The organism is Actinomadura sp. NPDC047616 (assembly GCF_040642915.1).
In the GTDB taxonomy this organism is placed as follows: domain Bacteria; phylum Actinomycetota; class Actinomycetes; order Streptosporangiales; family Streptosporangiaceae; genus Spirillospora; species Spirillospora miaoliensis.
Genome location: NZ_JBEYTB010000005.1, coordinates 114067 through 171023 on the forward strand (window position 1 = coordinate 114067; position 56957 = coordinate 171023).

The 56957-nt window shown below is 74.4% G+C and carries 52 protein-coding genes (2 of these 52 only partly in view); 31 read left to right on the top strand and 21 right to left on the bottom strand.

Annotated elements, in window-relative coordinates; translation table 11 throughout:
- Window positions 1-542, top strand: the 3' portion of a protein-coding gene (locus ABZ801_RS14070) for a TIGR03084 family metal-binding protein (RefSeq protein ID WP_360697393.1). The gene continues 247 nt to the left of window position 1, outside the view; only the last 542 of its 789 coding nucleotides appear in the window; its start codon lies beyond the left edge, outside the window; it ends in the stop codon at window positions 540-542.
- Window positions 539-2239, top strand: coding sequence for an acyclic terpene utilization AtuA family protein (locus ABZ801_RS14075; protein ID WP_360697396.1), 1701 nt, complete (start codon window positions 539-541; stop codon window positions 2237-2239). The genes ABZ801_RS14070 and ABZ801_RS14075 overlap by 4 nt, the downstream gene beginning before the upstream one ends.
- On the opposite strand, the gene ABZ801_RS14080 is transcribed toward ABZ801_RS14075, so the two are convergent.
- From ABZ801_RS14080 to ABZ801_RS14095, 4 genes are read right to left on the bottom strand one after another with little or no spacing between them, the layout of a single operon-like run.
- Window positions 2230-2760 (bottom strand): N-acetyltransferase family protein, encoded by a 531-nt coding sequence (locus tag ABZ801_RS14080; RefSeq protein WP_360697399.1) that lies wholly within the window; start codon window positions 2758-2760, stop codon window positions 2230-2232. The two genes, ABZ801_RS14075 and ABZ801_RS14080, sit on opposite strands and share 10 nt — an antisense overlap.
- A 50-nt stretch (window positions 2761-2810) precedes the next feature.
- Window positions 2811-3131 (bottom strand): hypothetical protein, encoded by a 321-nt coding sequence (locus tag ABZ801_RS14085; protein ID WP_360697402.1) that lies wholly within the window; start codon window positions 3129-3131, stop codon window positions 2811-2813.
- Window positions 3112-4428, bottom strand: a complete 1317-nt coding sequence (locus tag ABZ801_RS14090; RefSeq protein ID WP_360697405.1) for an acyclic terpene utilization AtuA family protein — start codon at window positions 4426-4428, stop codon at window positions 3112-3114. Before ABZ801_RS14090 ends, ABZ801_RS14085 begins: the two co-directional genes overlap by 20 nt.
- A 29-nt stretch (window positions 4429-4457) precedes the next feature.
- Window positions 4458-5780, bottom strand: a complete 1323-nt coding sequence (locus ABZ801_RS14095) for a citrate:proton symporter (RefSeq protein ID WP_360697408.1) — start codon at window positions 5778-5780, stop codon at window positions 4458-4460.
- A 94-nt stretch (window positions 5781-5874) separates the two neighbouring features.
- Here ABZ801_RS14095 and ABZ801_RS14100 point away from each other — a divergent pair, with 94 nt between their 5' ends.
- Window positions 5875-6804, top strand: coding sequence for a LysR family transcriptional regulator (locus tag ABZ801_RS14100; RefSeq protein WP_344944741.1), 930 nt, complete (start codon window positions 5875-5877; stop codon window positions 6802-6804).
- 293 nt (window positions 6805-7097) lie between these two features.
- On the opposite strand, the gene ABZ801_RS14105 is transcribed toward ABZ801_RS14100, so the two are convergent.
- Window positions 7098-7856 (bottom strand): nucleotidyltransferase domain-containing protein, encoded by a 759-nt coding sequence (locus tag ABZ801_RS14105; protein WP_360697412.1) that lies wholly within the window; start codon window positions 7854-7856, stop codon window positions 7098-7100.
- Window positions 7857-8026: 170 nt separating this feature from the next.
- Between ABZ801_RS14105 and ABZ801_RS14110 the strand changes: the two genes are divergently transcribed.
- Entirely contained in the window at window positions 8027-8830 is an 804-nt protein-coding gene (locus ABZ801_RS14110; RefSeq protein ID WP_360697415.1) for a helix-turn-helix transcriptional regulator, read from the top strand.
- On the top strand, window positions 8827-9552 hold the full coding sequence (locus ABZ801_RS14115; RefSeq protein ID WP_360697418.1) for an SDR family oxidoreductase: 726 nt from the start codon (window positions 8827-8829) through the stop codon (window positions 9550-9552). The genes ABZ801_RS14110 and ABZ801_RS14115 overlap by 4 nt, the downstream gene beginning before the upstream one ends.
- Before the next feature lie 4 nt (window positions 9553-9556).
- On the opposite strand, the gene ABZ801_RS14120 is transcribed toward ABZ801_RS14115, so the two are convergent.
- On the bottom strand, window positions 9557-10222 hold the full coding sequence (locus tag ABZ801_RS14120) for an MBL fold metallo-hydrolase (RefSeq protein WP_360697421.1): 666 nt from the start codon (window positions 10220-10222) through the stop codon (window positions 9557-9559).
- A gap of 207 nt (window positions 10223-10429) precedes the next feature.
- Between ABZ801_RS14120 and ABZ801_RS14125 the strand changes: the two genes are divergently transcribed.
- From ABZ801_RS14125 to ABZ801_RS14135, 3 genes are all read left to right on the top strand, one after another.
- Window positions 10430-10963, top strand: coding sequence for a hypothetical protein (locus ABZ801_RS14125; RefSeq protein WP_360697424.1), 534 nt, complete (start codon window positions 10430-10432; stop codon window positions 10961-10963).
- A 3-nt stretch (window positions 10964-10966) separates the two neighbouring features.
- Window positions 10967-14854, top strand: coding sequence for a tetratricopeptide repeat protein (locus ABZ801_RS14130; protein ID WP_360697426.1), 3888 nt, complete (start codon window positions 10967-10969; stop codon window positions 14852-14854).
- Between the two features lie 119 nt (window positions 14855-14973).
- A complete protein-coding gene (locus tag ABZ801_RS14135) occupies window positions 14974-15678 on the top strand; it encodes a cyclic nucleotide-binding domain-containing protein (protein ID WP_360697429.1) in 705 nt (234 codons plus the stop codon).
- 50 nt (window positions 15679-15728) lie between these two features.
- Here the strand turns inward: ABZ801_RS14135 and ABZ801_RS14140 are convergent, their stop codons facing one another.
- Window positions 15729-16484, bottom strand: a complete 756-nt coding sequence (locus ABZ801_RS14140; RefSeq protein WP_360697432.1) for a maleylpyruvate isomerase family mycothiol-dependent enzyme — start codon at window positions 16482-16484, stop codon at window positions 15729-15731.
- Window positions 16485-16643: 159 nt separating this feature from the next.
- Between ABZ801_RS14140 and ABZ801_RS14145 the strand changes: the two genes are divergently transcribed.
- The 5 genes from ABZ801_RS14145 (at window position 16644) to ABZ801_RS14165 (ending at window position 22442) form a co-directional block, all read left to right on the top strand.
- Window positions 16644-17459 (top strand): MBL fold metallo-hydrolase, encoded by an 816-nt coding sequence (locus ABZ801_RS14145; protein ID WP_360697435.1) that lies wholly within the window; start codon window positions 16644-16646, stop codon window positions 17457-17459.
- Window positions 17443-18030, top strand: coding sequence for a helix-turn-helix domain-containing protein (locus ABZ801_RS14150; RefSeq protein WP_360697438.1), 588 nt, complete (start codon window positions 17443-17445; stop codon window positions 18028-18030). The genes ABZ801_RS14145 and ABZ801_RS14150 overlap by 17 nt, the downstream gene beginning before the upstream one ends.
- A 43-nt stretch (window positions 18031-18073) precedes the next feature.
- Window positions 18074-18676, top strand: coding sequence for a GNAT family N-acetyltransferase (locus ABZ801_RS14155; RefSeq protein WP_360697441.1), 603 nt, complete (start codon window positions 18074-18076; stop codon window positions 18674-18676).
- Window positions 18677-18945: 269 nt separating this feature from the next.
- On the top strand, window positions 18946-21783 hold the full coding sequence (uvrA, locus tag ABZ801_RS14160; RefSeq protein ID WP_360697444.1) for an excinuclease ABC subunit UvrA: 2838 nt from the start codon (window positions 18946-18948) through the stop codon (window positions 21781-21783).
- Between the two features lie 173 nt (window positions 21784-21956).
- On the top strand, window positions 21957-22442 hold the full coding sequence (locus tag ABZ801_RS14165; protein ID WP_360697447.1) for a Rieske (2Fe-2S) protein: 486 nt from the start codon (window positions 21957-21959) through the stop codon (window positions 22440-22442).
- A 94-nt stretch (window positions 22443-22536) separates the two neighbouring features.
- On the opposite strand, the gene ABZ801_RS14170 is transcribed toward ABZ801_RS14165, so the two are convergent.
- Window positions 22537-23583, bottom strand: a complete 1047-nt coding sequence (locus tag ABZ801_RS14170; RefSeq protein WP_344944780.1) for a mechanosensitive ion channel domain-containing protein — start codon at window positions 23581-23583, stop codon at window positions 22537-22539.
- A gap of 232 nt (window positions 23584-23815) precedes the next feature.
- On the opposite strand from ABZ801_RS14170, the gene uvrC reads away from it, so the two are divergent.
- The 14 genes from uvrC to glyA all read left to right on the top strand — a co-directional run bounded on the left by uvrC (window position 23816) and on the right by glyA (window position 39034).
- Window positions 23816-25924, top strand: a complete 2109-nt coding sequence (uvrC, locus tag ABZ801_RS14175; RefSeq protein ID WP_360697452.1) for an excinuclease ABC subunit UvrC — start codon at window positions 23816-23818, stop codon at window positions 25922-25924.
- 85 nt (window positions 25925-26009) lie between these two features.
- The gene (gene rapZ / locus ABZ801_RS14180; RefSeq protein WP_344944786.1) at window positions 26010-26888 is read left to right on the top strand and encodes an RNase adapter RapZ; all 879 of its coding nucleotides are present in this window, start codon (window positions 26010-26012) and stop codon (window positions 26886-26888) included.
- A gap of 22 nt (window positions 26889-26910) precedes the next feature.
- Entirely contained in the window at window positions 26911-28050 is a 1140-nt protein-coding gene (locus ABZ801_RS14185; RefSeq protein ID WP_360697456.1) for a 2-phospho-L-lactate transferase CofD family protein, read from the top strand.
- Between the two features lie 60 nt (window positions 28051-28110).
- On the top strand, window positions 28111-29091 hold the full coding sequence (gene whiA, locus ABZ801_RS14190) for a DNA-binding protein WhiA (RefSeq protein ID WP_344944792.1): 981 nt from the start codon (window positions 28111-28113) through the stop codon (window positions 29089-29091).
- A 97-nt stretch (window positions 29092-29188) separates the two neighbouring features.
- Entirely contained in the window at window positions 29189-31003 is a 1815-nt protein-coding gene (locus ABZ801_RS14195; RefSeq protein WP_360697460.1) for an asparagine synthase-related protein, read from the top strand.
- 227 nt (window positions 31004-31230) lie between these two features.
- Entirely contained in the window at window positions 31231-32235 is a 1005-nt protein-coding gene (gap, locus tag ABZ801_RS14200) for a type I glyceraldehyde-3-phosphate dehydrogenase (protein WP_344944798.1), read from the top strand.
- Window positions 32236-32334: 99 nt separating this feature from the next.
- A complete protein-coding gene (locus ABZ801_RS14205) occupies window positions 32335-33522 on the top strand; it encodes a phosphoglycerate kinase (protein ID WP_360697464.1) in 1188 nt (395 codons plus the stop codon).
- A gap of 4 nt (window positions 33523-33526) precedes the next feature.
- Entirely contained in the window at window positions 33527-34321 is a 795-nt protein-coding gene (gene tpiA, locus ABZ801_RS14210; RefSeq protein ID WP_360697467.1) for a triose-phosphate isomerase, read from the top strand.
- A gap of 181 nt (window positions 34322-34502) precedes the next feature.
- Window positions 34503-34745, top strand: a complete 243-nt coding sequence (secG, locus tag ABZ801_RS14215; protein ID WP_344944807.1) for a preprotein translocase subunit SecG — start codon at window positions 34503-34505, stop codon at window positions 34743-34745.
- Between the two features lie 112 nt (window positions 34746-34857).
- Window positions 34858-35232 (top strand): RNA polymerase-binding protein RbpA, encoded by a 375-nt coding sequence (locus ABZ801_RS14220; protein ID WP_344944809.1) that lies wholly within the window; start codon window positions 34858-34860, stop codon window positions 35230-35232.
- Window positions 35233-35367: 135 nt separating this feature from the next.
- Window positions 35368-36018 (top strand): class I SAM-dependent methyltransferase, encoded by a 651-nt coding sequence (locus ABZ801_RS14225; RefSeq protein ID WP_360697472.1) that lies wholly within the window; start codon window positions 35368-35370, stop codon window positions 36016-36018.
- 79 nt (window positions 36019-36097) lie between these two features.
- The gene (locus ABZ801_RS14230; RefSeq protein ID WP_360697475.1) at window positions 36098-36589 is read left to right on the top strand and encodes an Lrp/AsnC family transcriptional regulator; all 492 of its coding nucleotides are present in this window, start codon (window positions 36098-36100) and stop codon (window positions 36587-36589) included.
- Window positions 36590-36699: 110 nt separating this feature from the next.
- Window positions 36700-37674 (top strand): EamA family transporter, encoded by a 975-nt coding sequence (locus ABZ801_RS14235; RefSeq protein ID WP_360697478.1) that lies wholly within the window; start codon window positions 36700-36702, stop codon window positions 37672-37674.
- Between the two features lie 88 nt (window positions 37675-37762).
- A complete protein-coding gene (gene glyA / locus ABZ801_RS14240; RefSeq protein ID WP_360697481.1) occupies window positions 37763-39034 on the top strand; it encodes a serine hydroxymethyltransferase in 1272 nt (423 codons plus the stop codon).
- Here the strand turns inward: glyA and ABZ801_RS14245 are convergent.
- The 3 genes from ABZ801_RS14245 to ABZ801_RS14255 form a co-directional block, all read right to left on the bottom strand.
- On the bottom strand, window positions 39001-39891 hold the full coding sequence (locus ABZ801_RS14245; RefSeq protein WP_360697484.1) for a class I SAM-dependent methyltransferase: 891 nt from the start codon (window positions 39889-39891) through the stop codon (window positions 39001-39003). The two genes, glyA and ABZ801_RS14245, sit on opposite strands and share 34 nt — an antisense overlap.
- A 59-nt stretch (window positions 39892-39950) precedes the next feature.
- Window positions 39951-41039 carry a GNAT family N-acetyltransferase gene (locus tag ABZ801_RS14250; protein WP_360697487.1) on the bottom strand — a complete coding sequence of 363 codons (1089 nt, stop codon included), beginning with the start codon at window positions 41037-41039 and terminating at the stop codon, window positions 39951-39953.
- A 129-nt stretch (window positions 41040-41168) separates the two neighbouring features.
- A complete protein-coding gene (locus ABZ801_RS14255) occupies window positions 41169-41957 on the bottom strand; it encodes an isocitrate lyase/phosphoenolpyruvate mutase family protein (protein ID WP_360697490.1) in 789 nt (262 codons plus the stop codon).
- A gap of 725 nt (window positions 41958-42682) precedes the next feature.
- Here ABZ801_RS14255 and ABZ801_RS14260 point away from each other — a divergent pair.
- Window positions 42683-43633, top strand: a complete 951-nt coding sequence (locus tag ABZ801_RS14260; RefSeq protein ID WP_360697493.1) for a hypothetical protein — start codon at window positions 42683-42685, stop codon at window positions 43631-43633.
- Window positions 43630-44955 carry a YcaO-like family protein gene (locus ABZ801_RS14265; protein WP_360697496.1) on the top strand — a complete coding sequence of 442 codons (1326 nt, stop codon included), beginning with the start codon at window positions 43630-43632 and terminating at the stop codon, window positions 44953-44955. Before ABZ801_RS14260 ends, ABZ801_RS14265 begins: the two co-directional genes overlap by 4 nt.
- A 31-nt stretch (window positions 44956-44986) precedes the next feature.
- On the opposite strand, the gene ABZ801_RS14270 is transcribed toward ABZ801_RS14265, so the two are convergent.
- Window positions 44987-45451: a MarR family transcriptional regulator gene (locus ABZ801_RS14270; RefSeq protein WP_360697499.1), complete on the bottom strand. Its 465-nt coding sequence runs from the start codon at window positions 45449-45451 to the stop codon at window positions 44987-44989.
- Between the two features lie 88 nt (window positions 45452-45539).
- On the opposite strand from ABZ801_RS14270, the gene ABZ801_RS14275 reads away from it, so the two are divergent.
- On the top strand, window positions 45540-47099 hold the full coding sequence (locus ABZ801_RS14275) for an MDR family MFS transporter (protein WP_360697502.1): 1560 nt from the start codon (window positions 45540-45542) through the stop codon (window positions 47097-47099).
- On the opposite strand, the gene ABZ801_RS14280 is transcribed toward ABZ801_RS14275, so the two are convergent.
- The 4 genes from ABZ801_RS14280 to ABZ801_RS14295 all read right to left on the bottom strand — a co-directional run bounded on the left by ABZ801_RS14280 (window position 47047) and on the right by ABZ801_RS14295 (window position 51067).
- Window positions 47047-47826, bottom strand: a complete 780-nt coding sequence (locus ABZ801_RS14280; protein ID WP_360697505.1) for an ABC transporter permease — start codon at window positions 47824-47826, stop codon at window positions 47047-47049. The two genes, ABZ801_RS14275 and ABZ801_RS14280, sit on opposite strands and share 53 nt — an antisense overlap.
- A complete protein-coding gene (locus ABZ801_RS14285) occupies window positions 47823-48749 on the bottom strand; it encodes an ABC transporter ATP-binding protein (RefSeq protein WP_360697508.1) in 927 nt (308 codons plus the stop codon). The genes ABZ801_RS14280 and ABZ801_RS14285 overlap by 4 nt, the downstream gene beginning before the upstream one ends.
- 108 nt (window positions 48750-48857) lie before the next feature.
- A complete protein-coding gene (locus ABZ801_RS14290) occupies window positions 48858-50075 on the bottom strand; it encodes a Cmx/CmrA family chloramphenicol efflux MFS transporter (RefSeq protein WP_360697511.1) in 1218 nt (405 codons plus the stop codon).
- The gene (locus tag ABZ801_RS14295; RefSeq protein ID WP_360697514.1) at window positions 50072-51067 is read right to left on the bottom strand and encodes an NAD(P)/FAD-dependent oxidoreductase; all 996 of its coding nucleotides are present in this window, start codon (window positions 51065-51067) and stop codon (window positions 50072-50074) included. Before ABZ801_RS14295 ends, ABZ801_RS14290 begins: the two co-directional genes overlap by 4 nt.
- Before the next feature lie 92 nt (window positions 51068-51159).
- Here ABZ801_RS14295 and ABZ801_RS14300 point away from each other — a divergent pair, with 92 nt between their 5' ends.
- The gene (locus tag ABZ801_RS14300; RefSeq protein ID WP_344944852.1) at window positions 51160-51759 is read left to right on the top strand and encodes an XRE family transcriptional regulator; all 600 of its coding nucleotides are present in this window, start codon (window positions 51160-51162) and stop codon (window positions 51757-51759) included.
- Window positions 51760-51768: 9 nt separating this feature from the next.
- Here the strand turns inward: ABZ801_RS14300 and ABZ801_RS14305 are convergent, their stop codons facing one another.
- The 5 genes from ABZ801_RS14305 to zwf all read right to left on the bottom strand — a co-directional run.
- A complete protein-coding gene (locus ABZ801_RS14305) occupies window positions 51769-52440 on the bottom strand; it encodes a response regulator transcription factor (RefSeq protein WP_344944855.1) in 672 nt (223 codons plus the stop codon).
- A 23-nt stretch (window positions 52441-52463) separates the two neighbouring features.
- Window positions 52464-53609: a histidine kinase gene (locus ABZ801_RS14310; RefSeq protein WP_360697519.1), complete on the bottom strand. Its 1146-nt coding sequence runs from the start codon at window positions 53607-53609 to the stop codon at window positions 52464-52466.
- Window positions 53610-53745: 136 nt separating this feature from the next.
- Window positions 53746-54528, bottom strand: a complete 783-nt coding sequence (gene pgl, locus ABZ801_RS14315) for a 6-phosphogluconolactonase (protein WP_360697522.1) — start codon at window positions 54526-54528, stop codon at window positions 53746-53748.
- The gene (locus ABZ801_RS14320; protein ID WP_360697525.1) at window positions 54525-55550 is read right to left on the bottom strand and encodes a glucose-6-phosphate dehydrogenase assembly protein OpcA; all 1026 of its coding nucleotides are present in this window, start codon (window positions 55548-55550) and stop codon (window positions 54525-54527) included. The genes pgl and ABZ801_RS14320 overlap by 4 nt, the downstream gene beginning before the upstream one ends.
- Window positions 55551-55553: 3 nt before the next feature.
- Window positions 55554-56957, bottom strand: the 3' portion of a protein-coding gene (zwf, locus tag ABZ801_RS14325) for a glucose-6-phosphate dehydrogenase (RefSeq protein ID WP_360697528.1). It continues 123 nt past the right edge of the window; only the last 1404 of its 1527 coding nucleotides appear in the window; its start codon lies beyond the right edge, outside the window; its stop codon occupies window positions 55554-55556.

The window sequence follows — 56957 nt, forward strand, 5'->3', positions numbered from 1 at the left end:
CGCGCGACGGCGCCCGCACCCCGCGCGCCGAGCTGCTCGCCGCGTGGCGGCGCGGCCGGGCCGACCTCGCCGCCGCGCTCGCCGCCGTCCCCGAGGGGCGGCGGCTGCCCTGGTACGGGCCGCCGATGACCGCGGCGTCCATGGCGACCGCCCGGCTGATGGAGACCTGGGCGCACGCGCAGGACGTGTACGACGCGCTCGGCGTCGGCCGCGCGCCCACCGCGCGGATCCGGCACGTCGCCCACATCGGCGTGCGCACCCGCGACTTCGCGTTCGGCGTGCACGGGCTGCAGCCCCCCGGCGAACCGTTCCGGGTCGAGCTGACCGGCCCGGACGGTGACGTCTGGACCTGGGGACCCGAAGACGCCCCGCAGCGCGTCACGGGCGACGCGCTGGACTTCTGCCTCGTCGTCACGCAACGGCGGCACCCCGCCGACACCGGCCTGACCGCCGTCGGCGCCGACGCCGCCCGCTGGCTGGAGATCGCGCAGGCGTTCGCCGGCCCGCCCGGCGCCGGCCGCGAGCCGGAGGAGCGGGCGTGATCCGGATCGGCAACGCGTCCGGCTTCTACGGCGACCGGTTCGCCGCCGTCCGCGAGATGCTCACCGGCGGGCCCCTGGACGTGCTGACCGGCGACTACCTCGCCGAGCTGACCATGCTGATCCTCGGCCGCGACCGGCTGAAGGACCCCGCCCGCGGCTACGCCCGCACGTTCCTGCGGCAGATGGAGGACACCCTCGGCGAGGCCGCCGACCGGGGCGTCAAGATCGTCACGAACGCGGGCGGGCTGAACCCCGCCGGGCTGGCCGACCGCGTGCGGGAACTGGCCTGCCGGCTCGGCCTGGACGTCGCCGTCGCCCACGTCGAGGGCGACGACCTGCTGCCGCGCGCCGCCGAGCTCGGCCTCGGGCGACCGCTGACCGCCAACGCCTACCTGGGCGCGTGGGGCATCGCCGAATGCCTGCGCGCCGGCGCCGACGTCGTCGTGACCGGCCGCGTCACCGACGCCTCGCTGGTCGTCGGCCCGGCCGCCGCGCGGTTCGGCTGGGCCCGCGACGACTTCGACGCGCTGGCCGGGGCGGTCGCGGCCGGGCACGTCATCGAGTGCGGCGCCCAGGCGACCGGCGGCAACTACGCGTTCTTCACCGAGCACGACGTCGCCGCGCCCGGCTTCCCGATCGCCGAGGTGCACGCCGACGGCACCAGCGTGATCACCAAGCACGAGGGGACGGGCGGCGCCGTCACCGTCGGCACGGTCACCGCGCAGCTGCTGTACGAGATCGGCGGCGCCCGCTACCTCGGCCCCGACGTCACCGCCCGCTTCGACACCCTGACCCTCACCGGCGACGGACCCGACCGCGTCCGGATCAGCGGGGCGCGCGGCGAACCCCCGCCGCCTCGCCTCAAGGTGTGCCTCAACCGCCTCGGCGGCTTCCGCAACGCCACCACGTTCGTGCTGACCGGGCTGGACATCGAGGCCAAGGCCGCCCTCGTGCGCGACCAGCTCGAACGCGCCCTCGAAGACCGCCCGCCCGCGCACATCCGCTGGACGCTCGCCCGCACCGACCGCCCGGACGCCGGCACCGAGCAGGAGGCCAGCGCCCTGCTGCACTGCGAGGTCAAGGACGCCGACGCCGCCGTGGTCGGACGGGCGTTCAGCGGCGCCGCGATCGAGCTGGCGCTGGCCAGCTACCCGGGGTTCCACGTCACCGCGCCGCCCTCGGACGCCTCCCCCTACGGCGTCTACTCGGCGGCCTTCGTCGACGCCGCCGAGGTACCGCACGTCGCGGTGCTGCCGGACGGTTCACGCGTCGGCATCCCCCCGGCCCCGGCGACCCGCGAGCCGTCCGACGTGGACGACGCGCCGCTCCCCGAACCGCTGCCCGCCGGGCAGCCGACCCGGCGGGTCCCGCTCGGCACGGTGATCGGCGCCCGCAGCGGCGACAAGGGCGGTGACGCCAACCTGGGCGTGTGGGCGCGCACGGACGACGCCTGGCGCTGGCTCGCCCACGCCCTGACCGTCGAGGAGCTGCGCCGCCTGCTGCCCGAGACCGCCGGCCTGCCCGTCCGCCGCCACGTGCTGCCCAACCTGCGCGCCCTCAACTTCGTGGTGGAGGGCCTGCTGGGGGAAGGCGTCGCGGCACAGGCCCGCTTCGACCCGCAGGCCAAGGCCCTGGGCGAGTGGTTGCGCGCCCGCCACGCCGACGTCCCCGAGGCCCTGCTCGCCGGTCACGCCTGACGCGGTGGGCCGTCCAGTTCCCGCTGCATGAGCACGGTGTCGACCCAGCGGCCGTGCTTGAACCCCACGCGGCTGAGCCGCCCCGCCGGGACGAACCCGAACCGGGCGTGCAGCGCGGCCGAGGCGTCGTCGCCGGTGTCGGCGATCACGGCGATCATCTGCCGCGCGCCCGCCTCGCCGGACCGTTCCAGCAGCGCGCCCAGCAGCGCCCGGCCCAGCCCGCGCCCGGTCCGGCCGGGCGCCACGTAGATCGAGTCCTCGACGGTGTGCCGGTAGGCGGGCTTGGGCCGCCACGGCGCCGCGTACGCGTACCCGGCGACCCGCCCGTCCTCGGGCGTTTCGGCGACCAGGAACGGCAGGCCCCGCCCGGTGAGCTCGTCGAGCCGCCGCCGCCACGCCGCGACGTCCGGCGCGGTCTCCTCGAACGTGGTCACCGTGCGGCGGACGTAGTGCTCGAAGATCCCGGCCACCGCCGGGAGGTCCGCGGCCACGGCGGGGCGGACGATCACCTGTGCGGCCATCCCGCCATTCTGCCCGGCCGCCGGCCCGCCGCGGCGATCCGTCTCGGTGATCAGTCCCCGCGGATCTCGATCTCCAAAGAGAGCAGGCGGGAGCTGAGGCCCTTGCCGTGGGTGTCCAGGGCCAGCGAGGTGGTGACGCCGCCGTCCAGCGACTGGCGGCACACGAAGTGCAGCGCGCACAGGCTCGGCAGCTCGTAGCGCACCACCTCGCCGCGCACGTGCCCGCCCAGATGGCGGCGCACCACCTCAGGCGTCAGCTCGCGCACCAGGTCGGGGTAGTGCTCGTCCCGGTACGGGAAGATCGACACGGTCGAGGTGTCGCCCTTGTCGCCGGTGCGGGCGTGGGCGACGTCATGCAGTCTCGCGCGCACGGGCGTCCTCCAGGATCTCGGTGGCGGGCGTGACGGCCTCGCGGGGCAGCAGCGTCGACACGATGCCGACGACGTCGGTGACCGCGGTGCGCACGCCGCCGCCGCCCGCCGGTCCGTTGGTGTAGAGCGCCTCCATTTCGTGGCAGACGTCGTCGGCGCGTTCGGGCGTGGACGCCAGGGCGGCGACGCGCAGGCGGCACTCCTCGCCGTCCGCCCCGATCACGCCCACGCGCAGCCGGACGCCGGCGGAGGCGAGCCGGGACGCGACGATCTCCCCGGCCAGCTCGGCGCGGCGCCGCGAGCCCGGGCCGTCGTAGGAGATCCCGGCCTCGGCGCGGTGCCCGGCGTGGTAGCCGACGCTGACCTTGAGCGTGTCCGGACGCGGCCGTCCCGCCGCGCCCCGCACCCGCACGGCGTCGCGTCCCACCTCGTCCACCGTGACGCCGCGCAGGTCGAGCACCACGTCGGGGGTGAGGTAGGCGGCCGGGTCGGTGATCTCGTACAGCAGCTGCTCGCGGACGGTGGCGCGGGTGACCAGCCCTCCGGTGCCCGGCAGCTTGCTCACCGTGGCCGTTCCGTCGGGGCGCACGTCGGCGAACGGGAACCCGAGGTCGGCCACGCCGGGCACGTCCTTGCGTCCCGGGTCGGCGAAGTAGCCGCCGGTGATCTGGCCCGCGCATTCCAGCAGGTGCCCCACGAGCGTCCCGGCGGCCACGCGCGGCCAGTCGGCCGGGTCCCAGCCGAGGCCGTGCGCCAGCGGCGCCAGGAACAGCGACGGGTCGGCGACCCGGCCGGTCAGCACCACGTCGGCGCCGGACGCGACGGCGGGCAGCAGGGCGTCGGCGCCCAGATAGGCGTTGGCGGAGATCACCGGCCCGTGCTCGGCGAGCGGACGGCCGTCCTCCAGCGCCGGGGCGTCCAGGTCGATCCGGTCGAGCACGTCGTCGCCGGTGACCACGGCGACCCGGACGCCGTCCAGGCCCAGCTCGGCGGCCACGGCGCGGGCGGCCTCCCCGGCGGCGCGCGGATTGGCCGCGCCCATGTTGCTGACGACGGGCACGCCGCGCCGGACCGCGGCGGGCAGCAGCGCCGACAGGCGCGCGCGCAGACGCGGGTCGTACCCGTGCGCGGGGTCGCGCAGGCGCCGGCGCTGGCCGAGCGCGATGGTGCGCTCGGCCAGGCACTCCAGCACCAGCACGTCCAGGTCGCCGCGCTCGACCAGGTCGACGGCGGGCGGGATCCGGTCGCCGGAGAATCCCGCGCCGCAGCCGATCCGCATGGTGGTGTTCGCTCGCATGTGGAAGGACAACCCCCGAGGTAGGCCGGTCAGATGGCGCCGGTGAGCAGGGCGACGGCGGTCATCACCAGCGTGGTGCCGAACGCCCACGCGAAGATGAACCGCTGGTGCGCGCCGAGCTCGACCTTGGCCATCCCCATGAGGATGAACGTGGACGCGGTGAGCGGGCTGAGCGGGAACCCGGTCGTCATCTGCCCGAGGATCGCCGCCCGGGCGATGGCGGCCGGGTCGCCGCCGAGCCCGGCGGACGTCTCGGCGACCACCGGCATCACGCCGTAGTAGTAGGCGTCCGGGGTGAACACCAGGCTGAGCGGCATGCTCGTCACCGCCGTGACGACCGGCAGGATCCCGCCGGTGCCGTCCGGCACCACCGACACGATCGCCTTCGACATCTCGGTGATCATGCCGGTGCCGCCGAGGACGCCGGTGAACACGCCCGCCGCGAAGATCATGGTGGTGACCAGGACGACGTTGGCGCCGTGCCGCTCCAGCAGCTCCTGCTGCTGCTTCCAGGTCGGCCGGTTGACCACCAGCGCGACCGCGAACGCCAGCGCGAACAGCACCTCCAGTGGCATCGCCTGCGCCACCAGCGCCACCACCAGCACGACCGTCAGCGCGAGGTTGAACCAGAACCGCGCGTCACGCGGCGCGGACGGGGCGCTCAGCTCGTCGGCCTTCGGGGTGCCGGGACCGGAGGCCGGCACCCCGGTCCGCGGATCCGGCAGCCGCGCGCCCTCGGCCAGCAGCCGGGCCCGTTCGCGGCGTCCGATGAAGTACGCGGCGGCCAGCACCCAGGCGATCCCGGCCGCCATCGCGGGCAGCAGCGGGACGAACACGTCTGAGGCGTCCAGCTTCAGCGCGGCCATGGCGCGGGCGGTCGGGCCGCCCCACGGCACCAGGTTCATCACCCCGGCGCCCAGGCACACCACGCCGGTCAGCACCAGCGGCCGCATGCCCAGCCGCCGGTAGATCGGCAGCAGCGCCGACACGGTGATCAGGAACGTGGACGCGCCGTCGCCGTCCAGCGCCACCAGCAGCGTCAGCACCGCGGTGCCCACCGTGATCCGCATCGGGTCGCCCTTGGCCCAGGCCAGCACCCGCCGGATCACCGGGTCGAACAGCCCGGTGTCGATCATCAGGCTGAAGTAGAGCACCGCGAAGGTGATCATGACGGCGACCGGGGCCACCTTGACGACGCCCTTGGCCGCCATGTCGCCCAGCTCGGCGCCGAACCCGCCCACCAGCGCGGCGGCCACCGGCACCAGCACCAGCGCGAGCAGCACCGACACCTTTCTGGTGAGGGTCAGGGCCAGAAACAGCCCGATGGTGACGAAGCCCAGCGCGGCCACCATGAGCCCACCTCCTCTCCGGGGTTGCCAGAGAGTGTGAGGCGCGACACTCTTGTTCGTCCAACATCAATCCCACATAGATTGATGCGAGGAGGACATGGATCTCACCATCCAGCAACTGCGGGTGGTGCTGGCCGTCGCCCGCGAGGGCAGCTTCACCGCGGCGGGGGAGCGGATGCGGCTCGCCCAGTCGTCGCTCAGCCGCACCGTGGCCGAGGTGGAGCGCCGGGTCGGCATCACGCTGTTCGAACGCACCACCCGCCGGGTCCTGCTGACGCCCGCCGGACGCGAGTTCGCCGACGTCGCCGAGCGCGTCGTCGGCGAGTTCGACCGCGGCGTCAACCACTTCACCGGCTTCCTGGCCGGCACCCGCGGCCTGGTCCGCGTCGCCACCCTGCCGTCGCTGGCCGCCACGCTGCTGCCGCCGATCGTGTCCCGGTTCCGCCGCGACCACCCCGACGTGCGGATCCAGATCGAGGACGGCCTGCTCGGCCAGGTCCTCGACCGGGTCCGGACGGGACGCGCCGACCTCGCCGTGACCGTCCTGACCGAACCGCCGGACGCCCTGGCCTTCCACCAGATCGCCGCCGACCGCTTCTACTGCGTGTTCCCGCGCGGGCACCGCTTCGGCGGCACGGACGAGCCGCTGGCCTGGCACGAGCTGGGAGGCGAGGCGTTCATCGCGTTCGACAGGGTCAGCAGCGTGCGCGCGTTCGCCGACCGGGCCCTGCGGGACGCCGGCGTCCGCCTCGGCCCCGTCACCGAGGCCCGCAACATCGCCGCCGTCGCCGGGCTTGCCGCCGCCGGGCTCGGCGTGTCCGCCGTCCCCGGCCTGGTGCTGCCGCTCATCGAGTTCGCCCGCCTGGACCGGCGCCGCCTGACCGGCCCGGCGCTGACCCGCCCCATCGGCGTCCTGTTCGACCCGCGCCGTCCGCAGGCCCCCGCCGTCCGGCGCTTCCTGGACCTGCTGGAGACCGCCGCGGAGGACGGCGCGCCGCTCTCCGAATGGACCGACCTCGCCCTATGACAGGGACGCATCGATCCATACGTCATTGATGTTGGACCGCCCTCACCGGCCGCACCTACTGTCCGTGCGTCCCAGGACCCCGGAAGGCGGACAGCATGCGCGTACGTTCCCGGACAGCCACCACGACGATCGGAGCCGCCCTCCTCGCGGCCGCCCATCACCGCCTCGGCGCCGGCCACCGCCTGCGCCTCACGATTTCCAGCGACGACCACCCGCAGATAGCCTCCGACGCCCCCGCGGGCCGGGTCGCCGTCGGTGTGGGAGCCCGGGGCTCCCACACCGACGTCACCGTGCTAGCGGGCGGCGAATAGCGTCTCGGCCTCCTCGATCGCCCTCGTCAGGGACGCGGGGTCGGGGGCGAGGCCGGCGACGATCCGGTCGACGTCGCGCAGACCGGCGCGGCCGAGCAGGGTCTTCTCGTTCGTCACCCACTCGCCGCGTGCCGCGAGGACGGCGTGGGCGGACTGCATCGCGGCGGTGGCGAGGGCGCCGGAGACCTCGGTCAACCTGCCGTGCGGCGCGTGATTGGCCTTGGCGTACGCCAGCGTCAGCTGCGCGTTGGCGCGCCACCGCCTCGGCGCCGCCGCACGCAGCGCCGCCGGGTACTCCGGCCGCGGCAGCTCCCCGCGCAGCACCCGGTTGAGGGCCAGTTCGCCGACGACCAGGTAACTCGGGATCCCGGCGAGATGGAACATCAACGGCTCGATGTGGAAGCGCCCTTCCCGCGCCTCGGCGAGCTGGTGTTCCACGACGTCGAGGTCGCGGTAGTGGACGTCGACACGGCGCCCGTCGACGGTCAGCCACGCGCCGCCGTTGAACACGCCGCCGCCCCATTCGCCGACCTCGGAGACCTCCCCGGGCAGCCCGAGGGCGCGCAGGTCGTCGGGGTCGAAGCCGCCCCGGTAGTACACGGCCAGGTCCCAGTCGCTGTCGGGACGGTGCGTGCCCTGGGCCCGCGACCCTCCCAGAGTGACGGCCCGCACCGCCGGCAACGCGGCGAGCAGGTCGGCCAGCCCGTCCAGGAACGCCTGGTCATCGTTCGTTTCACGCATGAATGAAGAATCCGATCCGGAAGAAGTGACAACACGAACCGTCACGCGCCGGAGCCGTGCTCAGACGACGCGTGCTGAACCAGATGGCCGATACGTCACTCCATGAGGCCGGACGTTAGCATGCCCGGCCGGTCACGGTGTCGCCTTCACGCCCGGGACAGAATCGAGCCGTGCAGATCCATTCCATGGCGGACGCCGGGCCGGGGCGGTGCGAGGCGGTCACGGGGCGGCCGCATCCGCGGCTGCGGCCCTACGTCGTCGGCTATTCGGGGTTCCGTACCACAGGGGACGGGCCGGTGCGGCGCACGATCCTGCCGTTGAACTTCACCACGCTGATCGTCGACGTCGCCCGGCCGGTGCGGCTCGTCACCGGCCCGCGCGGGACGCCGGTCCTGGACGACCCCGCCCCGTGGCGGCACGGCGTCACGGTGGGGCTGACGCCCGTCGGCGTGGCCGCGCTGCTCGGCGTTCCCATGGGGGAACTGGGAGGCGCCACCGTCGACCTGGCGGACCTGCTCGGCGACCGCGCGGAGCTGCTGGCCGAACGGCTGGGCGAGGCGCCGCACTGGCGGGCGCGGTTCGCCGTGCTGGACGAGTCGTTCACGGCGTGGCTGCGGCCGCCGCGCAGGACGGACGACCTGGTGACGCACGCCTGGCGGCGGCTGCAGAGCGAGCGGCTGCTGGTCGGGGGGCTGGCGGCCGAGCTGGGGGTCAGCCGCCGGCGCCTGGAGGTCGGGTTCCGGAGGCACGTCGGGCTGACGCCGAAGACGGTCGCCAGGGTCGCCCGGTTCCAGCGGGCCGTGTGGGCGCTCAGCGCGCCGGCCGCCACCCTCGGCGCGGCCGTCGCCTGCGGGTACGCCGACCAGCCGCACCTGACCCGCGAGGTGCGGGCGATGAGCGGCATGACGCCCGTCGCGCTGTTCGCATTCGTTCAAGACATCGCACGGCGGCGCGACTACCGTCCCGCGCCATGACGCTCAACGGAAAGACCGCCGTCGTGACCGGCGGCTCGCGGGGGATCGGGCGCGCCATCGTGCGGCGGCTGGCGCGTGACGGCGCCCGGGTCGTGTTCAGCTACCGCGAGGACCGGCGGGCGGCCGACGAGGTCGTCGAGGAATGCGGTGCGGACAACGTCGTCGCGGTCCGCGCCGACCACGCGGATCCGGGCAGCCTGGACGCGCTGTTCGCACCGGTCGGCGACGGCCTGGACATTCTGGTCAACAACGCCGCCGTCAACCCGCGCGTGCCGATCGCCGACGTCACCGCCGAGGACTTCGACCGGGTGATGACGGTCAACGCCAAGGTGCCGCTGCTGGCGATGCGCCGGGCCGCGGCGCTGCTGCGCGACGGGGGCCGCGTCATCAACGTCTCCACGCTCAACACCGTCGTGCCCGCGCCCGGCCACGCCCTGTACGGGGCGAGCAAGGCGGCGCTGGAGCAGTTCACCGCCGTCGCCGCGCGGGAGTTCGGGGAGCGCGGCGTCACCGTCAACACCGTCTCGCCGGGCGCGACCGACACCGACCTGCTGCGCTCCTCCAACCCGCCGGAGGCGCTGGAGGGCACCGTGGCGTTCACGGCCCTGCGGCGCCTCGGGCAGCCGTCCGACATCGCCGACGTCGTGGCGTTCCTGGCCGGGCCGGACGCGCGGTGGATCACCGGTCAGAACATCCGCGCCACCGGCGGGCTGCTGGTGTGACCCCCTACCAGCCGCGTTCGCGCCATTCGGGCAGGGACGGGCGTTCACGGCCGAGCGTGGAGTCCTTGCCGTGACCGGGGTAGAACCAGGTCGCGTCGGGCAGCCGGTCGAAGACGCGCTCCTCCACGTCCGACAGCAGCCGCCGGAAGCGCACCGGGTCGCCCCAGGTGTTGCCCACCCCGCCGGGGAACAGGCTGTCGCCGGTGAACAGGTGCGGGCCGTCGGCCAGCTCGCCGCCCGCGTCGTACAGCAGCGCGATCGAGCCGGGCGTGTGGCCGCGCAGGTGGACGACCTCCAGCGTCGCCTCGCCCACGCGGACGGCGTCGCCGTGCTCGACCGGCTCGGCGACCGGTTCGGGCAGCGCCTCGGCGTCCAGCGGATGGGCCGCCACGGGAGCGCCGGTCGCCTTGACCACCTCGCTGAGCGCCATCCAGTGGTCCTGGTGCCGGTGCGTGGTGACGATCCGGCCGAGCGGCCCGTCGCCGATCAGCTCCAGCAGCCGGGGCGCCTCGTTGGCCGCGTCGATCAGCAGCTGGTCGCCGGTGGCGGTACAGCGCAGCAGGTAGGCGTTGTTGTCGTACGGGCCGACCGCCACCTTGGTGATCGTCAGGCCGGGCAGCTCCCGCACGTCCGGCCTGCCGCCGACCTCGACGTTTCCGGTGTAGCTCATCGCCGTCCTCCCGTCGGTCCGCGGCCGGGGGGCGGGGCCCGGCCGGACGACCATCTTCCCGCATCGCCGGTCCGGTCGTGCGCGCGGGCGGTTTGAGTCGCCAGACTCAACCGGACAGTGCCGTACCGGACGGAGTTTTCGTCTGTTCCGTACCACCATCGTCCTAGGTGGTCGGAGACAGCGACCCGGGAGGACGGTGACGCGGTGGTGACGAGGTCCCCCTTCGAGCGCGGCACGGCGCCGCGGCCGGGCGGCCCGGCGAACGAGGCGGTCCGGGCGGACCATCTCCTCGGGGCGGCCGAGGGCCTGCTGCGGACGTGCGGGCAGGACGCGGCGGTCGCCGCGGCCGTGCTGGTCCTGGTGCTGGTCGGAGTGCTGACCCAGCTGGCCCACGGGGGCGGCCGGCTGGGCGTCCTCCCGCTGGTGCTGCTGGCGCCGGTCGCGGTGACGTTCACGATGTCGGCGGGGCTGGCCGTCCGGTCGCGCCTGACGGTGGTGGCCGCGCTCGGCGAGATCCGGGGCCGCACGGGCGCGCCGCTCGACCCGGGCGTGCCGTGGACGCCGTTCGCGCTCGGCACGGCGCTGGACGGGCGGGTGCTCGACGAGGAGCTGCGGCGGCTGCTGGCGGCGGCGCACCGCTGCTGCGAGCTGGCCTGGCAGGCGGTGGTGTGGGGGGTGGCGACCGCCGTGCTGTGCGTCTGCTGGACCCTGGCCGTGGTCGCGACCGGCGTGGGCGGGTGAGCGTTGATCGACCATGACGTACGGCCCGGAAGCTTCTGGGAGCTGCTGTCGGCCACCGACCGGCAGGCGCTGCGGGCGATGGGACGCCGCACCGACATCCCTCCCGGCGGCATGCTGTGCCACCAGGGGGTGACGGCCGCGGGCGTGTACGTGGTGTTCAAGGCCAGCGCGCGCACGTCCGGCAACGTCGTCGCCAAGGAGTTCGTGGACTCCAGCGAGGGCGACGAGTCCATCATCGATCTGTTCGGGTCGGGCGACCTGGTGGGCGCGCTGGCGCCGTGGGGGCATCCGCAGCGCGGGTCGGTGGCGGCGCTGGACCACGTCACCGCGCTGCGCGTCGACCGGGGGAAGTTCGCCGGGCTGCTGGCCGCCAACCCGCGCGTGACCGAGGCGATGATGCACGCGGTCGCGCAGAGCGTCACGTTCGGGGGCAGGCGGCACGCGGTGCGCGGGGCCGAGCATCCGCAACGCCTGGCCTACCACCTGCTGGAACTGGCGCACCGTTTCGGTGAACGCACCGCCCGCGGCATCGAGGTGCCGACGCGGCTCAGCCAGGCGGAGCTGGCGAACTGGGCGGGCATCTCCCGCGAGACCCTGGTGCGCTGGTTCCGGCGGTGGCGCGCCAAGGGAATCCTGGACCGCCGCAGCCGTCCCCTCATCATCCTGGACGCCGAGGCGCTGCGCCGGGCGGCCGGGCCGTGGGGCGACGACTGGTCGGCCCTGCTGCCGGACGTCGCCGCCGGGGCCGTGTCCGTGGGGGACGCCGTCCCCCTGGCGACCGCTGCCGCGCCCGCTGCGGCGGCGGGGGCGTCCGGCGCCGTCATCGCCGCACCCACGCCGGTGCCGCTGGAGCCGTCCGGGGGAGCGGCACCGCGCCTGCCGGCCGACAACCCGTACTTCACCGGGCGCGTCGTCAGCCTCGGCAAGCTCGACATGCTGGTGTCGCAGGCCGAGACGCCGCGCGCCGTCGTCATCGAGGGCATGGCGGGCGTCGGCAAGACGACGCTGGCGCTGCACTGGGCGCACCGGGTCGCCGACCGTTTCCCCGACGGCGTCGTCTTCACCGACCTGCGCGGCACGAGCCGCGCGCCGGTCACCGCGGCCGAGGCGATGGGGCAGGTGCTGCGCGGTCTCGGTGTGCCCGGCGACCAGCTGTCGCGCGGCGAGGCCGAGCTGGCCGCGCAGTGCCGTTCGCTGCTGGCCGGGCGGCGCGCCCTGCTGGTGCTGGACAACGCCGCCGACGCCGAGCAGGTCCGTCCGCTGCTGGCCGCCATGGGCGCGGGCCTGGCGGTGGTGACGACGCGCCGGCGGCTGCCCGTGCTGCTGGAGGGCGCCGACATCCGCACGCTGGAGCTGCGGGAGATGGCGCCGGACGAGGCGGTCGACCTGTTCGCCGCGGTGCTCGGCCCCGGCGACCGCCGGGTGCGGGACGAACGCGGCGCCGCCGTGCGGCTCGCCCGCGAGTGCGGGCTCCTGCCGCTGGCCCTCGGCATCATGGCGGGACGGCTGGCCGACAACCCCGGCGAGCCGATCGAGGAGACGCTTCGCCAGCTCGCCGACCCCGACGGCGCGGCCTCCGGGAGCTACGGCGGCGGAGGCTACGGCGGCGGGCTGCGCGAGGCCGGCCCGCACGGCGCCGGCGGCCCGCACGCCCTGCACGGCGTGCTCAGCCCCACCTTCGAGGTCGCCTACCGGGGGCTGCGCCGTGACCAGCGCGCCGCGTTCCGCAGGCTCGGCCTGCCGGCCGGTCCCGACTTCACGCCCCGCGTCCTGGCCGCGCTGCTGGCCCGTCCGGAGGACGAGGCACGCGAATGCCTGGAAGGGCTGCGGCAGGCGTACCTGGTGCACGACGTCGCACCCGGCCGGTACCGCATGCACGACCTGCTGCGCGACTTCGCCCGCGAACGCGCCCTCATCGAGGACGCCGACAACGACCGCCTGGCCGCGCAGCGCCGCATGCTGGCCCGCTACCTGGCCGACGCGCGGCGGGCCGGGGACGCGCTGGGACGGCGCCGCCGTCCCGCGCTGCACGCCGCCGACGACGAGACCGCGGACACGCCCGGGGAGAACTCGGCGTCCGAACGGGCCCTGAGCCTGTCGTGGTTCGAGGCGGAACGACGCAACCTGGTGGCGGCCGTGAACCAGGCCGCCCGGCTGGGCCTGCACCGGACCTGCTGGGAGCTGGCCGACGCGCTGTTCGACTTCCAGCACTTCCGCCGCTACACCGACGACAACATCGCCGTGCAGCAGGCGGGCCTGCACGCCGCGCGCACCGAGGAGGACTGGACGGCCGCCGCCGTCATGCTGCACAACCTGGCCGTCGCGCACGCCGTGGTCGGACGGTCCGTCCAGGCCATCGGGTACGGCGAGGACGCCCGGCGCGGCTTCCGGTCGCTGGACCCGCCGAACCGGTTCGGCGAGGCCGCGGCGCTGGCGACCCTGGCCGACGTGCACACCACCCTGGGCCGCTACCCGACGGCCATCGTCCACGCGCGGCGCTCCCTGGGCATCCACCGGGAGCTGGGGGACGGCGGCGGCATCGCCGACGCGCAGGAGATCCTGGCCCGCGCCCACCTGGGCCTGGCCGCCTACGACGCCGCCCTGGAGCACGCGGGCGGAGCGCTGCGCATCCGCCGCCAGATCGGCGACATGCCCGGGGTGGCCGAGGCCCTGCTCACCCTCGCGCAGGTGCACCGGCGCAAGGGCGCCGTGCACGCCGCCGTGTCACGTGCCCTGGAGGCCCTGTACATCCGCCAGGAACAGGCCGACCGGTTCGGCGCCGCGCAGGCGCTCACCGAACTGGCCCGCATGTACAACGCGCTGGGCCTGCGCGACCTGGCGTTGCAGGACGCCCAGGAGGCGCTGAGCACCTACCGCGCGCTGGGCGCCCGGCACGGCGAGGCCCGCGCGCTCGCCACCCTCGGCATGCTGATGTGCGACGCGGCCCGGTTCGCCGAGGCGTTCAGCTACTGCGGGGAGGCGCTGCGGCTGCACCGCGAGGTCGGCGACCGGCACGGTGAGGCCGAGACCCTCGCCCAGATCGGCATCGTGTGCTGGCGCCTGGGCCGCTACCCCGAGGCGCGCGAACAGCTCCTGCGCGCCCTGGAGATCCGCCGGGAGATCGGCGACCAGCACGGCGAGGCGCACGACCTGGAGCACCTGTCGCTGGTGCTGCGCCGCCTGGAACGCCACCAGGAGGCGTTCGTCCTCGGCCTGGAGGCGCTGGACCTGTGGCACCGCCTGGGCGCCCGGGGCGGGCTGGCCACGACGCTCGGCAGCCTCGCCCGCACCTACCTGCAACTGGGCATGCACGAGGAGGCCGAGCACGCCGCCCGGCAGGCGCTGGCGATCCGCCGCGAGATCGACGACTCCTACGGCATGGGCGTCGGCCTGGACACCTACGCCATGGTGCTGCTGCGCAGCGGCCGTCCCGAGAAGGCCCTCGACATGGAGATGGAGGCGCTGCGCGTCCTCGGCGAGGTCGGCGACCGGCACAGCGAGGGCACCGCGCTGGTGCACCTGGCGTCCATCTACCTGAACCTGGACAAGGCCGAGGAGGCGCTGGAGACGGGACGGCGCGCGCTCGACACCGCCGCCGAGCTCGGCGACACCCGCGAGCAGGCCTACTCCCTGCACACCATGGGACGCGCCTGCCAGCGCCTCGACCGGCACGCCCGCGCCGTCGAGCACTTCGACGCCGAGATCGCCATCCGCCGCGACATGGGCGACCTGCGCGGCCAGCGCGCCGCGCTGGACCGGCGGCGCGCGTCGCACCTGGCCCTCGGCGACCACGCCGCCGCCGCGGACTGCGCGCGCCGCGTCCAGGCCATCGACCAGTGGCTGCGGTCGGACCGGGCCGATGACGACGAGGACCCCGCTCGGGCAGAATGATCTTCGGGTGGTTTCGGCACTTGTGTCGTTCTACGCGGTTCACCGGCGCACCGCCACGTTTCACTGGGATCGGGGGGACCTGTGCGGCTTCCGCCTGCCGGGAGCGGAGAGGAGGCGAGTTGACCACCACCACCCCGCGCATCACCACGTTCTGGGACGCCCTCCCCGAACGCGCGCGCAAGGCGCTGCGCGAGGCCGCCACCACGGCCATGATCAAACCGGGCACCTTCCTGACGCGCGAGCACACCCGCGGCGCCCAGGTGTACGTCCTGCTCCAGGGCGCGGTGAAGGTGTGGGTGGACCACGCCGGCGAGATCGCCATCCTGGACGTGCTCGGCCCCGGCGACGTGGTCGGCGAACTGGAGGCGGTGGACGGCGGCGTCCGGCACGCCAACGTGGAGGCGCTCACCTCGGTGGAGGCGCTGGTGGTGCCCGCGGCGCGGTTCCGGGCCGTCCTGGACGCCCACCCGGGCGCCGCGTGGGCGGTGGCCGCGGTGCTCGCCGAGCGGCTGCGCGACGCCAACGAGCTGCGCGTCGCGCACTTCCCCGACGACGCCGAACGCCGCCTGGCCAGCCGCCTGCTGCGGCTCACGGCGCGCTTCGGCCGTCCCGGACCGGGCGGCGGCTACGAGATCAACGTGCCCGTCCACCAGCAGGACCTCGGCCGCTGGGCGGGCATGGGCCGCCGCAAGGTCGCCCAGATCCTGGCGGGCGAACGGGTGCGCGGCGGCCTCGGCGTGGCCCGCAACGTGATCACCGTGCGCTCGCTGGACGCCCTGCGCCGCCTGTCCGGCGACCCCGACCTCGGCCCCGGCGACGGCTGACCCGGCCCGGCGACGGCCGGCCCGGCCCCGGCGGTCGCCTCCGGGCCCGCTCAGAAACCGCTGGGAGCGTGCGGCCAGGGCGGCGGGGTGGGCAGCGGCCCGTCGGGGTGGACGGCCAGCCCCTCGCCGCCGGCGCGGCCGCACAGCCAGGCCAGCAGCACGCGCCCCGGCCCGGAGATCTCCGCCTCGCCGGACCGGCCGAGGTCGGCGGTGTCGGCGGCCATGTCGGCGTCGGTGGCGGTCAGGCGGAACCCGGCCAGCTCGCCCCAGCCGTCGGCGGGCGAGGCGGCCAGGTCGTTCAGCGTGCTGGTCAGCGCCCACCGCACGTACGGCTCGGGCCAGTCGGCGGGGCCGTAGCCGGCCGCGAGGTCGACATGGTGCGCCTCGACCTCCCGCCAGCGCATGTACATCACGTACCAGGCGGGGAACCGCCACCCCGCCATGCCGCGCACGGTGTGCCGCCACGCCTCGTCCGGCAGCCGGCGCGCCTGGGCGGCGAACCGCGCGGACGCCTCCCGCACGTCGTCGGCGATCTCACCGGCGCCGCGTCCCGCGCCCGCCGCCAGGTCGGCGTTGCGCGCCTCCATGCTGGGGTACTGGGGGATCTCCACGCCGGTGCGCGCCCACTCCAGCAGGTTCCACAGCGAGTCGGCGTTACGGGCGATGTGGGTGCCCACGTGGCCCCGCGTCCAGCCCGGAAGCGCGGACGGGGCGCGCATGTCGTCGTCGGTGAGCCGCGACAGCGTGTCCGTGACGCGCTCGGTGCCCGCGACGATCTCGTCAAGAATCCTCGGCCAGTCCTCCACGGCGTTTCCTTCCCGCCCCCGCCACGCGACGAACGCCCCATCCTCGCCGACGCACCCCCTCCCCGACAAACCCTCCCAGATCACTTGTCGGCGGCCGCCCGATGACGCCGCGGCGGGGCCGGCCGGATGGGCTCGGGGCATTCGGGAACAATGGCGATCATGAGGCATCCGATCTGTGTGACGTGCGGCGTGCAGTACGGGGAGCCGCGCGAGGACTGCCCGATCTGCCTGGACGAACGGCAGTACGTCGGGTGGGACGGGCAGCGGTGGACGACCCTGGAGGAGCTGCGCGCCGCCGGGCACCGCGGCCGGATCGCCGAGGAGGGGGAGGGCGTGATCGGGGTGGGCGCCGAGCCGCCCACCGCCATCGGGCAGCGCGCCCTGCTGGTGCGGACGCCGTCCGGCAACGTGCTGTGGGACATGATCACCCACATCGACGACGACCTCGTCCGCCAGGTGCGCGAGCTGGGCGGGATCTCGGCGATCGCGATCAGCCATCCCCACTACTACGGCACGATGATCGAGTGGGCGCACGCCTTCGACGCCCCCGTCCACATCCACGAGGCCGACCGCCAGTGGGTCGCGCGCCCCGACGACGCGGTGCGCTACTGGTCGGGCGACACCCTGGAGATCGCCGACGGGCTCACCCTCATCAACGCGGGCGTGCACTTCGCCGGGGGCCAGGTGATGCACTGGCGCGACGGCGAGGACGGGGAGGGCGCCCTGTTCTCCGGCGACATCCTGCAGGTCGTCCAGGACCGCCGCTGGGTCAGCTTCATGTGGTCCTACCCCAACTTCATCCCCGAGCGGCCGCGGACGATCCGCAGGGCGCTGCGGCTGCTGGAGCCCTACCACTTCGGCCGCGTGTACGGCGCCTGGTGGAAGCGCATCGTCTACACCGACGGCAAGGCGGCCGTGCAGCGCTCCTACGACCGCTACCTCGACTTCGCCCTGGACGATGGCGGACCGGGCTGACGACGCCGCCGAGGCGGGGCGGAGGCTGCGCGCCGACGCGCGGCGCAACCGGGCGCGCATCCTGGCCGCCGCCGAGGAGGTGTTCGCCGAGAAGGGCGAGAGCGCCTCCACCGAGGAGGTCGCGGCCCGCGCCGGGGTGGCGATCGGCACGGTGTTCCGGCACTTCCCGACCAAGCGCGACCTGCTCGCGGCGATCATGAAGGAGCTGCGGACCCGGCTGGTCGACGAGGCCGCCGCGCTGTCGGCGGACGCCGGCCCGGCCGCCGCCTTCTTCGACTACTTCGCGTTCATGGTGGAACGGGCGGCGCGGGTGCGCACCGTGCTCGGCCTGCTGGCCGCCGAGGGGATGGGCGCCGAGCCGGGCGACCAGATCCGCGCCCTGGAACAGGTGGTCGGCGAACTGCTGGAGGCCGCACAGCGCGCCGGGGCCGTGCGCTCCGACGTCGCGCTGGACGAGGTCATGGCGATCCTCACCGCCACCTGCCAGGGCGCCCTGCACGGGGCGTGGGACGACGACCTGCGGCGCCGCACGCTGGGCATCGTCTTCGACGGGCTGCGCCCCCGCGCCTGAAAAGCGCTGGCCGACGCGGCGGGGCGTCGGTCACGATGGCCTCATGCACGGATCAGCGTGGCCGCCCCCACGTCTGGAAGTCCCCGGCCTGCTGCTGCGGCGCTGGTCGCAGGACGACGCCGAACTCCTGCAGGACGCCATCTCCGAGTCCTACGAACGGCTGCGCGAGTGGATGCCCTGGGCGAGGGAGGCGCCGTCCCTGGACAAGCAGCGGGCCTACCTTCAGAGCGCCGCGCGCACATGGGCCGACGGCGTCGAATACGCCTACGGCATGTTCGACCCCGGGCAGACGGCCGTGCTGGGCAGCGTCGCCCTGTACGCCCGCGTCGGGCCCGGCGCCCTGGAGATCGGCTACTGGGTGCACTCGGCGCACACCCGGCGCGGCCTGGCGAGCACGGCCACCGCGCTGCTCACGGACGTGGCGTTCACCCTGCCGGGCATCGAGCGCACAGAGATCCACTGCGACCCGGCCAACATCGCCAGCGGGGGCGTCCCGCGCACGCTCGGTTACCGTCTCGACCGCGTCCAGGACCGCGACCCCGCCCTTTTCGGGGAGCCCGGCCACGAGATGGTCTGGGTCATGACCCGGGACGCCTACAAGGGCAGCGAGGCGTGGCGCCGCGCCCACGCCGACGGGGTCCGCTGACCGGCGGTGGCGCCTCCGCGCGTGGGGAGTGACGCCGGGCACGCGGTGCGGTTCCGGTGGCGAGAGATCTTCGAACACGTGTACGGTTCGATGGTGTCGCCCGGCCCGTGGGGGAGCGGGCGCCGACCACAATCGGAACGGGCCGGGACCGGCACGAAATGCGGCGGCTCGACGTCGCGTTATGTCCCCGGGGGCGTGTCGCGTCCCCTGGTTGCCCTGAGGCCATCGTGTCTCCCCGTCGCGCCCAGACAAGGAACCGGAAGAACGCCGTGCATGACCGACTCATCGTGCGTGGAGCGCGCGAGCACAACCTGAAGGACGTCTCGCTGGACCTGCCGCGGGACGCCATGATCGTGTTCACCGGGCTGTCCGGGTCCGGCAAGTCGAGTCTGGCGTTCGACACGATCTTCGCCGAGGGGCAGCGCCGGTACGTGGAGTCGCTGTCGGCCTACGCGCGCCAGTTCCTGGGCCAGATGGACAAGCCCGACGTCGACTTCATCGAGGGCCTGTCCCCGGCGGTGTCCATCGACCAGAAGTCCACCAGCAAGAACCCGCGGTCCACGGTCGGCACGATCACCGAGGTCTACGACTACCTGCGGCTGCTGTACGCGCGCATCGGCCACCCCCACTGCCCGGCGTGCGGCCGCCCCATCAGCCGCCAGGCCCCCCAGCAGATCGTCGACCGGGTGCTGGAGCTGCCGGAGGGGTCCCGCTTCCAGGTGCTCGCGCCCGTCATCCGCGGCCGCAAGGGCGAGTACGTCGAGCTGTTCCGCGAGCTGCAGTCCAAGGGCTACTCCCGGGCGATGGTGGACGGGCAGATGGTCCGCCTGGACGACCCGCCCAAGCTCAAGAAGCAGGAGAAGCACGACATCTCCGTGATCGTCGACCGGCTGACGGTCAAGCAGTCGGCGCGCCAGCGGCTGGCCGACTCGGTGGAGACCGCGCTCGGCCTGGCCGGCGGCACGATCGTGCTGGACTTCGTCGACCTGCCCGAGGACGACGAGGGCCGCACCCGGATGTTCTCCGAGCACCTGTACTGCCCCTACGACGACCTGTCGTTCGACGAGCTGGAGCCCCGCTCCTTCTCGTTCAACTCCCCTTACGGCGCCTGCCCGGACTGCACCGGCCTGGGCACCCGCATGGAGGTCGACCCCGAGCTGGTCGTGCCCGACCCGACCCTCACCCTGGGCGAGGGCGCCATCCAGCCGTGGTCGAACGGGCATGTCAGCGACTACTTCCTGCGGCTGCTGTCGGCCCTGGGCGACGCCATGGGCTTCGACCTCAACACCCCGTGGGAGAAGCTCCCGGCCAAGGCGCGCAAGGCGGTCCTGAACGGCCACTCCACGCAGGTGCACGTCCGCTACAAGAACCGCTACGGACGCACCCGCTCCTACTACACCGCCTACGAGGGCGTCATCCCCTACATCCAGCGGCGGCACTCCGAGGCCGAGAGCGACGCCACCCGCGAGCGCTTCGAGGGCTACATGCGGGAGATCCCGTGCCCCTCGTGCGGGGGCGCGCGGCTCAAGCCGTACGTGCTGGCGGTCACCATGGGCGGCAAGTCGATCGCCGAGGTCGCGGCCATGCCGATCGGCGAGTGCGCCAAGTTCCTGCTGTCGCTGGAGCTGAGCGAGCGCGAGAAGCACATCGCCGAGCGCGTCCTCAAGGAGATCAACGCGCGGCTGGGCTTCCTGCTGGACGTCGGCCTGGACTACCTCAGCCTGGACCGCGCCTCGGCCACCCTGGCCGGCGGCGAGGCGCAGCGCATCCGGCTGGCCACCCAGATCGGGTCCGGTCTGGTGGGCGTGCTGTACGTGCTGGACGAGCCGTCCATCGGCCTGCACCAGCGCGACAACCACCGGCTGCTGGAGACCCTGCTGCGGCTGCGCGACATGGGCAACACGCTGATCGTCGTCGAGCACGACGAGGACACCATCCGGGACGCCGACTGGGTGGTCGACATCGGCCCGCGCGCCGGCGAGCACGGCGGCCGCATCGTGGTGTCCGGCACGGTCGACGAGCTGCTGAACTGCGAGGAGTCCCTGACCGGCGCCTACCTGTCGGGCCGCCGCGAGATCCCCGTCCCCCGGGTGCGCCGGCCCCGGCAGAAGGGCCGTGAGATCGTCGTCAAGGGCGCCCGGCAGAACAACCTGCGGAACGTGGACGTGGCGTTCCCGCTGGGGGTGTTCACCGCCGTCACCGGCGTGTCCGGGTCCGGCAAGTCCACGCTGGTCAACGACATCCTCTACAACTCGCTGGCCAAGCAGCTGCACGGCGCCAAGACCGTCCCCGGCAGGCACCGCCGGGTCACCGGCGTCGACCAGCTCGACAAGGTGGTGCACGTCGACCAGTCGCCGATCGGCCGCACGCCCCGCTCCAACCCGGCCACCTACACCGGCGTGTTCGACCACATCCGCAAGCTGTTCGCGCAGACCACCGAGGCCAAGGTGCGCGGCTACCAGCCGGGCCGGTTCTCCTTCAACGTCAAGGGCGGCCGCTGCGAGAACTGCTCCGGCGACGGCACCATCAAGATCGAGATGAACTTCCTGCCGGACGTCTACGTGCCCTGCGAGGTGTGCCACGGCGCCCGCTACAACCGGGAGACCCTGGAGGTCCACTACAAGGGCAAGACGATCGCCGAGGTCCTCGACATGCCGATCGAGGAGGCCACCGAGTTCTTCGAGCCGATCAAGGCGATCCACCGGCACCTGAAGACCCTCAACGACGTGGGCCTGGGCTACGTGCGGCTCGGTCAGCCCGCCCCCACCCTGTCGGGCGGCGAGGCGCAGCGCGTCAAGCTCGCCGCCGAGCTGCAGCGCCGCTCCACCGGCCGCACCATCTACGTGCTGGACGAGCCCACCACCGGCCTGCACTTCGAGGACATCCGGCGGCTGCTCGGCGTGCTGAACGGCCTGGTCGACAAGGGCAACACGGTGATCGTCATCGAGCACAACCTGGACGTCATCAAGACGGCCGACTGGATCATCGACATGGGCCCCGAGGGCGGCTCGCGCGGCGGTACCGTCGTCGCCGCGGGCACGCCCGAGGACGTGGCGAAGGTCGAGGCCAGCCACACCGGCATGTTCCTGGCCAAGCTCCTCGACTGACCGGGACGCCGCGCGGGGTCCGGCCCCGCGGGGGCGTCCCGGCCGTCCGGCCCCGGTTCCGCCGTTCCGCCGGCCGTGCCCGAAAATGGTTCTGGTTTGAACCATCGGGGGAGCCCGCACGTGCTCCTGGTGAGAAGTGACAACGGACGGTCTCGACATACGGAGGACACGGCATGGCACAGGAGCCCGCACCGCGGACCGAAGCCGCCGAGCGGCCAGCTGAAGAGGGCAACACCCGGCGCGGGGTCCTGTTCGGCGTCGGCCTGGCGGGGGCCGCCGGGGTGCTCGCGGCGTGCGGCGGGTCCGACGACTCGGGCGGCGACGCGTCGGGGGGACAGGACTCCGGCGACAAGGGCTCGGGGGCGGGCGGCGGTGCCGCCCTGGCCCAGGCGAGTGAGATCCCGGTCGGCGGCGGCAAGGTCTTCAAGGACCGCAAGGTCGTGGTGACCCAGCCGCAGCAGGGGCAGTTCAAGGCGTTCGACGTCGCCTGCCCGCACCGCGGCTGCCCGGTCGACGCGGTGTCCGGCGGCACCATCAACTGCCCTTGCCACGGCAGCAAGTTCAACATCAACGACGGCTCGGTCGTCAGCGGCCCGGCGGACAAGGGACTGACCGCCAAGCAGGTCAACGTCCAGGGCGGCCAGATCACCCTGGCCTAGGAGCCGGAGCGGGGCGGACGCCCCGTGGCGGTGCGGGCCGCGGCACCGCCCCGCCACGGGGCGCCGTGCGATCCGGCGGCGGCGGAGGTCGTCGTCACAGCGCCGGCTCGGAGGCGGACGGCAGTTCGGCGCGGAAGCGCGGCAGCGCCTCGGGGTACTTCTCGCGGATGTAGGAGACCAGGTGCTCGCGCATGTCGCAGCGCAGGTCCCAGGCGCTGGCCGAGTCGGCGGCGCTCATCAGCGCGCGCAGCTGCACCAGGCCGTTCGGCAGCACGTCGGTGACCTGCAGCACCCACTCGCGCTGGTCCCACAGCGGATGCTCGCGCAGCGCCCGGTACAGCTCGGTGCGCAGCTCCTCGACCGGAACGGACCAGTCCACGTGCAGCAGAACCGTGCCGATCACCCGGCTGGTGTGCCGGGTCCAGTTCTCGAACGGCTGCTCGGTGAACTGCGACACCGGCAGGATGAGCCGCCGGTCGTCCCACAGGTGCACCACCACGTACGACAGGGTCAGCTCCTCGACCCGGCCCCACTGCCCCTGCACGACGACCACGTCGTCCAGCCGCAGCGCGTCGCTGAACGCCAGCTGCAGCCCGGCGAACAGGTTGCCGAGCGTGGGACGGGCAGCGATGCCCACCACCAGGCCCGCGACCCCCGCCGACGCCAGCATCCCGGCGCCCAGCGTGCGGACGGCCGGGAAGGTGAACAGCGCCGCGCCCACCGCGATCACCACGACCACGGCGGCGATCACCCGGCGCAGCAGCAACATCTGCGTGCGGGTCTTGCGCGCCCGCCGGTTGCGCTCGCCCTCGATGCGGGTCAGCCGCTCCAGCGGCGGGTCGGTGAGCGCGAAGGAGATCCGCAGCACCAGCCAGGTGGTGGCGCCGATCGCGGCGATGCGCAGGCCGTGCCGCACCGAGTCGGACACGGCCTCGGGCAGCGGCTCGTACGGCATCGCGGCGTTCACGCTGGCCACCACCGCGAACACGAACGCCGGGGCGGTGCAGCGGCGCGCCGCCGCGCCGACACCGGGCCAGCGCGCCGACAGCCGTCCGGCCAGCAGCCTGCGCACCCCCTCCACCACCGTCACCGACAGCGCGATCGAGACCGCCAACGTGATCCAGGGCCAGAACGCGGACACCTGTCGAGCAACTCCCTTCACTGCGGCATCGTCGGGCGGCGCGGGGCACATCCCATCCGTCAGCCTTATCCGCACGTCCGGCACCTATGCGAGATCCGCGTCACACGGGCGGCGCGGCCGGGCGGCCGACGTCCCGGCCGGCGTCCCGGGCGCTGTCCCGGGTGCTGCTCCGGGCTGGGCGGGGCGGCGGCGGGCGCCCCGGGTGCCGGCCGGGCCTACTAGGCTTTCTGCCGTGGCAGATCCGGCGACCTATCGACCCGCACCGGGCTCCATCCCCGAGTCCCCGGGGGTGTACCGGTTCCGCGACGAGCACGGCCGGGTCGTGTACGTGGGCAAGGCCAAGAACCTGCGCTCCCGGCTGAACTCCTACTTCGCCGACTTCGCCGGCCTGCACCCGCGCACCCAGACGATGCTGCGGACCGCGGCGCGCGTCGACTGGACGGTGGTGGGCACCGAGGTCGAGGCGCTGCAGCTGGAGTACTCCTGGATCAAGGAGTTCGACCCGCGCTTCAACGTCCGCTACCGCGACGACAAGTCCTATCCCTACCTGGCCGTCACTCTGGACGAGGACTACCCGAGGGTGATGGTGATGCGCGGCGCCAAGCGCAAGGGGGTGCGCTACTTCGGGCCGTACTCCCACGCCTGGGCGATCCGCGAGACGGTCGACCAGCTGCTGCGGGTGTTCCCGGTGCGCACGTGCCGTCCCGGCGTGTTCAAGCGGCAGCGCCAGCTCGACCGGCCCTGCCTGCTCGGCTACATCGGCAAGTGCTCGGCGCCGTGCGTCGGCCGCGTCACGCCCGACGAGCACCGGCGGCTGGCCGAGGACTTCTGCGACTTCATGGCGGGCGACACCGCGCGGTTCACCAAGCGCCTCGAGGCCGAGATGCGCGCGGCCGCCGCCGAACAGGAGTACGAGCGGGCCGCCCGGCTGCGCGACGACATCCGCGCCCTGGAACGGGCGCTGGAGAAGCAGGCCGTGGTCCTGGGCGACCGCACCGACTGCGACATGATCGCCTTCGCCGAGGACGAGCTGGAGGCCGCCGTCCAGGTGTTCTACGTGCGCGGCGGCCGCATCCGCGGCCAGCGCGGCTGGGTGGTCGACAAGGTCGAGGCCGTCACCACCGCCGACCTGGTCGAGCACTTCCTCATCCAGATCTACAGCGAGAGCGAGGCGGTGCCGCGCGAGGTCTGCGTGCCCGCGCTGCCGCCGGACGCCGACGCCATGACCGAGCTGCTGGCCGAGCAGCGCGGCGGGCCGGTGCGGCTGCGCGTCCCCCGGCGCGGCGACAAGAAGGCCTTGCTCGACACCGTCGAACGCAACGCCCTGGAGGCGCTCAAGCAGCACAAGACCCGCCGGGCCAGCGACCTGACCACCCGCAGCCGGGCGCTGCGCGAGATCCAGGAGGCCCTGGAGCTGGCCGAGGCGCCGCTGCGCATCGAGTGCTACGACGTGTCCAACCTGCAGGGCACCAACGTGGTCGCCTCCATGGTGGTGTTCGAGGACGGGCTGGCGCGCAAGAGCGAGTACCGCCGGTTCAGCATCAGGGCCGTCGAGGGCCAGGACGACGTCCGCTCCATCCACGAGGTGATCACCCGCCGGTTCCGGCGGTACCTGGCCGAGAGCGAGAAGACCGGCGAGCTCGACACCCTCGGCGACACCCGTCCGCAGGACCCGCCGGAGGGCGCGGAGGGCGTGGCGGAGGACGCGCACCAGCCGATCGACCCCGAGACCGGCAGGCCCCGCAAGTTCGCCTACCCGCCCAACCTGGTGGTGGTGGACGGCGGCCCGCCCCAGGTGGCGGCGGCGCAGCGGGCCCTGGACGAGCTGGGCGTCGACGACGTGGCGGTGTGCGGCATCGCCAAGCGGCTGGAGGAGATCTGGCTGCCCGGCGAACCCGACCCGGTGATCCTGCCGCGCAACAGCGAGGGCATGTTCCTGGTCCAGCGGGTCCGCGACGAGGCGCACCGGTTCGCGATCAACTACCACCGGCAGCGGCGGTCCAAGGCGATGACGGTCAGCGAGCTGGACGACGTGCCCGGCCTCGGCCCGGCCCGCCGCGCGGCGCTGCTCAAGCACTTCGGTTCGGTGAAGCGGCTGAAGGAGGCGACGCCCGAGCAGGTCGCCGAGGTCCCCGGCATCGGCCTGCGCAGCGCCGAGACCATCGTCGCCGCCCTGCACGGCACCGCCTCCGCCCCCCGCCCCCGGCCCGCCGAGCCGCCCGGCGCGTCCGGCGCCCCGACGCCGGCGTCCGAGGCGTCCGCGCCGGCGGGCGAGTCGCCTGGCGCGGACGGCGGGAGCGGCGGCGCGCGCACGCCGTCGGGAGAGGGGGAGCGCCGGTGACTGACGCGGGTGCGCGGGGGCGCACGGCGGCGATCGGCGCGGGTACGGACACGGGCACGCGCGGCGAGCACAGGGGGAGGCCGACATGAGCACCGACAAACAGATCCCGGACATCGTGATCATCACCGGCATGTCCGGGGCGGGCCGCAGCACGGCCGCCAAGTCGCTGGAGGACCTGGACTGGTTCGTGGTCGACAACCTGCCGCCGGCGCTGCTGGCCACCATGGCCGACCTGGGCGGCCGGGTGAAGGACGCGGTGCCCCGCATCGCCGTGGTGGTCGACGTGCGCAGCCGCGCCTTCACCGAGGACCTGCACTCGGCCATCGCCGAGCTGGAGGCGCGCGGCGTCCACCCCCGCGTGGTGTTCCTGGAGGCCGGCGACGCCGACCTGGTCCGCCGGTTCGAGAGCGTGCGGCGCCCGCACCCGCTGCAGGACGACGGCCGCCTGGTCGACGGCATCGCCCGCGAGCGGGAGCTGGTCCGCGAGGTGCGCGCCGAGGCCGACCTGGTGATCGACACCAGCGGGCTCAACGTGCACGAGCTGCGCGCCAAGATCGTGAGCTTCTTCGGCCCCGACACCGGCGAGTCCAGCCTGCGCGCGACCGTGGTGTCGTTCGGCTACAAGTACGGCCTGCCCGTGGACGCCGACCTGGTCGTCGACTGCCGCTTCCTGCCCAACCCGCACTGGGTGCCCGAGCTGCGGCCCAAGACCGGCCGCGACTCGGCGGTGCGCGACTACGTGCTGAGCCGGCGCGGCGCCAAGGAGTTCCTGGACGCCTACACCGAGGTGCTGCGGTTGCTGGCCGAGGGCTACGAGCGGGAGGGCAAGCACTACGTGACGCTGGCCGTGGGATGTACGGGAGGCAAGCACCGCAGCGTGGCCATGGCCGAGCAGCTGGCCGCGCGGCTGCGCGACGACGGCATCGACGTGCAGGTCGCCCACCGCGACCTGGGCCGTGAGTGACGGGCGGGCCGGGAGCGCGACGGTGAATCCCCCAGGGCCCCGGGTCGTCGCGCTCGGCGGCGGCCACGGGTTGTACGCCTCGCTGTCGGCGCTGCGGCGCGTCACCGAGCGGCTGTGCGCGGTCGTCACGGTCGCCGACGACGGCGGTTCGAGCGGACGGCTGCGCCGCGAGCTGGGCGTGCTGCCGCCCGGCGACCTGCGCATGGCGCTGGCGGCGCTGTGCGGCGACGACGAGTGGGGCCGGACGTGGCGCGACGTCGTCCAGCACCGGTTCCGCAGCGAGGGCGCGCTGCACGAGCACGCCGTCGGCAACCTGCTGATCGTCGCCCTGTGGGAGCTGCTCGGCGCCCAGGCCCTGACGAACGGCGGCCCGGCGGACAGCGCACCGGCCGACGGCGCCCTGACGGACGGCGCCCTGACGGACGAGGCGCTGACGCGGGCCGCCGTGTCCGCCGCCGGGAGCGCCGCCGTGGCGCGGACGTTCGAACCGGCCCCGGCGCCCGGCGCCGGCGCGGGCGCCGGAGCGCCCGTCACGGACCCGACCGTCGCCGGGCTCGACTGGGTGGGGCGGCTGCTGGGCGCCCACGGCCGGGTGCTGCCGATGGCGTCGGTCCCGCTGGACATCGTCGCGCAGGTGCGCGGTGCCGACCCCGCCGCGCCCGACGCCGTCACCGAGGTCAAGGGGCAGGTGGCGTGCGCCAAGACCCCCGGCAAGGTGCTCAGCGTCTCGCTGGTGCCGGCCGACCCGCCCGCGTGCCCGGACGCGGTGCGCGCCGTGGAGGAGGCCGACTGGGTCGTGTTCGGCCCCGGCTCGTGGTTCACCAGCGTGCTGCCGCACCTCAAGGTGCCCGAGCTGGCGCGCGCCCTGACCGAGACCAAGGCCCGCAGGGTCGTCGCCCTCAACCTGGCGCCGCAGCCCGGCGAGACCGACGACTTCTCGCCGCAGACCCACCTGGAGGTGCTGCAGGACCACGCGCCCGACCTTCGCGTGGACGTGGTCGTCGCCGACCGCGGGGTGGTGGACGACCCCGCCGCCCTGGACAAGGCCGTCCAGGACCTGGGCGGACGGCTGCTGCTGGCCGACGTCGCCGCCGACGACGGGTCCCCGCGTCATGATCCCGCCCGGCTGGCCCAAGCCTTCGTGAAGATTTTCCGTGAGTGAGGCCCGGCCGGGCCGACATCGGCCACACTGCTGGGAGTCCACAAGGGGGAGGGTTCATCTATGGCGATGACCGGTGTGGTGAAGGACGAGCTGAGCAGGCTGTCGATCATGAAGCCGTGCTGCCGCAAGGCGGAGGTGTCGACGCTGCTGCGCTTCGCCGGCGGCCTGCACCTGGTCAGCGGGCGGATCGTGATCGAGGCCGAGATCGACACCGGCGCGGCGGCGCGGCGGCTGCGCAAGGACATCGCCGAGGTCTTCGGGCACACCTCCGACGTGGTGGTGCTCGCGCCGAGCGGGCTGCGCAAGGGCAACCGGTACGTGGTCCGGGTGTTCCGCGACGGCGAGTCGCTGGCCCGCCAGACCGGGCTGATCGACAACAACGGGCGTCCGGTGCGGGGGCTGCCCCGGCACGTGGTGGCGGGCGCGGCCTGCGACGCCGAGTCGGCCTGGCGGGGGGCTTTCCTGGCGCACGGCTCGCTGACCGAGCCCGGCCGGTCGATGTCCCTGGAGGTGACCTGCCCCGGACCGGAGGCCGCGCTCGCCCTGGTCGGCGCGGCCCGCCGGCTGAAGATCCACGCCAAGGCCCGCGAGGTGCGCGGCGTCGACCGGGTGGTGGTGCGCGACGGCGACGCGATCAGCGCCCTGCTGACCCGGCTCGGCGCGCACGACAGCGTGCTGGCCTGGGAGGAGCGGCGGATGCGCCGCGAGGTGCGGGCCACCGCCAACCGGCTGGCCAACTTCGACGACGCCAACCTGCGCCGCTCGGCGCGCGCCGCGGTCGCCGCCGGCGCCCGGGTGGCGCGGGCGCTGGAGATCCTGGGTGACGACGCGCCCGAGCACCTGGTGAACGCGGGCAAGCTGCGGCTGGAGCACAAGCAGGCGTCGCTGGAGGAGCTCGGCCAGCTCGCCGACCCGCCGCTGACCAAGGACGCCATCGCCGGGCGGATCCGCCGCCTGCTGGCGATGGCCGACAAGCGCGCCCAGGACCTGGGCATCCCCGGCACCGAGGCCAACCTCACCGCCGAGATGCTCGCTCCCTGACCGCACCCGGCCACCGGGCGGTGTCGCCGGACGGACGTCGGCGCCCCGTCCCCCGCTGTTCATGAGCTGTTCGCCGGGCGGTGGTTGGGTGCCGCGCATGCGTGCGTACCTCGCCGTCGCCGTACGGCGTCCCGGAGACCGGATCGACCCGGCGGTCCTCACCGCCGCCCGCCGGTCGATCACCGAGGCGGTGCCCGTCCCGCCGGACCGCTGGCGCACCGCCGAGTGGCTCTCGCCCGACGGCGGCGCCGCACTGCTGGCCTGGTCGAACGAGCCGTCCGAGGCGCCCTTCCCCGACCCGGTCCTCACCTCCGGGGACCGGGCCCTCGGCTACTGCGGCTACCTGGGCGGCAAGGGCGACGCCGACCTGCTGCTGGCCGCCGACCGGCTCGACGACCGCGTGGACGACCTCGGCGGCTGCTTCTCGGTGTTCCGGCTCGGCCCGGACGGACTGCAGGCCGCCACGTCCATCACCCGGGCGTGCCCCGTCTACCACGCCGAAGGCGGCGGGCTGCGGTTCGCCGCCTCGCGCGCGCTGCTGGCGCACCTGGCGGCCCGCGCCGCGGCGACCGGGCTGAGCCGCCCGACGCCCGTCTACGCGGTCATGGGCCTGCAGTCGCTGGTGCGGCACGGGTTCTTCGCCTCGGACGAGACGCCCTTCGAGGGGGTGTCGGCGCTGCCGAACGCGGCCACGCTGGTCGCGCCGTTCGGCGGGGCGGTCGACGTCGTCCCGCGCCCGCTGCCCGAGCAGGGACCGGCGCCGCGCAGCCGCCGCGAGGCCCGCGAGCGCGTCGCGCCGCTGGCCGAGGCGCTGCTGGCCGCCGTCGAGCCGTTCCGGCGGCACGACCGGCCGGTGCGGATCGCGCTGTCGGGCGGCCGCGACAGCCGCCTGATCGCCGCCGCCTGCCACGCCGCCGGGGTGCCGTTCTTCGGCGCCACCCACGGCCTGGCCGACAGCCCCGACGTGGTGCTGGCGCAGCGGGTCGCCGCCGCCCTGGGCGCCGAATGCCAGGTGACGATCGACAGGCAGCGGTCCGGCGCGGTCGTCGTGCGGCACCCGCTGCGGCGCGCCCACGCGCTCGTGCGCATGTGCGAGGGCATGAACTCGGCCTACGAGGGCGTCAACGGGTGGGCGCCCTACGACCCCGAGCCGCGCACCTCCGGTTCGGGCGGTGAGCGGCTGCGCGGCGGCTTCCTCACCGACCAGCGCGACCTGAGCCCGAAGGGCGTCCGCGCCCGGCTCAAGACGATCTTTCTGGCGCAGCAGGAGTTCCTCAACGCCGACGCCAACGCCTACGCCGAGCGCTACTACGACGAATGGTGCGACCGTTACGAGCGCGACGGCCTCGACGTGCTCGACAAGCTGCACATGTTCTACAAGACCGGGCGCTGGCTGGCGGGCTCGCACACCGCGACGCTGATGAACTGGGCGTACTACCACCCGTTCCTGGACAACCGGGTGGTGCGGGCGGCGCTGGCGCTGCCGGTGGAGTGGCGGCTGAGCGAGGAGCCGGTCGCGCTGGTGATGGAGACGTTCGCCCCGCGGCTGCGGGACGTGCCGTTCGACGGCAAGCGCTGGCGGTTCGAACGCGACCGGCCGCGCTCGCTGCGGGAGTGGCCCGGCTGGCGGCGCCGCGCCACCCCGCCCGGCAAGGGCGCCGCCGGGTTCAACTGGCGCAAGTCCTACGGGCCGGAACTGGCCGACATCTTCCGCGAGTACATCCTGGACGGGCCGCCGGAGCTGTTCTCCATCCTGGACCGCGCCGCGGTCGAACGCCGCCTCGCCGAGGTGCCGCCGCGCCGTCCGGGACAGAGCTGGAACCTGCTCACCCTGGGGGTACTGCTGTCCGGCGCCTGGCGCGAGTCCGAACCGTCCGGCCTGCCCGACGTCGAGGTCCCCATCCGGACCTGAACGGCCTCCCGCCCCGCACATCGCCCTGCACGTCACGCGGCCCGCGACGGCGGGCGGATCACCCGTGCGGGGGAGGCGCGGCCACCCGTGTTTCACGCCCGCCGGTGTCGGGCCGCGGCCCGCGCATTCGATAGGGTCGGCAGGTGGGGGAGCACCCCGGACCCAGGAAGATCAGCGGCCCGGACCGACGCCCGGGCGCGTCCACGAGGTACGAGGAGAGCGGTTCCGTGACCATCCGAGTAGGCATCAACGGGTTCGGCCGGATCGGCCGCAACTTCTTCCGCGCCGTGCTGGCGAGCGGGGCCGACATCGAGGTCGTGGCGGTGAACGACCTGACCGACAACGCCACCCTCGCCCACCTGCTGAAGTACGACAGCATCCTCGGCCGGCTCGGCGAGGAGGTGAAGGCCACCGCGGACGAGATCGCCGTCGGCGGCCGCACCATCAAGGCGTTCGCCGAGCGCGACCCGAACAACCTCAAGTGGGGCGACCTCGGCGCCGACGTGGTGATCGAGTCCACCGGGCTGTTCACCGACGCCACCAAGGCCAAGGTGCACGCCGACAACGGCGCCAAGAAGGTCATCATCTCGGCGCCGGCCAAGAACGAGGACGTCACCATCGTGATGGGCGTCAACGACGGCGACTACGACCCCGCGAAGCACACCATCATCTCCAACGCGTCCTGCACCACCAACTGCCTGGCGCCAATGGCCAAGGTCCTGCACGACACCTTCGGCATCGAGCGCGGCCTGATGACCACCATCCACGCCTACACGCAGGACCAGAACCTGCAGGACGGCCCGCACAAGGACCTGCGCCGCGCCCGCGCCGCCGCCCTCAACATCGTCCCGACCTCCACCGGCGCCGCCAAGGCCATCGGCCTGGTGCTGCCCGAGCTGAAGGGCAAGCTGGACGGGTACGCGCTGCGCGTGCCGATCCCCACCGGCTCGGCCACCGACCTGACCGTCAAGCTGGCCCGCGAGGCCACGGTCGAGGAGGTCAACGCGGCGCTCAAGGCGGCCGCCGAGGGCCCGCTGCGCGGCGTGCTGACCTACACCGAGGACCCGATCGTGTCCGCCGACATCGTCACCGACCCCGCGTCCTGCATCCTGGACGCCGGGCTCACCAAGGCGATCGACGACCAGATCAAGGTCGTCGGCTGGTACGACAACGAGTGGGGCTACTCCAACCGGCTGGCCGACCTGGTCACGCTGGTCGGCGGGCAGCTCTGACCGCGTCGTCCCACGACCACGCCTCCCGCCGCGCGCCCGGCCGCCGCGAACAGGGCACCGGGCGCGCGGCGGACGCCTGTGAAAAGGACATCCACTGCGATGCGCACCATTGACGATCTCGATGTCGCCGGGCGGCGGGTGCTCGTCCGCTCGGACCTGAACGTCCCGCTGGCCGACGGGCAGATAGCCGATGACGGGCGGATCCGGGCCAGCGTGCCGACGATCAAGGCGCTGCGGGACCGGGGCGCCAGGGTCGTCGTCTGCGCCCACCTGGGCCGTCCCAAGGGCGAGGTGAAGCCCGAGTTCTCCCTCGCCCCCGTCGCCGCCAGGCTCGGCGAGCTGCTCGGCACGGACGTGCGGTTCGCCTCCGACGTCGTCGGCGACTCGGCCCGCGCCGCGGCCGAGGGCCTGGCCGACGGCGAGGTGGCGCTGCTGGAGAACCTGCGCTTCGAGCCCGGCGAGACCAGCAAGGACGACGCCGAGCGCGGCGCGTTCGCCGACCGCCTCGCCGCCCTCGCCGACCTGTACGTGGGCGACGGGTTCGGCGCCGTGCACCGCAGGCACGCCAGCGTCTACGACGTGCCGCGGCGGCTGCCGCACGCCGCCGGGGGGCTGATCGCCGCCGAGGTCGACGTGCTCAAGCGGCTCACCGAGGACGTCGCGCGGCCGTACGCGGTGGTGCTCGGCGGCTCCAAGGTCTCCGACAAGCTCGGCGTCATCGACAACCTGCTCGGCAAGGCCGACCGGATCCTCGTCGGCGGCGGCATGGTGTTCACCTTCCTGGCCGCCCAGGGCCACGAGGTCGGCAAGAGCCTGCTGGAGCGCGACCAGCTCGACACCGTCCGCGGCTACCTGCGCCGCGCCGAGGAGTCCGGCGTGGAGATCGTGCTGCCGGTGGACGTGGTGGCCGCCACCGCGTTCGCCGCCGACGCCGAGCACTCGGTGGTGGCCGCCGACGCCATCCCCGCCGACCGGCTCGGCCTGGACATCGGCCCCGAGTCGGGCAAGCTGTTCGCCGCCAAGCTGGCGGGCGCGGGCACGGTGTTCTGGAACGGCCCGATGGGCGTGTTCGAGATGGAGCCGTACGCGCACGGCACCCGCGCCGTCGCGCAGGGGCTGATCGACTCCGGCGCGTTCACGGTCGTCGGCGGCGGCGACTCGGCCGCGGCCGTGCGGCGGCTCGGCTTCGACGAGGGCGCGTTCTCGCACATCTCGACCGGCGGCGGCGCCAGCCTGGAATACCTGGAAGGCAAGACGCTGCCCGGCCTGAAGGCTCTGGAGGACTGACACGATGGCGCCCGCGACCTCTTCCCGTAAGCCGCTGATGGCCGGCAACTGGAAGATGAACAACACCCACCTTGAGGCGATCAAGCTGGTGCAGCAGCTGGGCTTCACCCTCAAGGAGCCCGACTACGAGGCCGTCGAGGTGGTGGTGCTGCCGCCGTTCACCGCGCTGCGCTCGGTGCAGACCAGCGTCGAGATGGACAAGCTGGCGCTGCGCTACGGCGCGCAGGACGTCTCGCCGCACGCCTCCGGCGCCTACACCGGCGAGATCTCCGGCGCCATGCTGGCCAAGCTCGGCTGCTCCTACGCCGTCGTCGGGCACTCCGAGCGCCGCCAGTACCACAACGAGGACGACGCGCTGGTGAACGCCAAGGTCAAGGCCGCCTTCGCCAACCAGGTCACCCCCATCGTGTGCGTCGGGGAGGGCCTGGAGGTGCGCAAGGCGGGCGAGCACGTGGCGTACACGCTCGCCCAGGTGGACGGCGCGCTGGAGAAGATCCCCGCCGAGCAGGCCCGGTCGGTCGTGATCGCCTACGAGCCGGTGTGGGCGATCGGCACCGGCGAGGTCGCCACCCCGCAGGACGCGCAGGAGGTGTGCGGCGCGATCCGCACCCGCCTGGCCGAGCTGTACGACGGCGACCTGGCCGACCAGGTGCGCGTGCTGTACGGCGGCTCGGTCAAGAGCGGCAACGTCGCCAAGATCATGAAGGAGCGGGACGTGGACGGCGCGCTGGTGGGCGGTGCCAGCCTGGACCCCGGCGAGTTCGTCAAAATCTGCCGGTACCGGGACCTGCCCGCCTGAGAATCCGCCTCGATTGCGGATCGATTCGGCAACGACATGCGGATTCTCGCCGAACCAGCGGGTAGTTCGTCGTACCCTTCGTACGTGACGGGTAAACCGCTCGGCTCGTACCACGTCCTGTCCGTGTAACCGTTCGAGAACATGCCCCGCCCGGCGGGGCGGCCAGAGAAGGCGCTGAAACGTGATCATCGCAACGTCCGTCGTGCTCGCCATCACCAGCGTGCTGATGGTGATCCTCGTCCTGATGCACAAGGGCAAGGGCGGGGGCCTTTCCGACATGTTCGGCGGCGGCATCAGCTCGTCGCTGGGCGGCTCGTCGGTGGTCGAGCGCAACCTCGACCGGCTGACGATCGGCACCGGGGTGATCTGGTTCGCCTCGATCATCGTGCTGGGCCTGCTGTTCAAGAGCAAGGGCGTCGGCTGAGCGGTCCCGGACCCGAGACACCGGCCGTCGCGCCACCGTGCCGCGCCCGTCCCGAAGGGCGCGGCGGGCGGCGGCATACCAGCGAGCGGCAGATCAAGCGAGGAGTTAGTCCGTGGGTAGTGGCAACGCGATTCGGGGCAGCCGGGTTGGGGCCGGTCCGATGGGAGAGGCCGAGCGCGGGGAGGCGGCTCCCCGCGTGTGGGTCACCTTCTACTGCGCCAACCGGCACGAGGTGCGCCCCAGCTTCGCGACGGACGTCGCCGTTCCCGACACGTGGGACTGCCCCCGCTGCGGGTTCCCCGCGGGGCAGGACCGCGACAACCCCCCGGCCCCGCCGAAGACCGAACCGTACAAGACGCACCTGGCCTATGTGAAGGAGCGGCGCAGCGACGCCGACGGTGAGGCGATCCTGGAGGAGGCCCTCGCCAAGCTTCGTGAGAAGCGGGCCGCCGTCAAGGCCGCCATGGAGTCCGCGGGACGCAGCTGACCGCACGGTCGCGCCCCCGTGACCGTCCCACGGCCCGGGTCCCCCGCAGACGGGGCACCGGGCCGTTCGCATGCCCGCGGGCACCCGGCGGCCGGAGGGTTCCGCCGGGATGGCGGATGAGCGACGATCGGGGCCATGAGCAATGCGATCTTCGCCCGGTTCTTCGATCTGGTGGCGGGCAAGGCCGAGGCGCGGGGCCAGGCCGAGCTGCGCCGTGAGCTGCTGGCCGGGCTGACCGGCCGGATCGTGGAGGTGGGGCCCGGCAACGGGCTGAACTTCCCGCACTATCCCCGGGAGGTCACCGAGGTGGTCGCCGTCGAACCGCAGCCGTACCTGCGGGGGAGGGCGGCCGAGACGGCGCGCACCGCGCCGGTGGACGTCCGGGTGACCGACGGGACCGCCGAGCGGATCCCGGTCGGCGACGCCGGCGCCGACGCCGTCGTGGTCTCCGGGGTGCTGTGCTCGGTGCCCGCCCCCGGCGCCGCGCTCGCGGAGTTCCGCCGGGTGCTGCGGCCGGGCGGGCGGCTGCGCTTCTACGAGCACGTGCGCGCCGACGGAGGCTGGGGGCGCCGCCAGGATCTGGTCGACCCGGTGTGGTCGCGGCTGATGGGCGGCTGCCACACCAACCGCGACACGGTGGCGGAGCTGGAACGCGCGGGGTACCGGATCGAACGCTGCCGCAGGCTGGTGTTCCCGCGTGAGGCCCGGTTGTCGGTGGTCGCCCCCCGCGTCATCGGCACCGCGGCGGCAGGCGGCGTGAACGCGGCGCCCCGCGGCGTCGAATAATCTTCGGAGCGACAACCGTACCGGCGTCGTTCGCGCGCCGGACGTTCGGCTCGGCGGAACGGACCCGGGGGGCTCTCCGATGGACGCGGTGGACCAGGCGATCCTGCGGCGGCTGCAGCGTGACGGCCGTCAGACCAACCGCGAGCTGGCCGACGCGGTCGGCATCGCCCCGTCGACCGCGCTGGAACGCACCCGCGCGCTGCGCTCCCGCGGCGTGATCACCGGCTTCCACGCCGCCGTCGACCTGGAGAAGCTGGGCCGCGGGGTGCAGGCGCTGATCTCCATCCGGATCCGGCCGCAGTCCAGGGAGGCCATCGAGTCCACCCGTGACCACCTGGCGGCGCTGCCCGAGACGCTGGCGGTGTTCGTGGTCACCGGCAACGAGGACATCCTGGTCCACGTGGCCGTGCCCAGCACCCAGTACCTGCGCGACTTCGTCCTCGACCGGCTCGCCCGCCGCAAGGAGTTCGTGGACGTGCGCACCACCGTGGTGTACGACCACGTCCAGCCGCGGGAGCAGGCCGAACTTCCTGCGCCCGAACGCCGCGACGGGCGAACCCGCCGCGCCTGAACCGTGCGCCGGGGACACCCGGCCGAACATCCGGCGGCCCGGACCGCCCCGGCCGAACGAACGACGGACCGCGGCGCCGTCAACCGGCGATCCGGCCTAACTTCACCGGCATGAGCGAACGAAATGCCGTGTCGGATGTCGCGTCGGGGGCCGTGCCGGTGCTCGCCGCCGGCGTGCTGTGGGGCACCGTGGGGCCCGCCCAGGTCCTGGCGGACGCGCCCGCGTCCCCGCCGGCGCTGGGCGCCGCCCGGATCCTGTCCGGCGGCCTGATCCTGGCGCTCGTCGTGCTGGTGACCGCGCCCCGCGCGTTCCGCGGCCTGACCGGGGCGTCGTGGGCGCCGCTGCTCGCCGCGTCCGCCGCGACCGGCGTCTTCCAGGCGGCGTTCCTGACGGCCGTGGACCGCACGGGGGCCGCCGTCGCCACCGCCGTGGTGTTCGGGCTGGCGCCGGTGAGCACGGGCGTGTGCGAACGGATCGTCCTGCGCACCCGCCTGTCGCGCCGCTGGACGGCCGGAACGGTCTGCGCGGTCGCCGGGTGCGCGCTGCTGATGGCGCCGACGTCGACGGCGCGGGTGGACGGCGTGGGCGTGGCGCTCGCCCTGCTGGCCGGGGCGTGCTTCGGCGTCTACACCGTCGCCGCGCGCGTGCTGGTCGTGCGGCGGGTCGGGATGGCCGCAGCCGTGTCGGTGACCCTGCTGGCCGGCGGGGCGTGCCTGCTGCCGTGGACGGTCGCCGGCTTCGCCGACCTGGCCGCGCCGCGCTCCCTCGCCCTGGTCGCCTGGCTCGGCCCGGTCGCCACGGCGGTGGCGTACATGTGCTTCGTCCGCGGCCTGCGCCGGGTGACCGCCGCCACCGCCGGCACCCTCAGCCTCGCCGAACCCCTCGTCGCGGCGGCGCTGGGGCTGCTGGTGCTGGGGGAGCGGATGTCGGCGCCCGTGGCGGCCGGCGCGCTGCTGCTGCTCGGCGGCCTGGTGATCGTCTCGCTGCCCGCCCCGCTCCGGCGGGCGCCGGGAGCCGCCGACTACGATGGGGCGCAAGCGACTGGCGCAGTCAAGGTGGAGTCGACCACCGGGGAGCGACCGTAGTCCGCACACCGCGCGCCTGGGTGTACGGGCCCCCTTCAGCCGGGGGTGCCCGCACCGCGCCTCCGGCGTGAACAGCGCGGAGGTTGTCATGCACGATCCGGCCATCGCCCGTCTGCGGGACCAGGACCCGGCAGTCGCGAACCTGGTGGAGGCCGAGGCGCGCCGCCAGTACGAGAAGATCCGGCTGATCGCCTCGGAGAACTACGTGTCGCCCGCCGTCCTGGAGGCCACGGGCAGCGTCCTGACCAACAAGTACTCCGAGGGCTACGCCGGCCGCCGCTACTACGAGGGCCAGCAGAACGTCGACCCGATCGAGCTGCTGGCCATCGAGCGGGCCAAGCGGACCTTCGGCGTCGAGCACGCCAACGTGCAGCCGTACTCGGGGTCGCCCGCCAACCTCGCCGTCTACATGGCGTTCCTGGAGCCCGGCGACACCGTCATGGGCATGTCGCTGCCGATGGGCGGCCACCTGACGCACGGCTGGTCGGTGTCGGCGACCGGCAAGTGGTTCCGGCCCGTCCGGTACGGGGTCCGCGCCGACACCGGCCGCATCGACATGGACGAGGTCCGCGACCTGGCCCGCCGCGAGCGGCCCAAGCTGATCTGGTGCGGCGGCACCGCCATTCCGCGCACCATCGACTTCCCGGCGTTCGCCGAGATCGCCCGGGAGGTCGGCGCGGTGCTGGCCGCCGACATCGCCCACATCGCCGGGCTGGTCGCGGGCGGCGCGCACCCCTCGCCGGTCGGCCACGCCGAGGTGATCTCCACCACGACGCACAAGACGCTGCGCGGTCCGCGCGGCGCCATGATCATGTCGACGGCGGAGCACGCCAAGGCCGTCGACAAGGCCGTCTTCCCGGGCCTGCAGGGCGGCCCGCACAACCACACCACCGCGGCCATCGCGGTGGCGCTGGAGGAGGCGGCCCGGCCGGAGTTCGCCGAGTACGCGCACCGGATCGTCGTCAACGCCCGGGCCCTGGCCGCCGCGCTGGCCGAGCGCGGCTTCGACCTGGTGTCCGGCGGCACCGACAACCACCTGATCCTCGTCGACCTGACCGGCAGGGGCGTGCCCGGCAAGCCCGCCGCGCAGGCCCTGGACCGGGCGGGGATCGAGCTGAACTACAACACCGTGCCGTTCGACCCGCGCAAGCCGTTCGACCCGTCCGGCCTGCGGCTGGGCACCGCGGCGATCACCACGCGCGGCCTCACCGCGGACGAGATGCCGCGGATCGCCGCCTGGATCGACGAGGTCGTCCAGGCCACGGCCAAGGAGGACGAGACGGCACTGGCCCGCGTCGCCGGAGAGGTCCGCGAACTCATGGCCGCCTACCCCATGCCGGGCTGGGCCCCGGCCCCCTGACCGGCACCCGTAACGGAGCGCAGCGGAGTGTAGGGATGCCGGTCAGGCTCGGGGGGTTGGAGGGGGTCGTCCCCCCTCGGGTCACGCGCGAGTACCAGGATCATTCGCCATGCCTCCGGGTCGGTGACGGGCACGTCGCCGAAGTCGCCGTAGCGGGCCACGATCCGCAGCGCGCCGGACAGGCGGACGGCGGCCTCCACCTCGGTCGCCGACCAGAACCGGTACGGCACCACGTCACGGACCACCCGGGTCGAGCCGCCCTCGGTGACGGTGACCGTGACGTGGTCGGCGGAGATCTGGGTGACCGGGTCGAGGCGGTCGGTGGGCTCGCCCCAGCGGACCGTGACGTGCGCGCCGTCACGGTCCACCGTCCACCCGGTGCTGACGCTCGGCTCGTCGGACAGGCGGTCGCGGGGGTGCGACATCTCCACGACGTACAGGCCGTCGTCGGCCAGGTGGGCGGCGGCCCGGTCCAGGTGGGCGGTGAACGCGTCCAGCGTCATCAGGTGGGACGTGGAGTCCAGCATGGTCACCACCAGGTCGAACCGGCGGCCGAGCGCGAAGGCGGTCATGTCCTCCTGGACGACCCGCAGGTCGATGCCCTCGTGCTTGGCGGCCCGGTCGGCGTACGCGCACATCGCCGGGTTGATGTCCAGGGCGGTGGCCGCGACGCCGCGCCGGGCGAACTCGCGGGCGTGCTCGGCGGGCCCGGCGGCCAGCTCCAGCACCGTGCGGACCGCGCCGCCGCCGGAGCGGTGCCGCGCGCACCAGGCCAGCAGCGCGTCCACCTCGGCGGGCACGTCCCGGAACCCGCACGCCAGCTCGTACACCCGTGGATCGTCGTAGATGCCGCTCACCCGGCCATCCTGCCAGCCCGGCGGGGCCGGGGCCGCGCGACGGCGACGCGGACGGCCCCCTACGCCTCCTGGCGGCTGAAGAAGCCGCCGGCCGCGGGGGCGGACGGGGCCGCGCCGCGGCCGTCCAGGCGCAGCCGCACCTCGGCGACGCCGGGTTCGTCGGTGCGCTGGGCCCGGCCGCCCAGCGACACCAGCAGCCGGAGCATGCGCCGGTTCTCGCTCAGCGTCGCCGCCCGCAGCTCCACCAGCCCGCGCTCGCGGCCCAGCACGACCAGCAGCTCGGTCAGCGCCCGGCCGAGGCCGCGGCCCTGCCAGGCGTCCTCCACCAGGAACGCCAGCTCGGCCACGCCCGGGTCCAGCACGTGGATCAGGTGGGCCAGCGCCAGCAGCGACCCGTCGGGCCCCTCGGCGACCAGCGTCAGGCCGTGCGCGGGGTCGCTGAACGCCTCGATCGCCCGCGGGGGAGGGGCGGGCTTGGCGCTGAAGTAGCGCATGCGGCGCGACTCCAGCGAGCACCGCTCGTGCAGCTCGCGGACGGCGTCGGCGTCCTCGGGCCGGATGGGGCGCACGACCACGCGCGTTCCGTCGCGCAGCGCCACGGTGCGGGACGCCGGCTGCGGGGACGGCGCGGGCAGCGCCGCCCGCACCAGCGCGTCCGCGCGGGCCGCCTCGGTGGCGGTGAACGGCAGGCCGAACCGGCGCAGCCGCACGGCGCGCCGCCTGCCGATCGGGACGGTCAGCACGTCGGGCGCCCCGTCGTCGTCGGCGGGCCCGGTGGTCCAGGACGCCTCGTGGGCGCGCAGCAGCTCGGCCAGCACCTCCGGCAGCGCCTGCGGCTCACCGCGCAGCCGCGCCGCCAGCGCCAGCGCCCGGGTCGGCTCGTCCACCAGCTCGTGCGGGCGCGCGGGGACCACCACGGTGCGCGCCCCGCCCGCCGTGCCGAGCGCCTCGGCCAGCGCGCGCTCCGGGGCGGCGTCCGCCAGGCCGCCGTCGGGAACGCTGACCACGAACTCGTCCACCACGCCGCGGGTGTCGACCTGCACCGACAGACCGAGGATGTTGGCGCCGTGGCGGGCCAGCGCGGCGGTCAGCAGGGCCAGGCGGCCGGGCCTGTCCTCGATCTCGGTGCGGATGCGCAGCAGCGGCATTGGAGCGGTCCTTCCGCGGTCGGGGGAGCGGGGCCGTCCTCCAGGGTGGCCGACGCCTGTTACGTGACCGCTACGCCGACATGAGCTGCCGGTTTCGTCCTGATTCATCCCGCCCGGCTCGCCGCCCGGTCACCGGCCGCCGACCAGCCGCTGAACGTCGCCGTACGCCGGGACGGGGACGTCGCCGGGGCGTCCGGCCACCTCCAGGGCGGTGGCGACCGCCGCGCGCAGGGCCGCCCGGTACAGCAGCGAGCCGCAGCTGATCCGGCGCACGCCCAGGTCGGCGAGCCGCGCGGTGTCGGTGCGGCCGGGCAGGTGCAGCACGTTCAGCGGAACGGGGACCTCCTCGACCACGGCGCGGATGTCGGCGTCGCCGGCGATTCCGGGGACGAACACGCCGTCGGCCCCGGCGGCGGCGTAGGCGCTGACCCGCCGCAGCGTCTCGGCCAGGTCGGAGGGGTGGGCGAGCCAGAACGTGTCGGTGCGGGCGTTGAGGAACACGCGCGGCGCCGCCGCCTTGACCGCCTCGATGACGGAGACCTGGTGCTCCACGGGGGTCAGCGTCCCGTCGGCCCGGCCGTCCTCGATGTTCACCCCGGCGACCCCGTACGACGCCAGTTCCGCGACCAGCCGGCCCACCTCGGCGGGCCGGTCGGAGAAACCGCCCTCGATGTCGACGGTCACCGGCACCGGAAGCCGCGCCAGGTTCCAGGCGAGCGTCATGGTCTCCTCCAGGGTGCCGCCCGTGGCGTCGGACTTCCCGGCGGCCGCCGCGACGCCCAGGCTGGTGGTGCCGACGGCGGGGAAGCCCGCGTCGACCAGGGCCGCGCCGACGGCGTGGTCCCACGCGTTGGGCAGCAGCAGGGGCCGGTCACGGTGGTGCAGGTCGCGGAAGGCGTCGTAGCGGTCGGTGCCCATCGGTCGTCCCCTCGTCGATCACTCTCGGTGTTCCGTGTGCGGCGCATGGCCACGGTAACGCCGGAACGTTTCCATGGCCGTCGAGACGTCACGGCCGGGCCGTCGGCAAAGCTTCGGTCAACTCTGCAATTCGCCGCCGGGATATGGATCATGTGGATGACTCCGACGCGGCAGGTGGCGGCATTGGGATGCGTCGATATTTTGTTTCGGTCTCCGGCCGGGTTCGCACTTCTTCTGGTGTGCCTGTTGACTGGTGCTGTCAGGACAAGACAATCTCTGCGACATGGAGTGCACCGGTATCAGGGATGGCCGCAGATGACCCGGACGAACCCGACGGCGCACGCCCGGACCGCGCACCCCGCCGAGCCCGGCGACCGGCCCGGCCGGGCGCGTCCGGACACGCGCGGAATCGGGACGGAGTGAGAACGGACGGCCGGTCGCCGGTCCGGCCGCGGCGCGGATCCGGCGGCGGTTCCGGCGCCGGAATCGACGGCGGATCCGGCGGCGGAACCGAAAGCCGAATACGGCGCGCCGCGGCGGTGGAACGCGACGCGGCACTTCTGCGTGAAGTGCGGGAGCGGCGGCTGCGCGCGGTTCTTTCGGCGGCCGCGGGAACGCGCGCGTACCGGAAAAGCGCCGGCGTCATGCGTCAGGGCGCCGAGGACGCGGCGGGCCATTCCCCGTGGGCGGCATTGCGCGACGTTCCCCTTCTCGGCCGTGGCCGCGTGCGTTCCGGTGCCGCGGACGCCGCCGCCGTCATCGCGCGCCCGCGCGGGGCCGCGGCCGAACGCGCCGCCATCGACCGCCGCCTGTTCGACGCCCTCGGCCTGCCGCCGTCGTTCACCTTCACCGTCGTGGTGCCGTGGCGCGAGCCGCCGGCCTCGGGCCCCGGCCTCTACGACCCGCGCGTCCGGCGCCGGCGCCTGGGCGTGCGCGAGGCCGAGGCGGAGCTGGCGGCGGGTGAACGGCCGGGCGACCTGCTCGTCGGCACCCCGCCGGTGTGCGCGGAGCTGCGCGCGGCGGCCGCCCGGACGGGCGCCGACGTGGCGTTCGCGTCGTCGTGGGGCCTGCCCAGGCCGACGCGCGCCCTGCTGGCCATCGACCACGACGGCCCGCCGGAGGCGCCCGCCGAGCTGTACGTCGCGGCGGAGATGACGGCGCCGATCGCCGTCCGCTACCCCGACTGCCGGGCGATGCACGTCAACGCCGACGCCGTGCACGTCGAGGTGCTGCATCCGGTGACGCGGCGTCCCGTGCCGCCCGGCACCGCCGGCCTGCTGGTGCTCACCGACCTGCTGAACACCACGATGCCGTTCGTGCGCTACGTCGTCGGCGACGTCGGCGTCCTGCTGGAGGCCGGCGGGTCCTGCGCGTGCGGCCGCGTCACCCCCCGGCTCCTGCTGCTGGGCCGCGCCGCCGTGCCCGACTCGGTCACCGCCCGGCTCACGGTCGACGCCGGGCCGCGCGGCGTCGTGCGCCACCTGCGGCACGTCCCGGCCGAGCTGCGCGACCGGCTGCCCGACGGCGGGCTGTGGGTGTCGGCCGCCGAACGCCACCCCCTGGCCGCGTGGGCCGACCGCGTCCCGATCACTACGCCGCGTACAGGAGCCCTGATGCCCGAGCTCGATGTCCCCGTCCAGCGCCCGGTCACCTCGATCGACGGGCGGGACGCATGAGCACCCTGCGCGTGGCGGTGTTCACCGCCCCGGGGACGGCCGCGGACCTGTCCGACCGGGTCACCGCGGCCCTGGAACGGCGCGCCGACCTGCTGCGCGCCGGAGTGACCGTGCGCTGCTACCAGGCGCCGGACATGCTGGTGGGCCGCCACCTGGTCATGGCCGAGCTGACCGTCCGCGGCTGGCGGCCGATCGAGGCCGCGGCGTGCGGGAGCGACGCGGCGGCGGTCACCGAGCGGTTCGCCGGCGAGCTGGTGGAACGGGTCGCGCTGTGCGCCTACGAGCCGCCGCGGGCCGCCGCGGGGGTCAGCGAGAACGAGCTGCGCGCCCGCGGCGACCTCGACGTCTTCGACGTGCGGTCCTACCTGGGCGAGCCGCTGGACCCGGCGGCCTGGCCGTTCCCGCGTTACGACCCGGACGCCCCGGTCGACTGGACGGTCGCCGACGACCTGGTGACCGGCCGCCCGGTGTACCTGCCCGTCGCACTGTGCACGGCGCGGGCGGGCCGCTCGCCCGGCGTGCCACAGTGGTGCGAGCCGACCACCAACGGCACCGCGGCCGGTCGCGGCCGGGCCGTGGCGACCGCGCACGCGGTGCGCGAGCTGTACGAGCGGGACGCCCTGCGCCTGGCCTGGTTCACCGGCGACCCGCTGCGTCCCGTCCGCGAACCGGCCTGGTGGCGCGAGGACCGGGCGGCCGACGAGGCGGCCGGATGGCGCACCGAGTTCTTCGCGGGCGCCACCCGGCTGGGCGTGCCGCTGTGGGTGGCGCTGACGCGGCACCGCCGTTCGCCGATGTACGCCATCGGCAGCGCCTGCGACGAGGACGCCGAGGACGGTCTGCGCCACGCGCTCGACGAGGCGCTGCGGGGCCGCATGTACCCGTGGCTGCGGCGCGGCGCCCGCTTCCAGCGCACGCAGCCGATCCGTACCTTCCGCGACCACGTCGACTACTACAGCGACCCGGCGCGCATCGGTGAACTGGACACGGTGTTCCCGCGTCGGATGACAGAGGCGGTGCCCGCCGCAAGGGACGCGTCCGTGCCGAGACAGGGGCCGCGGCACGGGCTCGGCCCGGGGTACGGCCACCACCACGCCTGGCCGGACGGGGACGACGACGTGCCCGGCCTGCCGGTGGAGGGGCTGGGCGGCGCCGTCCGCCTGCGCCTGCTGCGCAGGCGGGACCTGGAGGTCGTGCGCATCCTGCATCCGCGGCTGCAGCCGGTCGAGTCCGCCCACGCGGCGGCGCGGCTGGTCGGCTGGGCCCGCACGAGCGCGGCGCGCCGCGGCGGGCTGCGCGCGGCCCCGGCCCCGTTCGCCTAGGCGGCCGGTCGCGGGACCGCGCGAGCCGGGGTCAGCCCTGGTGGCCGTCGACGAACCGGGTGAGCAGGCCGGCGAACTGCCGCCGCTCCTCGTCGGTCCAGTCCCGCATGGCCTGGGCGATGTGCTTCTGCCGCGTCCGGCGGGCCGCGTCGACGGCCTGGCGTCCGGCGTCGGTCAGCTCCAGCCGGATACGGCGCCCGTCGTGCTGTGAGGCCACGCGCCGCACGTAGCCGGCCTTGACCGCCTCGGCGACGATCCGGCTGCCGCGCGAGGGGTCCACGCCCAGCCGCTCGGCGACCAGCCCGACGTTCATCTCCTGGCCGGGCCGGTCGGGGCCCTCGTCGACGACGTCCACCACGTGCAGCACCTGCACGTCGACCGGCAGGTTGTGCTCGCGGATCGCGGCCTTGCCCAGCCGCCGGCGGGCCATGCCGCGGCGCAGCCGCACCATGCCGCGCTCGACCGCGGCCAGCGGGTCGTCCGGTCCCGGGTTCATGCCTCGCGAGTCTAGCCGGGGCGATTGCGTCCGGCATCTATGTGCTTTTAGCATCTACCTGCCATAGTCAAATAGATGCGAGGTGCACATGTCTTCCCCGGAGATGACGCGGCGACGGCGGCTGTGGGCGTTCTTCGCCCTGATGCTGGCCGGGCTGATGTCGTCGCTGGACGCCACCGTGCTCGGCACCGCCCTGCCGACGATCGTCGGCGAGCTCGGCGGACTGGACCGGATCGCGTGGGTGTCGACCGCCTACGTGCTGGCCACCAGCGTGACCGTCCCGCTGTCGGGACGCCTCGGCGACCTGTTCGGCCGCAAGCCGGTGCTGCTGGCGGGCCTGGCGCTGTTCCTGGCCGGCTCGGCGGCCTGCGGCGCCGCGCCGTCCATGGACTGGCTGATCGCCCTGCGCGTGGTGCAGGGCGCGGGCGCCGGCTGCCTGATGGCCTCGATGTTCGCCGTCACCGGCGAGCTGTTCGAACCGCGCGAGCGGGCCCGCTACCAGGGCTGGTCGGCGCTGAACTTCGCCGTCTCCAGCATCGCCGGGCCGCTGGTCGGCGGCGCGCTCACCGACCACGCCTCGTGGCGCTGGGCGTTCTTCGTCAACCTGCCGCTCGGCCTGACCGCCGTCGCGATCATCGTGGCGGTGCTGCGGCTGCCCCGCCCGCGCGGCCGCGCCCGCGTCGACTACCCGGGCATCGTGCTGCTCGGCGCCGCTGTCACCTGCTTCACGCTGCTCACCAGCTGGGCCGGGACGCGCCACGCCTGGGGCTCGCCGGTCGTCCTCGGCCTGGCGGCGGCCACGGCGGTGCTCGGCGCCCTGTGGGTGGCGGTGGAACGGCGCGCGGCCGAGCCCGTCGTCCCGCCGCGGCTGTTCCGCGACCGCTCGTTCGCCGTGGCGAGCGTGGTGGCGCTGGCCGGCGGCGCGACCGGATTCGGGCTGGCCACCTACCTGCCGATGTTCCTGCAGACGGTCGGGGGAGCGGGCGCCACCGGCTCCGGGCTGCTCCTGCTGCCGATGATGGCCGGGCTGGTGCTCGCCTCGATCGCCGCCGGCCAGTACATCTCCCGCACCGGCCGCTACCACCGGCTCCCCGCGCTGAGCATGGCGCTCGGCGCCGCCGGGATCGCGCTCATGGCCACCATGGACGCCGGCACCTCCCCGCTGACGGCCGGGCTGTTCATGGCGGTCCTGGGGCTGGGAGCGGGACTGTCGCAGCAGGTCGTCGTGCTGATCGCGCAGAACTCCGCGCCGCCGCGCGACCTGGGCGCCGCGAGCTCGGCGGTGTTCGCGTCCCGGATGGTCGGCACCGCGGCGGGGATGGCGGTGTTCGGGGGCGTCCTGTCCGCGCGGTTCGCCGCCGAGGCCGGACGGTACGTCCCGGCCGGGTCGGTGCCCGCGTTCGACGACCTGGCCCGCCCCGAGGTCCTGGGCGGCCTGTCCGCGCCGGTGCGCGACGGCGTCGCCGAGGCGTTCGCGCACGCGTACTCGGTGCTGTTCGTGACGGCCCTCGTCCCGGCGCTGGTGGGGCTCGCCGCCGCCCTGCTGCTGCGGGACGTGCCGCTGGCGGCGCGCAGGCCCCCCGGCGCCCCGGACGCTACTTCACCTCGCGGCGTGTCAGCCGGACCAGGCCCAGGAGCAGGGGGATGAGCAGCCACACCGCCAGCGATGTGCCGGCCCGCGCCCACTCCTCCCACGTGATCCCCTCGTCCAGGAGGGCGTTGAGGGTGCGGTTGGTGTCCAGCCAGCCCGCCACGTCCTTCAGCGCGTCGACCGTCTCGGTGAGCACGGACCAGGCGGTCGGCAGCGCGAAGTACAGCACGATCGCCAGCGGCGAGTTCATGAACAGCATCCCGAACGCCACCCCGGAGAACACCGCGATCACCGCGAACAGCACCGTGGTGGCCACCTGCGACGGCGCGATCGTCCACGCCCCGTCCGAGCGGCCCAGCACCCCGGCCAGGCCGCGGCCCACCGCCGCCACGGCCAGCGCGGCGGCGACGAACGCCGCCCCCAGCAGCGCCCCGGCCGCCAGCTTGGCCGCCACCACCCGGTGCCGCTCCGGGACCAGCGCGAACGTGGTCAGCGTGGTGCGCTGCGACCACTCCTGGGTCACCGACAGGATGCCCAGCACCGGCAGCAGGAACGACACCCCCGTCAGCGCCGCGGACAGGAAGCCGGCCAGCGTCCGCTCCTCCTCGGGCGCGGCGAACAGCATCAGCGGCGTCATCACCACGGCCGTCAGCGCGATCAGGATCAGCAGCCAGCGGCCCGAGCGGGTGTCGGTCATCTTGCGCAGCTCGACCGCGGTCAGCCGGGCCAGGGACGGACGGGCGGGCTCGACCGGCACGGCGGGCACGGCGGTGGCGGTGGTCATCGGACGGCCTCCTCGGCCACGTCGGACGCCGGGGCGGAGGGCGCCGTCCCGGCGGTGAGCGACAGGAACAGCTCCTCCAGGCCGCCCCCGTCGGCCTGGCGAAGCTCCAGCAGGACGGCACCGGTGCGGGCGGCGGCCCGGCCCACCGCGTCGGCGGCTGCCTCCACCAGGAACGCGCCGTCGTCGGCGGTCCGGAACGCCATCCCCGCGCCGGTCAGCGCCGCGCCCAGGGCGGCCGGGTCCTCCCCGCGGACCCGGGTGCCGCCCTGCCGCGACAGCAGCTCCTCCTTGGCGCCCTGCGCCACGATCCGCCCACCGGCGATCACCACGAACCGGTCGGCCACCGCCTCGACCTCCCGCAGCAGGTGCGAGGACAGCAGGACGGTGCCGCCGCGCCCGGCGAAGTCGCGCAGCAGGGTGCGCATCCAGTAGATGCCCTCGGGGTCCAGGCCGTTGGCGGGCTCGTCCAGGATCAGCACGCTCGGGTCGCCGATCAGCGCCTGCGCGATGCCCAGACGCTGGCGCATGCCCAGCGAGTAGCCGCCCACCCGGCGCCGCGCCGCCTTGCCCGGCAGGCCGACCACCTCCAGCATCCGGTCCGCCCGCGACGGGTCCACGCCCAGGATCTGCGCGGTGAGCCGCAGCGTCTCGCGGCCGGTGCGGCCCGCGTGCTGCGCGCCGGCGTCCAGCAGCACGCCCACGTGCCGCCCCGGGTTGGCGATGCGCCGGTACGGGACGCCCTTGACGGTCGCCGACCCCTCGGTCGGCGGCGTCAGCCCGCAGATCATGCGCATGGTGGTGGACTTGCCCGCCCCGTTCGGGCCGAGGAATCCGGTGACGGTGCCCGGCGCGCACGTGAACGACACGTCCGCGACCGCGGCCACGTCCCCGTACCGCTTGGTCAGACCCGCGACTGTGATCATGCCGACCAGGCTGCCCCCCGGAGGCGGGCCGCCGCGTCGGCCGATGGTCGAGGGGGGCGCGACCGAAGTCGGCGTCCCCCTCGCCCTTGGTAGCGCTCAGCCGGCCGATCACGTCGGCGACGGGTCCCCCTGCGGCCGGTGCCGTGCGGCCGTCCGGTCGGCGAGGACGGTCAGCGCGGTGACCGCCGCCAGGCCGGCGCCGATCCAGGTGATGGACGTGAGGCCGGCGCCGGCGTTGAGGGCGGCGCCGGCGAGCGCCGGAACGAGGCTGATCCCGAGCTGGAACGCCGAGACGGTGGTGGCCCCGGCGAGTGTCGGCGCCTGTGCCGCGATGGTGAACACCCGCCCGTAGATGGCCGGGTTCAGCACGAATCCGGCGATCCCCAGCAGCAGGACGAGGGGGACGACGGCCGCCGCGTGCCGGGCGAGGACCGCGAGCAGGACGGAACTGGCCACTATCCCGATCGCCCCGGTCAGGAGGGCGTGGCAGGGCCGCCTGTCGGCGATCCTGCCCCCGATGGACAGGCCGACGAAGGCGCCGACGCCGAACAGCGTGAGGATCGCGGGGATCCAGACCCCGGGGACGCCGGTGAGGTCGGTCAGGAACGCGGCGAGGTAGTTGAACGAGATCATGTAGGCGGCGGTGCTGAGCACGGTGACGGCGTAGACGACCCACAGCCGGGGCTGTCTCATGGTGCGCAGCTCACGCCGCACACTGGGTTCGCCGTTCGCGCTCGTCGCGGGCAGCGCGAGGACGGTCAGCACCGCGCCGGCGGCGGTGAGGGCGGCCACGCCCCAGAATCCGCCCCGCCATCCGGTGAAGTAGCTGAGCAACGCGCCCGCCGGGCCGCCGGCGATCATCGCGAGGCTGAGCCCGCTGACGACGACCCCGGAGGCGCGCGCGGTGCGGTCGGGCGGGACGAGGCTGATCGCGGTGACCGCCGCGACCGCCCAGAACCCCGCATAGGCCAGGCCGCAGACGAAACGGGTCGCCAGCAGCACCGGGTAGCTGCCGGTGAGGAGGCCGGTCGCCACGGACGCGGCGAACAGGGCCTGGGCCGCCGTCAGCGTGGTCCGCCGCGGCCAGCGCAGGGTCAGGACGGCCAGGGGCGGACCGCCGATGACGACACCGGCGGCGAACGCGGAGATCAGTGCGCCGGCGGAGGACAGCGAGACGCGCAGGTCCTCGGCGATCGCCGGCAGCACCCCGGCGAGCAGGAACTCCGCGCTGCCCATCGCGAACAGGCTGTACGACAGCAGGTAGACACCGAGTGGCAGTCTCCCGCGGGAGACCGGCGCCCGCCGCCGTGCGGTGTCGACGCTCACCGGCCCGCACCCCGCGACGCACCGTGCCCGCCTGTCGTCCCCGCGGCGGCGGCCGTGGCCCGATGCCGTTCGACGGCGTGGTCGACGTCCTCGTCCAGCAGGTCGGTGTTGATGGCGAACGCGGCGGCGGACCCCATGCCGGCGGCGGTGACGACCTGGGCGCGCGGGTCGATGACGTTTCCGGCGGCCCAGACTCCGGGGACGCTGGTACGGCCGGTGCGGTCGGTGACGACCCAGCCGTTGTCGTCCCTGTCGCAGCCCAGACCGGTCAGCAGCTCGTCGTGGGGGACCATGCGGGGGAAGAGGAAGGCGGCGGCCCGGGGGACGACACGGCCGTCGGTGAGCGCGATGCCGCGCAGCCGGTCGTCCTCGACGACGAGATGCTCGATCTCGCCCTCCACCATGCGCAGGCCGCGCGCCTCCAGCCGTTCCCGGTCCGCCGCCGTCAGCTCCAGGGTGTGCGGGAAGAAGGCGACGTCGTCGCTCCACTGGCGCAGCAGCAGGGCCTGGTGCACCGCCCCGGGGCCGGTGCCGAGGACGGCCAGGGGCTGGTCGCGGACCTCGTAGCCGTGGCAGTAGGGGCAGTGCAGCAGGTCCCTGCCCCACCGTTCGCGCACGCCGGGGATGTCGGGCAGCTCGTCGCGCAGCCCGGTCGCGACCAGGACGCGGCGGGCCTCGATCACCGGCCCGCCCACCAGGTGGACGTGGAAGCCGTGGTCGATGTGCTCCACCCGCCCCTGGACGAGCCGGACGCCGTACCGGGCGATCTCGGCGCGGCCGAGGGCGAGCAGGGTCGCGGGGGGCAGGCCGTCGCGGGACAGGAAGCCGTGCATGTGCGCGGCGGGCGCGTTGCGCGGCCGGCCGGCGTCGATCACCGTCACCCTGCGGCGGGCGCGGCCGAGGAGCAGGGCGGCGTTCAGGCCGGCCGCTCCGGCGCCGACCACCACCACGTCGCGGACCCCGTCGTCCGGGGCGTTCGTCGCCTTGTTCATGGCGATCACCTCCAGGCCCGAGGGTGCGTCCCCCGGTGGCGGATCGACAACTTTTGTTGCCGTTTCTGGGACGCGGGAGGTGGAATGGGGGCATGGACGACGAATCCCCGATCGCCGCCACGCTGGCCCAGGTCGGCTCCCGCCTCAAGCGCATCCGCACCCGGCGCGGGGTGACCCTGGCGGCGCTGGCCGAGGCCACCGGCATCTCCAAGAGCACCCTGTCGCGGCTGGAGTCGGGTCAGCGCCGCCCGAGCCTGGAGCTCCTGCTGCCCATCGCCCAGGCTCACCAGGTGCCGCTGGACGAACTGGTCGGGGCGCCGGAGGTCGGCGACCCGCGGATCCGCATCAAGCCCCGTGTCCGCAACGGCCGCACGGTGATCCCCCTCACCGTCCAGCCGGGGCCCCTGCAGGCCTGGAAATCGATCATCCCGGCCGAGCAGAACCGGCCCGAGCCGTGCACGCACGAGGGCTACGAGTGGCTGTACGTCCTGTCCGGGCGTCTGCGGCTCATCGTGGCCGACCACGACCTGATCATGGGTCCGGGCGAGGCCGCCGAGTTCGACACCCGCCTGCCGCACTGGTTCGGCCCCGCCGGCGACTCTCCCGTGGAGGTCCTCAACCTGTTCGGCCGCCAGGGCGAACGCGTGCACGTCCGCGCCGGACCCCGTTCCCGGCAGGCCCGCACGCCCTGACCGGCAGCGCTAGGACGGATCGGCCAGGCCGGCGTCGTGGACGAGCAAGGCGATCTGCACGCGGTTGTTGAGGTCCAGCTTCGTCAGCAGCCGCGACACGTACGCCTTGACCGTCGCCACGCTCAGCGACAGCTCCCGGCCGATCTCGCCGTTGGTCTTGCCCTGCCCGACCAGCAGCGCCACGGCGCGCTCGCCGTCGCTGAGCCGGTCCAGCAGCGCCCGCGCCCGCGCCTGCCGCGGATCCACCCCGGCGGCGTCGGCCACGTAGGTCATCATCCTGCGCAGCACCGCCGGCGACAGCATCGGCTCCCCGGCCGCCACCCGCCGGATCGCCCGCACGATGTCCGGCGGCGGGGTGTGCTTGAGCAGGAAGCCGCTGGCGCCCGCGCGCATCGCCCGCAGGATGTGGTCGTCGGTGTCGAACGTGGTCAGGATGATGACCTCGGGCGGGTCGCGGCGGGCGCGCAGCCGCTCGGTCGCCGCCAGCCCGTCCAGCCGCGGCATCCGGATGTCCATGAGCACCACGTCGGGGCGGTGCTCGTTGACCGCGGGCACCACCTCGCTGCCGTCCGCCACGTCCGCCACGACCGCGACGTCCTCGGCCCCGGACAGCATCATGGACAGGCCCGCCCGGACGAGCGCGTCGTCGTCCACGATGAGCACGCGTATGGGAGGGTTCACGCCGATCACCTTACGGGCGGCGGTCACCGCGACGGCAGCGGAAGCCAGGCCCGCAGGACGAAGTCGTCCCCGGGGGTGCGGCCGTGCTCCAGGCGCCCGCCGACCAGCTCGGCGCGCTCGCGCAGCCCGATCAGCCCGGCTCCCGCGCCGGGCAGCTCGGTGACGGCCCGTCCCGTCGGCAGCGGGTTGACGATCTCGATGGTCAGGCCCGACTCGGCGGCGTCCATCCGCACCCGCACGCGGCACCCGGGCGCGTGCTTGCGCGCGTTGGTGAGGCCCTCCTGCACGACCCGGAACGCGTGCCGCCCCACGCTCTTGGGCACGGACGCGGGATCGGGGACGCGGTCGTCGAAGGTGATGTTCGCCCCGGTGCGGCGCGACTCCTCGACCAGGGCCGGAACGTCGGTCAGCGTCGGCTGCGGCCGTTCGGCGTCGGCGCCGTCGTCGCGCAGCACGCCGATCACCTCCCGCAGGTCCTCCATCGCCTCGTAGGCGCAGCGGCGGATCACCCCGGCCGCCTCCCGCTGCCGCTCGGTGGCGCCCTCCCCGAACTCCAGCGCCCCCGCGTGCACCGCCAGCAGCGAGATCCGGTGCGCCAGCACGTCGTGCATCTCCCGGGCGATCCGCTCCCGCTCCAGGTGCCGGGCCTCCTCCACGCGCATGTGCTGCTGCTCCTCGGCCTGCCGGGCCCGCTCCCGCCACGACTCGATGAGCTGACGACGCGACCGGGTCAGCATCCCGATCGCCACCAGCACGGCGATGCCCAGCAGGAACACCGCCAGGGTCTCCCAGTACTCGCGCTCGGAACGCCAGGTGGAGTTCATGAACCCCACCGTGATGAACGCCGACTCCGCCCCGGCCACGGTCAACGCCGCCCACCAGGACCGATGCACCGCGACGGTGAACAACGCCAGCCCGAGCGCCCCCATCGCGGCCGTGGAGAACAGCTGCCCGGCCATGAGCACCGCCCAGACCTGCAGGGGCCAGCGGCGGCGCAGCAGGAACAGCACCGTCAGCGCCACGCCTCCGACCACGAAGTCGGTGGACAGCGAGGGGTCGGGGTCGGCGTCGGAGCGGGCGCCCAGCAGCAACAGGAAGCTCAGCAGGGCTGCGGCGGCCGTGACGGCGACGTCGTTGAGCCACTCGCGGGAGGATCGACGCAGCAGCACCCGACCCAAGCTACCGACCCCGGCACGAGCCGCCCAGGTCCGCCGGTCGATGCCGACATCGACTTTCGTCTATCCGGCGGACGCGAAAGCGCCGGGCCTTCGGAACCGAAGACCCGGCGCGTGCCGGGAGCCGCCGCTACGGCGAGCTCAGGCGCTCGATGCCGGGCGGCAGCTGGGACGCGGCGGCCCGGTCGAGCAGGAACAGCGTCCGCTGCCGTCCCCGGGCGCCCGCGCCGGGCACCTGGATCGGGCCCGCCTCCGACAGGGCCAGCCGCACCGCCGTGGACTTGGACTCGCCCGCCGCGATCACCCAGACCTCGCGGGCCGCCCGGATCGCGGGGAACGTCAGCGAGATGCGGGTCGGCGGCGGCTTGGGCGCCCCCCGCACCGCCACGACCGGCCGCTCCTCCTCGTACAGGGCGGGCAGCTCGGGGAACAGCGACGCCACGTGCGCGTCCGGCCCCAGCCCCAGCATCAGCACGTCGAACGACGGCACCGGCCCGTGGTCCTCGGGACGGGCCGCGGCGCGCAGCGCGGCCGCGTACCGGTCGGCCGCCGCCTCGGGGTCGGCGCCGTCCGGGCCGTCGGTGGACGGCATCGGCCGCACCCGCGCCGGGTCGACGTCCACGTGGTCCAGCAGCGCCTTGCGGGCACCGGTCTCGTTGCGCTCGGGGTCGCCGCACGGCAGGAACCGCTCGTCCCCCCACCAGATGTCCAGCGCCCGCCAGTCGATGGCGTCGCGGGCGCGGCTGGCGGCCAGCTCGGCCAGCACCGCGGTGCCCACCCCGCCGCCGGTCAGCACGACCGACGCCGAACCGCGGGCGGCCTGCACGTCCACCAGGCGGGTCACCAGGCGGGCCGCCACCGCGCGGGCCAGCAGCTCCTGGTCGCGGTGGACCAGCACGCCCGGGGTGCTCATGTCGCCTCCGGCTTCGGCGCCCGCGCCGCCCCGCCCGCCGGCTCGGCGGACCGGCCGGACGCGGCGTCCCCGCCGTCGGGGGCGGCGACGAACTCCTCGCGCCCCTTCCCGGCGGCCAAGTCCTTGGCGAACCGCGCCGCCGCCTCCTGGTACACCTCGTCGGGGTCGAGGCGCCGCAGCTCCTCGGCCAGCAGCTCGGGCATCGGGCGGCGCATGAGGGCCACCTGCCGGTCGGGCTGCCCCGGCCGGCACAGCGTGGCCACCCGCCCGTCGGGACGGCAGATCTCGATGTCCCCCTTGCCGGTGACCAGCCGGACCCCGGTGATGCCCGGGCCGTTCGACGTGCCGCGCGACACCGGCACGCCCAGCCGCACCGACAGCCAGGCGGCCAGCAGCTCGGCGCTGGGGCTGTCCGGCTCGGCCGTGACCTCCCCGGAGGTGATCTCGTCGTGGTCCTGGTCCAGCGCGGCCGCCAGCAGCGACCGCCAGGAGGTCAGCCGCGTCCAGGTGAAGTCGGTGTCGCCGGGGGCGTACGCGTCGGCCAGCCGCGCCAGCGTGCCGAGCCGGTCGCGGGCGGCGTAGGAGTCGGTGACGCGGCGCTGCGCGAGCCTGCCGAGCGGGTCGCGGCTGGGCGCCTTGGGCACCTTGCCGCCCGGCCACCACGTCACGACCGGGGTGTCCGGCATCAGCAGCGGGGTGACCACCGAGTCGGCGTGCTCGGCGAGCGGGCCGTACATGCGCAGCAGCACCGTCTCGCCGGGGCCGGTCTCGCCCATGCGGATCTCGGCGTCCAGCCGGGACGAGCTGCCGCGCGCGTCCCGGGAGATCACGGTCAGCACCCGGCAGGGGTGCTCGCGGGACGCCTCGGTCGCCGCCCGCACGGCGTCGTACTGCGCCGACTCGTCGGTCACGATGATGAGGGTGAGCACCATGCCGACCGCCGGACCGCCCATCAGGTGCCGGGCCTGCGTCAGCGCGTCCTGGATGCGGCGCGTGGTGGTGTCGGCCAGATCGATGTTCATCTCTTAGAGTCGCCTCCATGCGCGCCCGTCGCGCGCCATCAGCTCGTCGGCGCTGTCGGGCCCGTACCCGCCGGACTTGTACTGGTCGATCCTGCGCTGGCGGGACCAGTGCTCCACCACGGGGTCCAGGATCCGCCAGGACAGCTCGACCTCCTCCTGCCGGGGGAACAGCGGCGGGTCGCCGATCAGCACGTCCAGCAGCAGCCGCTCGTACGCCTCGGGCGAGGACTCGGTGAACGACTCGCCGTAGGCGAAGTCCATGTTCACGTCCCGCACCTCCATCGAGGAGCCGGGCACCTTGGAGCCGAACCGCACCGTGATGCCCTCGTCCGGCTGCACCCGGATCACCAGGGCGTTCTGCCCCAGCTCCTCGGTGTCGGTCTCGGAGAACGGCAGGTGCGGCGCGCGCTGGAACAGCACCGCGACCTCGGTGACCCGGCGGCTGAGCCGCTTGCCGGTGCGCAGGTAGAACGGCACGCCGGCCCAGCGCCGGTTGCCGATCTCCAGCTTGACCGCGGCGTACGTCTCGGTGCGCGAGTCGGCGGGGATGCCCTCCTCCTCCAGGTAGCCGCGCACCTTCACGCCGCCCTGCCAGCCGGCGGCGTACTGGCCGCGGGCGGTGGCCAGCGACAGGTCGCTGGGAATCCGCACCGCCGACAGCACCTTGGCCTTCTCGGCCCGCACCGCCTCGGCGCTGAAGGAGGTGGGCGGCTCCATCGCCGTCAGCGCCAGCAGCTGCAGCAGGTGGTTCTGGATGACGTCGCGGGCGGCGCCGATGCCGTCGTAGTACCCGGCCCGGCCGCCGATGCCGATGTCCTCGGCCATCGTGATCTGCACGTGGTCGACGTACGACCGGTTCCAGATCGGCTCGAACATCTCGTTGGCGAACCGCAGCGCCAGGATGTTCTGCACGGTCTCCTTGCCGAGGTAGTGGTCGATCCGGAAGATCGACTCCTCGGGGAAGACGCGGTGCACGGTGTCGTTCAGCTCGATCGCGCTGGCCAGGTCGTGGCCGAAGGGCTTCTCGATGACGACCCGCCGCCACGCCCCCTCGGAGCGGTCGGCCAGCCCGGCGCTCTGCAGCTGCTCGACCACCTGGGGGAAGAACTTCGGCGGGATGGACAGATAGAAGGCGTAGTTCCCGCCGGTGCCGCGGGTCTGGTCCAGCTCCTTGAGCGCCATGGCCAGCGCCTCGAACGCGCCCGGGTCGCCGAACTCGCCGGGCACGAAGTGGATGCCCTCGGCCAGGTGCCGCCAGACGTCCTCCCGGAAGGGGGTGCGGGCGTACTGCTTGACCGAGTCGTAGGCGATCTGCCGGAAGTCCTCGTGCTCCCAGGCGCGGCGGGCGAAGCCCACCAGCGAGAACCCCGGCGGCAGCAGCCCCCGGTTGGCCAGGTCGTAGATGGC

Bases quoted from the DNA above. Each gene is read 5' to 3' on its own strand.
- ABZ801_RS14080 (WP_360697399.1), bottom strand. From the start codon at position 2,760: ATGGCCGCACAGGTGATCGTCCGCCCCGCCGTGGCCGCGGACCTCCCG.
- ABZ801_RS14090 (WP_360697405.1), bottom strand. From the start codon at position 4,428: ATGCGAGCGAACACCACCATGCGGATCGGCTGCGGCGCGGGATTCTCC.
- ABZ801_RS14095 (WP_360697408.1), bottom strand. From the start codon at position 5,780: ATGGTGGCCGCGCTGGGCTTCGTCACCATCGGGCTGTTTCTGGCCCTG.
- ABZ801_RS14100 (WP_344944741.1), top strand. From the start codon at position 5,875: ATGGATCTCACCATCCAGCAACTGCGGGTGGTGCTGGCCGTCGCCCGC.
- ABZ801_RS14105 (WP_360697412.1), bottom strand. From the start codon at position 7,856: ATGCGTGAAACGAACGATGACCAGGCGTTCCTGGACGGGCTGGCCGAC.
- ABZ801_RS14115 (WP_360697418.1), top strand. From the start codon at position 8,827: ATGACGCTCAACGGAAAGACCGCCGTCGTGACCGGCGGCTCGCGGGGG.
- ABZ801_RS14120 (WP_360697421.1), bottom strand. From the start codon at position 10,222: ATGAGCTACACCGGAAACGTCGAGGTCGGCGGCAGGCCGGACGTGCGG.
- ABZ801_RS14145 (WP_360697435.1), top strand. From the start codon at position 16,644: ATGAGGCATCCGATCTGTGTGACGTGCGGCGTGCAGTACGGGGAGCCG.
- ABZ801_RS14150 (WP_360697438.1), top strand. From the start codon at position 17,443: ATGGCGGACCGGGCTGACGACGCCGCCGAGGCGGGGCGGAGGCTGCGC.
- ABZ801_RS14155 (WP_360697441.1), top strand. From the start codon at position 18,074: ATGCACGGATCAGCGTGGCCGCCCCCACGTCTGGAAGTCCCCGGCCTG.
- ABZ801_RS14165 (WP_360697447.1), top strand. From the start codon at position 21,957: ATGGCACAGGAGCCCGCACCGCGGACCGAAGCCGCCGAGCGGCCAGCT.
- rapZ (WP_344944786.1), top strand. From the start codon at position 26,010: ATGAGCACCGACAAACAGATCCCGGACATCGTGATCATCACCGGCATG.
- whiA (WP_344944792.1), top strand. From the start codon at position 28,111: ATGGCGATGACCGGTGTGGTGAAGGACGAGCTGAGCAGGCTGTCGATC.
- ABZ801_RS14195 (WP_360697460.1), top strand. From the start codon at position 29,189: ATGCGTGCGTACCTCGCCGTCGCCGTACGGCGTCCCGGAGACCGGATC.
- ABZ801_RS14205 (WP_360697464.1), top strand. From the start codon at position 32,335: ATGCGCACCATTGACGATCTCGATGTCGCCGGGCGGCGGGTGCTCGTC.
- tpiA (WP_360697467.1), top strand. From the start codon at position 33,527: ATGGCGCCCGCGACCTCTTCCCGTAAGCCGCTGATGGCCGGCAACTGG.
- ABZ801_RS14225 (WP_360697472.1), top strand. From the start codon at position 35,368: ATGAGCAATGCGATCTTCGCCCGGTTCTTCGATCTGGTGGCGGGCAAG.
- ABZ801_RS14230 (WP_360697475.1), top strand. From the start codon at position 36,098: ATGGACGCGGTGGACCAGGCGATCCTGCGGCGGCTGCAGCGTGACGGC.
- ABZ801_RS14235 (WP_360697478.1), top strand. From the start codon at position 36,700: ATGAGCGAACGAAATGCCGTGTCGGATGTCGCGTCGGGGGCCGTGCCG.
- glyA (WP_360697481.1), top strand. From the start codon at position 37,763: ATGCACGATCCGGCCATCGCCCGTCTGCGGGACCAGGACCCGGCAGTC.
- ABZ801_RS14250 (WP_360697487.1), bottom strand. From the start codon at position 41,039: ATGCCGCTGCTGCGCATCCGCACCGAGATCGAGGACAGGCCCGGCCGC.
- ABZ801_RS14255 (WP_360697490.1), bottom strand. From the start codon at position 41,957: ATGGGCACCGACCGCTACGACGCCTTCCGCGACCTGCACCACCGTGAC.
- ABZ801_RS14265 (WP_360697496.1), top strand. From the start codon at position 43,630: ATGAGCACCCTGCGCGTGGCGGTGTTCACCGCCCCGGGGACGGCCGCG.
- ABZ801_RS14270 (WP_360697499.1), bottom strand. From the start codon at position 45,451: ATGAACCCGGGACCGGACGACCCGCTGGCCGCGGTCGAGCGCGGCATG.
- ABZ801_RS14275 (WP_360697502.1), top strand. From the start codon at position 45,540: ATGTCTTCCCCGGAGATGACGCGGCGACGGCGGCTGTGGGCGTTCTTC.
- ABZ801_RS14280 (WP_360697505.1), bottom strand. From the start codon at position 47,826: ATGACCACCGCCACCGCCGTGCCCGCCGTGCCGGTCGAGCCCGCCCGT.
- ABZ801_RS14285 (WP_360697508.1), bottom strand. From the start codon at position 48,749: ATGATCACAGTCGCGGGTCTGACCAAGCGGTACGGGGACGTGGCCGCG.
- ABZ801_RS14295 (WP_360697514.1), bottom strand. From the start codon at position 51,067: ATGAACAAGGCGACGAACGCCCCGGACGACGGGGTCCGCGACGTGGTG.
- ABZ801_RS14300 (WP_344944852.1), top strand. From the start codon at position 51,160: ATGGACGACGAATCCCCGATCGCCGCCACGCTGGCCCAGGTCGGCTCC.
- pgl (WP_360697522.1), bottom strand. From the start codon at position 54,528: ATGAGCACCCCGGGCGTGCTGGTCCACCGCGACCAGGAGCTGCTGGCC.
- ABZ801_RS14320 (WP_360697525.1), bottom strand. From the start codon at position 55,550: ATGAACATCGATCTGGCCGACACCACCACGCGCCGCATCCAGGACGCG.